The following is a 48,618-nucleotide window of genomic DNA, read 5'->3' as shown; positions in this document are numbered from 1 at the left end:
AAACGGGGAAAAGAGCTTCAACCGCCCGAAAAGGAGAAAAAACCGTGGGACGGGGAAACGAAAAGGGTTCACTTCCCCGTCCGGGGACCTGTCTCTTCTCTTGGGGAACGAACCTGCGGATTTAGGTGAGGATGGACTCCTTGCCCCGGGGCATTTTCAGGTCTATACTTAGAGAGTAAATCGTTCCGTCGGATTGGGCGTTCCAACGGTTTTTTCCGGGAGGAATCGCCCAATTTCTTTCAATTTTCGCGAGGGGGGGGGAGTTTACCGGATGAAAAAACTGCTTTTCGCGGCCTTCTCTGCCGTTCTGCTTTTATCGTACCTCCCGGGGGCCGTTTCCGCAAGAACGTACCTTTCAATCGCGACAGGAAGCACGGGGGGAACCTATTATCCTCTCGGAGGAGGCATTGCGGAAATCATCAGCAGAAATGTTCCCGAGTTCCAGGTTACCTCCGAGACGGGAAACGCTTCCGCTGCGAATATCAATCTCGTGGGGACAAGGCAGATAGAAATGGCTTTCGCCCAGAACGATATCGCCTACTGGGCGTCAAAGGGAATGGCTCCCTTTAAGGAGAGGTACGACAACATCCGCGTCGTGGCGTCCTTGTACCCGGAACATGTCCACTGCATCACCCTGAAAGGAAGCGGCGTCAATGACATTATGGACATCAGGGGCAAAAGGGTGTCCGTCGGAGCCCCCGGTTCGGGAGTCCTGGGGGACGTGTCCGCCATACTGAAACTTGCGGAACTGCGCTACTCGGACATAAGCGCCGATTTCCTGGACTTCAACAGCACCACTCGGCGCTTCAAGGACGGCCAGCTCGACGTCGGCTTCGTCGTTGCCGGATATCCTACGTCTTCCGTAACGGATCTTGCCGCCACTCATGACATCGATCTCGTCAGCTTCAATGACGATTTCATGGCAAGGCTCACGGAGGAATATCCTTACTTCATCAAGGACGCCATCCCTGCCGGGACCTACCGGGGAATAGACCGCGACATTGTAACCCCCGCGGTCATGGCAATGCTCATATGTGAAGCCGGCCTTCCCGACAACGTGGTCTACAGGTTCACAAAGGCGCTGTGGGAGAACATTGCAGACCTTCACAAGGTCCACCCGAAAGCGGCGCTCATCACCCTGGAAACAGCCCTCAACGGAGTATCCGTCCCCGTCCACCCCGGAGCGGCCAGATTTTATGTCGAAAAAGGGATGACCGTTCCCGCGGTGAAATGATCCTTCCCAAAAAATCGAATGAGTAGGAGGGGGCGGCTAGCCCCCCTCCTCTCACACCGCCGTATACCGAACGGTACGTACGGTATACGGCGGTTCGGGAACCTTCACAAAATCCGGAGTATACTATTTTCAGGCTTACGAGCCCGTGGTCCGCCCAGTAGGCGTTATCGACTCCCCATAATCGCATCTCCCGATGACGACCTGCCTTTTCGGGCGAAAAGCCGGATCTCCCCGGGTAATGTTACTGTCTTTCACTCCATGCGGCCGCTCATTTACTGCGGTCATCCTTCGGCGCATGAACTTCGCTTTGTCCGACAAGTTCGTTATCTCCGATGCCGCAGCCTCAAATGGAAGGTAGTGTACCTCGGCCCGGAGTTTTGCCGCCGGTTTCCTTCAGACCCTGCCTTGCGGCAGACGCCCTTGCCTTGAGCTAACACCTACTGCGCCTTCAGTGTTCAGGACTTACACCGTATAGACATGAACCATGTCGGGCGCGCGAAAAAAAACGGCCCGTCAGGGCCGCTTTTTTTCCGCATAGACTTTCAGCGCTTCAAGCCAGGGCTCAACCTCCATCACAGGAGAAAGACCGTTCAGCCAGTCGCTCCGCCCGCCGCCTCTGGCGCGGAGCCCGGGGCTTTCCTTCAGAAAGGCGGAAAAATCGACGGAAATTTCTTTGCCGCCATAGAGGAGAAAGGAGCCCTCGTTTTTTTCCGGCTCAGGAAGCAGCAACAGCAACACCCTGCCGGGATTGGCGTCTGACCATTTCCGTGCCGCGGGAGCTGCGAGTTCCCTGGAAAAACCGGGAAGGACCGCGGCGGAAACAGGCAGTCCTCCGGCGCTGAAGTCTTCCGCAGGAAGGGAGATATATTGGGAAGCCCTCTCCATCAACTTCCGCAGGGCCCCGTTTTCCTCCTGAAGCCCGCCTACAACCCGGCCAAGCTGGGAGAGTCTGCAGCCTATGCTCCGAACAAGTCTGCGGGCTGCCTCGCTGTATTCCTGGCGAAGCACCGACCCGTCCACGGAAAACTTGAACTCCCAGTCCGGCGAGGTTCCCCGGAAAGCCGTGATGAAGAGGTTTCCCACCTTGCCGGTGGACGAAACATGGCTCCCCGAACAGGCGATGGCGTCATATCCGGGAATGCGGACCACCCTGATGGTTTCATCGGCGATTCTGCTCCAGTTTCCCTTTATTCCGGGAAGGTGTTCCGCCTCGTCCTTCGAAAGCATGACGGTTTCAACGGGAAGGTCTTCCGCAACTATCTTGTTGCCTTCCTTCTCCGCTTCGAAGAGCACATCCCAGTCCAGTTCACCATCCCAGGTCAAATATACCGACGTTTCGGCGCTGTCAACGGCAACCTTGAAAACCCGGAGCCCGGGATGGGCCTTTTCGAGAGCCCTTGAAAGGATATGTTCCCCCGTATGCATCCTCGAGAGGAGGCGATGCCGCTCCAGGTCCGCCTCTCCTTCCACTTCCATTCCGGGGGCAGGAGAACCCTTTTCCGCTTTTCCCGTGACAGCCAATCCTCCGTCCCGTTTTTCCGTGTCGTCGATTTGGAACCGGAAATCCTCCGTCCAGAGACTCCCAGAGTCCCCGGGCTGCCCTCCTCCGGAAGGATGAAGGTCTCCGCCGGAGAGAAGAAGGGTAAATTTCTTCTTTTTTTCATCCGATGATAGAACATCCAGAATGGTCGCCCTGAAACTCACGGTCACCGCCCCTTTTCCTGCCAATGTGGAAATAACACAAAGCCGGGATCAATCCCGGCTTTCGATTTTCTATGGCGCGCCTGTGGCGATTCGAACGCCAGACCCTCGGCTCCGGAGGCCGATACTCTATCCGCTGAGCTACAGGCGCAATGGCTGCCCCAAAAGGCGAAGTTAATTCTACCCTCGAACGAAGGAACCGTCAAGGAGCGGGAAATTGTCTTTCAATAGAGCCCCTGAGGTCCATGGGAACGAATTATTTGTTCGGGCCGACGCCCGTCACTGCGAATGCTCCGGGCGAACGATCATGGTTTGCGTTTCGTTTCAAGTTCGTCCAGCACCCTGCGGACATCACCCGCACATCAGGTCCCGGACGGGTTTTTTGCCGCGCATTCACAGGTTCCGGCATTTTTCGACGAGAGTATTTTTACGAGGATGGCGGAACGCCCGGTGACAAGATACTCTTTTTCAATATCTTCCCGGGAATACCCGAAGCAGTAGCATACAAGCCTGCCTTCAGTCACTTTCTTTCCCTCCCTTGCTCCTCGCGAGCTGCAATCCGCGTCTTATTTCCGGAACTCCACCACTGTGACGCCGAAGCCGCCTTCCGACGGGCCTCCGAGCCTATAGGACGCCACGTAATTCAGGGAGGAGCAGAGGGCGTGCACTTCCCTCCTGAGTATGCCTTCTCCCCGCCCGTGGATGACGGTGACCTGGTCGTAGCCCATGCGCATGGCCTGGTCGAGGTAGCGCTCGACCACGGGAAGAGCTTCATCCACGTTCATTCCCCTGACCATGATCGAAGGAGGAACCCGGTCCGGGGATATGGAAAAGGATTCGGGAGGAGTAACGGCCCCCTTGGGTTTCTTTTTGGTGGGAAGAAGCTTTTTGACATCCACTTCCATCTTCATGACGCCCGCCCTGAGAAGAGCCCGGTTTCCCCTGATGGACTCAATGGTCCCGACGATTTCCGTCCCCGCGACTTGGGCGGCCGTTCCGACGGAAGGGGAAAACTCTCCGTCGTCGGCGGCGCCACTTCGGAGAAGCCGTTTTTCCTGATTCTGCTCCAGATGTTTTCTTTCCGAGCGGACTTTTTCGCTCGTGTCCCGAATCTGGCGATGGACTGCTGATTTTGCGGAGTCTTCAAGCTGCTTCAGCAGCTTTCTGCTTGATTCCTCAGCTTTTTCCAGGATAGATGCAGCCTTCCGCTCCGCCTCGGAAAGAATCCTGTCCCTGCGGGATTCGATTTCTCTCATCTTGTCGTCGTACTTCTTTTTTTCTTCCAAAAGGCTTTTCCGCAAGGCCGCTATCTCCCCCTCCGCCCTGTCGAGCCATGCTTTTCTCTCGTTGAGTTCCCCTATCAGGTCTTCTACGGGGGCCTCTCTTTCGCTGAGAACCTTCCGGGCCTTTTCAAGCACCTTTTGCGGAAGACCGTACCTCCCGGCGATGAGCAGGGCGTTGCTCTTTCCCGGTACCCCGAGAAGCATCCTGTAGGTGGGGGAAAGGGATTCAATGTCGAATTCCATGCTGGCCGTTTCCACTCCCGGTGCGGTAAGGGCGTATTGCTTCACGGGATTGTGGTGGGTGGTGGCCAAGGTAAGTCCCTTTTCCCTGGTCAGGGTATCGAGGATGGCGATACCGAGGGCTGCCCCTTCCTGGGGATCCGTCCCCGCTCCAAGTTCGTCGAGGAGAACCAGGGACGTACGGTCCGCCTGCTCGAGAATGGAAATGATATTTTTCACGTGGGCGCTGAAGGTGGAAAGATTCTGCTCAATACTCTGCTCGTCGCCGATATCGGCGAATATGGAACCGATATTGCCCACCACGGAATCCTCCCCCGCAGGTATGGGCAGGCCGCACCAGGCAAGGTAGACGCAGACTCCGGCCGTCTTCAGGACCACCGTCTTGCCGCCCGTATTCGGCCCCGTTATGACGAGGCTCCGAAAACGGTCCCCGCACCTGATCGTCACGGGCACGGCAGCATCGCCGAGGAGGGGATGCCGGGCCTCCTGGAGGACAAACATGGTCTTTTCGGCATACTGGGGCAGTTTCCATCGTTTCTTCGCCATGACCTCCGCCGCGCCGTAAAAAAGATCGAGGTCAGAGAGAACGTTTTCGCATTCCGAAAGAGGCCGTTCCCTGGCAAGGATCACTTTGGTGAGCCTCCGCAAGATGGCCCGCTCTTCCTCCTTTTCATCCCGTACTCTCAGGGCAAGCCTGTTGTTTAGTGGAACGAGGGCGGAGGGTTCCATGTAGACGGAGCTGCCTGACCCTGACCGGTCCACCACCGTTCCCGGGAAGCGGTTGACGAACTCCTGCCGGACGAGAAAAACGAAATGTCCGTTTCTGAAGGCCGTCACCCTTTCCTGCAGCATATGGGCAAGAGAAGGGTTATCGAGAATGTTCTGGGCCGACCGGCGTATCTGCCGGCGAAGAGTCTCAAGGTCATGGCGTATTTCCGCAAGTTTAGGGGAGGCGGAATCATAAAGATTCCCCTTGTCGTCCAGCACACCGAGGGCATCCGACTCTTCCGAAAAATCCCGTATCTGCCGGCTGAGACTGTCGAAAAGAGGATAGGCGTCCCGGTGCTTCACCAGATGTTCCCTGGTCATCTTCGCCAGGGAGAGAAACCGGGCAACGGAAGCCAGCTCCTCACCGGTGAGCAATCCTGACTTCCGTGCCTCCGCCGTCAGCCCTGAGATGCATCCGGAAGAGTTCCACGGCCATTCGCCGAAGGTGTCCCTGCAGGACATATAGCTTTTGAAAAGGGCTACCCTTTCCTCAAGGGATTTCCCGTCTCCCCTGGGCCTCAGCCTGCCGATGGCCGACAAACCGAGTTCGCCCCTGACACAGGAGGCGAACTCGGCAAGAATCTTCGGTATTTCGAGGATTCTGAGAATGTCTTCCCTAACCTCCATTGCCGCCCTCGACTTTTTCCGGGAAGAGCCCGGGAAGATTCAGGCCCGGCAGGGAAAAATTCTCCGGGAAGAAATCGTATTTCCGGAGAAAATCCTGTATGCCCGGCCATGCGGCGTCCGCACCGCGCATAACGTAGCTCGACTCCATCCATTCCGTGGGCAAGAAGGGAGAATAGGTGGTGATGCCCACGTAAAGAAACAGGATGAGAACGGCCCCCTTGAAAATACCGGCGGCGGCGCCGAAAAACCTGTCGGCGAAGGTAAGGGACGCAAACTTCAGGAAGGCTTTGACAATCCGGCAGATCGAGGCGGCTAGAACGACAACCCCAATGTAGATGGCAACCATAAAGCCTACGGACACCATGGACAGATTGGCCTCCGGGAACATGGAGAGGATCCACGCCGCAGGCACGCCGGAATATTTCCAGGCCACTATGACGCCTCCAACCGTACCGAGAAGGGAAAATATTTCCCCTGACAATCCACGGAACAGGCCCCTGACGGCAAAGGAAGCCACAATCAGGGCAATGGCAATGTCAAAAACGGACGAAAAAGTCATAGCCCCTCCTTTTCCTGAATATTATCAAGCGATCGTTCGAGTTTTTTTCCGAGTTTCTCAAGCAGCCACGCAAGCTGGAGACAGGAAAGGAGCAGAAGGCTCTCCTGGTCGAGAGAATCTTCGAACTCCCTTGTAATCTCAGCAGACAGGTCGGTTATACCCTTGATGCTTTCGTCGTCGAGAGTGGTTTTCAGAAAGTATGATTTTTTCCCTATCCGGATCGTCACTTCACGAAGGGTGGCGTCCACTCCTAGGGTCTCCTTTCACCTCTGTCGTCCTGGCCGTTTGCCTGGGGCTGCCCTGCCTCGGGCATGAGCGAACTGAGCTTTTCGTACAGGGTTTTCATCTGTCCTTCGATCTGGCTCTTTTCCTTCTGGAAGGAGAGTTTTTCCCGCTCCAGTATCTCGAGGTTGCGCCGGTTCTCCTTCGATAATCGGATGCACTCCAGCTCTTTTTCCGAGAGTTTGTTCTTCATCTCGTTGATCTGGACGCGAAGCTGGTCTCTCTCGCTCCTCAGGGACGCGACCATCTCCACGAGCCTATCGGCAAGTTGTTCGATATGACTGATCGTGACCATGAAAATCTCCTCCTATCGAAGAATATAGCCCCTGGCTTCCATTTTCGCTCGGACACCGGCGTGCACCGCATCGACTTCCGCATCGGTGAGGGTTTTGTCGTTCCGCTGGTAGGCGAGGGAGAAAGCAAGACTTCTGTATCCGTCGGGTATTCCCTTTCCGGAGTAGATATCGAAGAGACGTATTCTTCTGAGCAGGTCGCCCCCTTCACTCCGGATTGCTGCCGTGACATCCTCCATGGGGCTCTCCACCGGCACGAGCAGGGAAATGTCCCTGTATACCGGCGGGAACTGGGAGTTTTCCCTGAAGACAGGAAGATACTCCTTGACCAGGGGTTCCAGGTCGAGCTCAAAGGCGTAGACGGGAGAACATTCGATATCCTTCTCAATGGCCGGCTTCAGCCGGAGCAGGTATCCGACGGGGTGCCCCTCCAGCATGATGACCGCTGTCTGCCCCCGATGCCCGAAGGGCTCTTCGCCCTGGACAAACCCGAGTGAAACACCCCTGCTCTCAGCGAGAGCAAGAATATCCCCTTTCAGGGAAAAGAGGTCGTCGGCTCCGGCGGGACCGAAAGGAAGGCGGGGGTCACGGCCGCCGTAGACGAGGCCGGAGATGCGCTCCACTTCCTCATGCCCGCCTCCGTCGAGAGGAAGAAACACCCTGCCGAGCTCGAAGACTCTCACAGGGGCCTTCCATCCGGCCTGGACAGTCTGCTCTACGCTCCGGATCAACCCGGGGAGCAACGTGGTCCTCATCCTCGACTGCTCGACACTCAGCGGGTTCGCCAGCTCCAGGGGGCGGGCTCTCCTGTCCTCGGGCGGAAGTCTGAGGAGCTCCACGAAGGAGGGAGACAGAAAGCTGTAGTTCACAAGTTCCACATACCCCCTGGAGAGGAGGATGGTCCGTATGCTGCCCTTCACCCTGGTGATATCGCCGATGTCTCCCCGACCGAAAAGAGCCTGGGGGAGGCGTGGGGCCAGGGTTTCGTTGTATCCCCGAATTCTTCCGACCTCTTCGATAAGATCTTCTTCGATGGCGATGTCGGGGCGCCAGGAAGGAACTGAAAACACCCGTTTCCCCTTTTCCGAGGCAATCTGCCGTAGCCCGAGTCTGGCGAGGATGGCAGAAGCTCCGTCCAGATCGTCGGTAAGAAGGATTTTCCGCAGGTTCTTTTCGGTAAGGGCAACTTCTCTCCGGGCAGGCTCAATGGAGAAGGCAGTCTTGAAGACGTAGCCCGTTTCCGCTGCGCCCCACTCTTTCAGAAGGGAAGCAATATAGCTCAGGGTCAGCTCCGACAGGTTCGAGTCCACCGTCCTGGCATAGCGGAAAGCCGCCTCAGAGTTTATGCCAAGCCGCCGGGACGTCCTGCTGACGCGGATGGCATCGAAGGTTGCCGATTCGATGAATACCGTCCTGGTTTCCGGCAGGATATCGCTGTTTTCTCCGCCCATGACACCGGCGATGCCAATGGGCTTTCCGGCGCTGGTTATGAGGAGATCGGAATTTTCGAGTTCATGCCGTTTCCCGTCCAGGGTGGTGATCACCTCTCCAGGTTTCGCCGAACGGACCGTGATCTCCAGAGCGTCAAGCCGCCCGGCATCGAAGGCATGGGTCGGCTGGCCGAGGGTCAGCATGGCGATGTTGGTAGCGTCCACCATTCCGCTGATCGGCCTCATGCCGAGGAAAGTCAGGGCAATCCGTGTCTTCAGGGGGGACGGGACAGGTCTGAGCCCCGTCGCCAGACCAAGACAATATTTAGTGCACCCGTCATCCAGAATGGAAATGCCGTCGAAGGGTACCGGCCATTCGGCGGCCTTCTCCGGAGGCGCTATGTCAGCGGGGTTCTTCTTCCATTCCGCCCCGGGGAACAGGGCATACACTTCCCTGGCCACGCCAAGGAGGCTCAGGAGATCACCCCGATTCGGCGTGATGGAAAGATCAAGGATGGCATCATCGAGGCCGAAAAGTTTCACCACGTCGCCGCCCAAGGGAGAGTCTCCCGGAAGGCGGAGAATGCCGAACTCGTCCGCAGCCTCGGGCACGCCCAGTTCGGCTGCGGAGAGCAGCATGCCCTCACTGTTGACGCCGCCGAATTCCCTGGTCCCCAGAACCGTTCCGTCGGCAAGGACGGCGCCGGGCCGCCCGTAGGGTACCCTGTCTCCCTCAGAAAGGTTCGGAGCAGCGGTGACCACAACGGCGGCGCCGATGCCGTCCCGTACCCCGGCAACGAAAAGGTTTTCCTTTTCGGGATGGCGCCCGAGGTTTTCGATCACAGCTACTTGAATGTTCTTCAGCAGGGCGCAGGGCCTTTCAACCGATTCCACCTCGCACCCGGTAAGGGTGAGCCGTTCGGCCACTTCCTCCAGGGTTGCGGGAATGGAGAGCACTTCGTTGAGCATATTCCAGGAAATCAGCATGAGAGAGTCCTCCCCGAGAGAAGAAAGGGCACGTTGCCTTCAAAGAGGACGCGCAGGTCGGTGAGCCTGTATTTCAGCATGGCAATACGGTCGAGGCCGATGCCCCATGCAAAGCCGTTGTAGACTTCAGGATCGATCCCCCCGTACCGGAGCACGTTGGGGTGCACCATTCCGAGTCCCGCCACTTCGAGCCACCCCGTACCCTTGCAGATTCTGCAGGATGGATTTTTGCCCGAGCATTCAACGCACTCGATATCCAGCTCCTGAGAGGGCTCGGTGAAGGGGAAATAACTCGCCCTGTAACGTGCTTTCAGGGGGCGGGAAAAAATGGCAGCCATAAGCGTTTCCAGGCACCCCTTCATGTCGGCTACGGAGATGTCCTTCTCCACCAGGAGGCCTTCGAGCTGGTTGAACATGGGGGAATGGGTGGGATCGCTGTCTCTGCGGTACACCTTTCCGGGGCAGACTATCCGTATGGGGGCACCGTACTTCAGCATGGACCGGACCTGCACAGGTGAAGTATGGGTCCTGAGCAGCTTCCCGTCGGGAAAATAAAAGGTGTCCTGCATGTCCCTCGCTGGGTGGGACGCAGGAATGTTGAGGGCCTCGAAATTGTGGAAATCGTCCTCGATTTCGGGGCCGAGGGCCACGGAAAATCCAAGTCCGGCCAGAATTTCCACCACGTCATGGGTGAGCTGTGCCACCGGATGGATTCCGCCCCATTCCCTGCCCCGGGCAGGAAGGGTGACGTCGATGCGGTTCCGTCGCTCTTCTTCAGCCGATTCTGCCTCTTCGACGGCTCTCTTTTTTTCGGCAAGACGGGCTTCAATGATGTCTCGGAGAGAGTTCACCGCCTCTCCTGCGGCAGGACGCTCCTCGGGAGGGAGCGATCCGATCTTTTTCAGGAAGGAGGTCAGAATTCCCTTTTTTCCGAGAAAAGTCACCTTCACCTGCTGCAGTTCCTCGGACGTTGCCGCCCTGGAAAGCTGTACGGCGAAGTCTTGTTCTATTGTATGCAGTTCGCCGGGAATTGATGTCACTTGCCGTTTCCCTCCTTGTTCTTTTTCTCCATCATTTTTGCGATGTCATCATCCGTTCCGGCGACAAGAAGCTTGTCGCCTTCCTGGATGACGCTGTCCGGCCGGGGCAGGAAGCGGCTTCCCTTCCGGTCAAAAAGGAGAACTATGCCATTATACTTCTTCCGAAAATCGAGTTCCATCAGCGATTTCCCCACCATTCCCGCCGATGCTTCAATCTCGCCGACGAGAACGTTTCCGCCCGGTATGGCGGAAAAGGCCGAAAGCCATGGGTTGACCAGTGTTTCCGCTATATTCTTGCCTGCATCCCTTTCCGGGAAAACCACCTTGTGGGCTCCCACTCGTGAAAGCACCCTTCCGTGAATCGAGGTCTGGGCTCTCGCAATGACTTTCGGGATCTCCAGCCCCTTCAGGATGGCCGTGGCAAGGATGCTTGCTTCAATATTGTTCCCGATCGCCACGACGGCGATATCCGCCTCTTTCGCACCTACCTTCAGAAGAAGGTCTTCATCTGTAGCATCGAGCTGGGCACAGTACTCCACAACGTCCGCAACTTCCTCGACCCTTTGCTTGTTTATGTCCACGGCGATTACATGCTGACCGAGTTCTGCCAGTTTTTCGCAGACGGAGACGCCGAAGCGCCCGAGTCCAACTACAAGGATGGTCCGTTTATTGTCCATGGTCCGCCTCCCTGTTATCCTACGGGGATGTTCGTTTCGGGAAAGGTGATTTTCGACGCCTCCCGGTCCCGGGAGATCATCCCGTACATGAATGTAAGAATACCAACCCGACCCCAGAACATCAACAGGATGATGATCACCTTTCCCGGAGCTGAAAGGGACGGCGTAACGCCCAGTGAAAGCCCCACGGTTCCCATGGCCGAAATCGCTTCGAAAGCCAGGGTAACGAAAGGGAAGGGTTCAATGAGACTCAGGAAAATAATGCCGAGCAGAACAGTGAGGACATACAGGACGGTAACCGCAAGAGCCCGCCTCACATTGCCGTCGGGAATCCTTCTGTTTCCTATGATCATGCTCCTTCCCCGTATTTCGGAAAGGGAGGAATAAAAAAGCAGTCCCGCTGTGGTGGTCTTGATCCCTCCTCCGGTGGACCCCGGTGATGCGCCGATGATCATAAGAATGCACAGGACAAAAACCCCGAGGGATGAGAAAGACGGTATGGGAATCGTGTTGAAGCCGGCTGTCCGTGCCGTAACGCTCTGGAAAAGAGCGTTCCAGATCTTCAGGGGAAAAGAACGGCCGGAGAGCCCCCCATCGACGTCCGAAGCCAAAAGGAGTACTGTCCCAGCCGCGATCAGGACGGCGGTTGTCCTGAGAACAAGAAGGGAATGGGCCGACAGGTGAGACCGTTCCCGCAGCCGGGCGAAGATGTCACTGATGACCAGGAACCCGAGACCTCCCGTTACGATGAGAGCCATGATCACTCCGGGAAGAAGAAACTGCCCGGAATACCCTTCCAATCCACCCAGCACGGTGGAAAAACCGGCGTTGCAGAAGGCGCTCACGGAATGGAAGACGGCGTGGAAAAGAGCCTCCCCCGGAGGGAAAGACCGAAGAAACACGATAAGGAGAGGAAGGGACGCGGCAGCCTCCACAGTGAGGGTAAATCTCAGCATCCGGAAAAGCAGTTTTACGGCTCCTGAGGGGGTATCAACTCCAAAGCCCCCGGTAAAAAGCAGCCGCTGCCGTATGCCGACCCGCCTTCCCAGCAACACCATGATGGCAGTGGCTGCCGTCATGACCCCGAGACCGCCGAGCTGGATAAGAAGAAGAACTACCCATTGGGATGCGGGTGCGAGGTCCTTGCCTGTGTCCACAACAACAAGCCCCGTCACGCACACTGCCGATGTACTGGTGAAGAGAGCGTCGAGAAGAGAAAGAGGCTTTCCATGCCCGGAGTTGAGAGCCCAAAGAAGCAGGGTTCCCGCCGCGATCAACGACAGGAACCCCAGGGTAATGGTCTTTTCAATCCGGAGCGAGCTGTAGGTCTTCACTTTCAGCCGGGCTGGCGGCTATCTGCCCAGGGCGCTCCGTGCCTGTTCGGAGAGCTTGATGAATGCAGGCATGTCGTTGATGGCCAGCTCGGAAAGCATCTTCCGGTTGATGGAGATTCCCGCCTTCTTCAGCCCGTTCATCAGGACGCTGTAGGACAGTCCCTGCGCACGGGAAGCGGCGTTGATACGGGTAATCCACAGCCGCCGAAAATCCCTCTTTTTTTTCTTCCGGTCGGCATAGGCCCTCGATAGGGAATGGAGGTAGGCCTCCCTGGCCCTTCTGTAAACATTCTTTTTTCGACCCCAGTAACCCTTGGTAATGGAAAACAGTTTCTTTCTTTTTCTATCGCTAGCGCTACCACCTTTGACGCGGGGCATCGCACGTCACCTCTTTCATGAAAATTGACTGTTAAACGGTATGTTCCTCAGCTGTACGGAAGCAATTTTCTCATGTACTCCATCTGCGTATCGTCAACGTAAGCGGTTTTGCGGAGCTTTCTGAGTCTCGAAGGGCTCTTGTGGGTAAGCAGGTGTCCCCTTCCCGCCTTGCGGTAGGAGAGTTTCCCCGTTCCTGTAAACGAGAATCTTTTTTTCGCTCCCGAATGGGATTTAAGTTTGGGCATGATGTGTTCCTCCTTCCCGGTATATTGAGTCAAGATTAAAGCCCGCCGCTGTGCACGGCAGGCGGAAAAGCGGTGTGCATTCTATGGGATCACGGAATTACTCTGCCGGTTTCTCCGCGGAGACCGGTGTTGTCTCCTTCGGCTTTCCATTGTTCTTTTTTTCAGTCGCCTCGGCGCCTTCGTTCTTTTTTTCGGGCTTCGGAGCCATCTTTCCCTGGCCGGGAGGAAGGGGAGTGAGCATGATCCTCATGTAACGACCCTCCATACGGGGGTTCCCTTCACTTTTGCCGAGGCCTTCGCAGTCGGCGATAACCCGGGCAAGCACTTCCTCGCCTTTGTTGAGAAAGGACATTTCGCGGCCGCGGAAGAACACCGAGACCTTTACCCTGTGGCCGTCCTCGAGAAAGCCCTTGATTGCCCGGACCTTGAAATCGTAGTCGTGCTCGTCGATTTTCGGGCGCATCTTCATCTCTTTGAGGGCCTGGACCTTCTGTTTCTTTCTCGCGTCCTTCTCCTTTTTCTGGAGCTGGTAGCGATATTTCCCGTAGTCCAGTATCCTGCAAACGGGAGGGTTGGCCTGAGGAGCCACTTCTACCAGGTCGAGCTGCCGTTCCTCCGCCAGCCGGATTCCCTCCGCCGTGGGTATTACCCCCAGCTTGACGCCGTTTTCGTCGATGAGGAGCACTTCACGGGATGTTATTTCACGGTTGACTCTGGGATCTCCGTCTTCTTTTCTTGTTACTATAACCTTTCACCTCCGTATGAAATATGAAGAGGGGCCGGTGAAGCCACCGGCCCCTCGATAGCGTACGAGAGATTCTCCGAGACCGGAAAGCACGCTTCGCCGTCCGGTGAGAGGGTGGCCCCTCTGCTTTGCGCTGATTGTAAGAAATCCTGACGAATATATCACACAGCCCGGGAAAAGGCAATCTTTTTTTCCGCCCCTGAATCGGCAGGTTTTTCAGGCAGAGGGGGTGTCGCCGGGCATAAGGGGAATTCGCCCTCCCCAGGGGCGAAGAGTTTATCCCCCGGGAGAGGGCGCCTGAGGTGAGAAAAACCGACACGGATGTCGGTTTCACAAGCAGGCAACCGGCAAACGCAGGGAGCCGCGGGACTCGCTTGGGCAGTTGTCACGAACGACAATCCGCACCCCCCGCCCAAGCGAGTTCCGGTGACGCTCCACGCTGGGGTGCGGATTTAGGCGCCCCTGAAGAATGTATCAGGGGGACGTCTCTCTCCTGGCCGCCCCGCCTGCGGAGAACCAGTGCAAGGCCACGAGCACGGCAAAAAAAACGAAGCTCGAGATTCGCAGCACTCTCAGCGGATTGACCATGAAAATTCCCGCCAGGACAAACAGTGCTCTTTCAAAGAAGGGCATGTCCCTTTTGAACATTCCTATGATGCCGCAGGAAAGGGAAAACACGCCGACAATGGCGGTGAAAACGTCGAGAAGATACCTCGGCAGAACGAAGTCTATGAAAAGAAGATCGGGATTGTAAACGAACAGGAACGGCAGCAGCAGGCCGGAGAGAGCCAGCCCCAGGGCGGCCATGGCCACCTTAAAGGGGCGTGCTCCCGCGAGCCCGGCAGCCGTGTAGCTTGTCAGGGCCACGGGTGGGATCACCGCCGACATTGTGCCGTAGTAGAAGGCGAAGAAATGAGCCGCCAGGGGGTGGACTCCCATCTGTTGGAGTGCCGGAGCGGCGATCGTTGCCGTTATGATATAGCAGGGCGTTGCGGGAAGCCCCATGCCGAGGACAATGGCGGCGATCATGCACAGGATGAGGGCGGCCCAGAGTTTTCCTCCTGCAAACATAATGATGTTCATGGCGATCACCTGGCCCAACCCCGTCATCCCAACAGCACCGACGATGAAGCCCACAATAGCGCAGGAAATACCGACCGGTGCGGCGCTCCTGGTTCCTCCGTCCAGAGCCTCGATGACCTCCCGTATCCCCATGCGGGTTGACCGCTTCAGGGAAGAGACCAAAACGATGGCAAACAGACCGAGGAAGGCGGAATACAGGGGCGTGTAGCCTGCCACGAGAAGGTAGATGATGACCGCGAGAGGAATGGTCATGTGTCCCTTGTCGAGCATCGTCGCCTTGAGGGAAGGGATATCTCCTGGTTCCATGCCCTTCAACCCCCTTTTCTTGGCCCTCAGGTCCACCATGAACATGATGGCGAGATAATACAGAAGCGCGGGAGTGAAGCCGGCGATCATAATTTTCACGTAGGGAATCCCCAGGAAGGTGCTCATGATAAAAGCGGATGCACCCATGATGGGCGGCATGAGGATGCCGCCGGTACTGGCAGCCGCTTCAACAGCCCCGGCGAAATAAGGCATGTACCCCACCCTCTTCATCAGCGGAATGGTGAATGCCCCCGTGGTAGCGACATTGGCCTGGGCACTTCCAGAAATGCTCCCCATGAGAGCCGAGGCTACCACAGCCACCTTGGCGGGCCCTCCCCTGTATCTCCCGGCGAGGGCGAGGGAGAAGTCGTTGAAGAACTCGCTTGTTCCGGAGGCCGCCAGGAATGCTCCAAAGAGGATAAACATGAAAACGTAGCTGGAAGAAACCATGAGGGTGACACCGTAAATTCCCTGGTCAGTGAGAGCCATCCGGATGATGATTCTTTCCCAGTTGAATCCTCTGTGGGCGAAGAGCCCGGGGAAGTAAGGCCCGAGGCGGGTATAGGCGAGGAAAAGGAGGCTGAGCACTGTCAGGGGCAGGCCGACGGCCCTTCGGCTCGCTTCTACCAGAAGTACCATGGTGACTACTGCGACCGCAAGGTCGGTGAAGGTGGCCTGAAGGTTCGACTGAATCAGTCTGTCATAGGTGAGAAGCAGCCAAGCCATGCACCCGAGGGAGACGCCCGCCAGAACCCAGTCGGGCATGGAAGGGCGTTCTCTGGGGGATCCGGCAAATGCCGGATAAAAAAGAAAGATGATCGCCATGAGGGTTCCGAGGTGAATGGCATTCATCTTGATGGCAATGAGCAGGCCGACGCTGTTCATCCAGAAATGGACAAGAGCTGTGGAAACGGTAAGGACAAGGGCGGCCCTGCCTGCTGCTCCGGACAGTTTTCTTGTTGGGATGGACTCTCCCGGCAGAAGTGCGGAAAGTATTTTTTTCATCCGGTTTCGCTCCTCCGAAAAAAGGGCGGCATGGGGCAAAAGAAGCCCACGCCGCCCAGATTGATTTGTTAACCCTGCCCCTGGAATCAGGGAAGAAGATCCTGGGGAATGGTTACCCCCATTTCTTTGAAGAACTTCACAGCGCCCGGGTGAAGGGGAGCGCCAAACAGACCGTCCACGGGATTGTCGAAGTCCACCTTCGTAAAGGCTGCGTGTTCATTCTTCAGGTCTTCTTTCCTGCTGTATATTATCTTCAGCATGTCATAAACAAGTTCCTCAGGCACATCCTTCCTTACGAGAAGGGCAGACTTGATTCCGGCCACCCTGAGTTCCTTTTCCTGGTTAGGATACGTTCCGGCGGGGATGAGAACTCCGGCGTAAAAGGGAGCCTCTTTTTTCAATTTCGCAAGATCCTCGGGAGAGAACTCAAGCATGCTCACTTCCTGCCGCCCTGCATAAAGCTCGGCCACGGCAGCCACGGGAACGCCGGCTTCGGCGTTGAATGCATCGAGCTGGCCGTTCTGAAGAGCTTGGGAAGCTTCGCTATACCCAACGTACTCCGCCCTGATATCGTCGAAAGAGAGCCCCGCAAGAGCTTTCAGCAGAACCCGGGAGCTAAACTCCGTTCCGGAGGCGGCAGGGCCGACGGCGACCTTCTTGCCCTTCAGATCTGCCCATGTTTTGATGCCGGAGGAGCCGCTCACTATAAACTGGGTCACATCGGGCCACAGGCCCATGACATAGCGGAGGTTCTCAATTTTCTTCCCTTCGTAGCGGCCCGTTCCGGTATAGGCAAAACCGGTCAGGTTCGCCATGGCGATGGCCATCTCGGCCTCGTCGCGCTGCATCATGTCAAGGTTTTCCACTGTTCCTCCCGAACTCTGGGCGGACCATTTGTACCCCCTGTCCATGAGTGCGGCATTAAAATGGTTGGCGAGGATAGTGCCGATGGGATAGTAAGTACCTCCGGTGGAGCCGGTGACGATGGTGACGAACTTGCTGGAGGCAACAGCCGACCCTGCGGCGGAGAGAAGGAAAAACGCGAGGCAGAACAGAACCAGGATTTTTTTGTTCCACTTCATACTTCTTCACCCTTTCTCTTGTTATGATGTTTCTCGATGCTCAAAAGCAGTATTCCGAATACTTTAATGAAGAACGCAAAAAATTATAGCAACTTAAGGGAACGGATTCAACATATTCCGCTCAACCTAAATCCGCACCCTAAAAAATAAAAAACCTCTCTGGACTGTTCGGAGAACAGTGGTAAGGTAGTGTTTAGGAAGGCACAACCCTTCACCAGAGAGGTGCAATCATTATGACTGAAAAGGCGAAGAAAATCCACATCGAAATGAAGAGCGCCTAAATCCGCAGGCATCGGGGAACGCTTGGACGGGGGGTGCAGATTGTCGTTCGTGACAACTGCCCAAGCGAGTCCCACGGCTCCCTGCGTTCACCGGTTGCCTGCTTGTGAAACCGACATCCGTGTCGGTTTTTCTCACCTCAGGCGCCCTCCCCCGGGGGGATAATCTCTTCGCCCCTGGGGAGGGCGAAGAGTTCTCGCTCCGCGCTCTTTGCGGAGATATCCCCTAGAGAGGGTTGAACTCCGCAGCCAGGACCTCCCTGAACTGGTTCATGGACATGGTCCCTAGATCGCCCCGGCTCCGCTCCCTGGGGGCGACGCCGCCGGACTTCCTTTCCTTCTCTCCCACCACTACCATGTAAGGAATTTTCTGGCTCTGGGCGTCACGGATTTTTTTGCCGAGCTTTTCATCCCGCTCGTCCACTTCCACCCGGATTCCCGAATCCCGAAGCTCCGCCGCCACGGTACCTGCGTATTCAGCGAAGTCGCCCGAAACAGGAAGAATCCGCACCTGCACCGGTGCGATCCAGTAGGGAAATGCTCCGGCAAAGTTCTCCACAAGAATGCCGAAGAAACGCTCAAGACTGCCGAGGACAGTTCGGTGGAGCATCACTGGCCGGTGTTCCTTGCCGTCGGCCCCCACGTAGGAGAGATCGAACTTTTCGGGCATCTGGAAGTCCAGCTGTATGGTGCCGCACTGCCAGGTTCTCCCTATGCAGTCCTCGAGATGGAAGTCGATCTTGGGTCCGTAGAATGCCCCGTCGCCGGCGTTCAGCCTGTACTCCGACCCTGTCTCTTCAAGGGCCTGCTTCAGGGCATTCTCAGCAATAGTCCACTGCTCTTCCGAGCCCATGGAGTTATCCGGCCGGGTGGACAGTTCCATGGTGTACTTGAAGCCGAAAACGTCCCTGTAAATGAAATCGCAGAGGTTCATGATCCCGATGATCTCGTCCTTGACCTGGTCGGGGCGGCAGTAGAGATGGGCGTCGTCCTGGGTGAAGCACCTGACCCTCATGAGCCCGTGAAGAACGCCGCTCCGTTCATGCCTGTGAACCACCCCGAGCTCCGCCATGCGCATGGGCAGGTCACGGTAGCTCCTGAGCTGGGTTTTGTAGACCAGCATGCCGCCCGGACAGTTCATGGGCTTGATGGCAAAGGGGTGCTCGTCGATTTCGGTGAAATACATGTTTTCCCGGTAGTGATCCCAGTGGCCGGACCGTATCCAGAGATCCCGGTCCAGGATGAGAGGCGTCCGGATCTCGCTGTACCCCCGTTTTATGTGCTCTTTCTTCCAGAAGTCCATGAGACAGTTCATGATCACCATGCCCTTTGGGTGGAAGAAAGGAAAACCGGGGGCCTCGTTCTGGAGGCTGAAAAGATCAAGCTCCCTGCCGAGGCGGCGGTGATCCCTGCTCTTCGCCTCTTCCATCCTGCGGATGTACGCCTCCAGGGCATCCTCGGTAGCAAAAGCGGTGCCGTAGACCCGGGTGAGCATGATGTTCTTTTCGTCCCCCCTCCAGTAAGCTCCCGCCACGGTGAGAAGGCGGAAATGCTTCAGGTAGGACGTGTTCGGCACATGGGGTCCGCGGCAGAGGTCAGCGTAGTCACCCTGGAAATACAGGGACACATGATCCTCCTCCAGCCCGGATATGATCTCCGTCTTGTAAGGATCGTTCTTCTCCATGAAGTAGGCAAGGGCTTCCTCTCTGGTCATTTCCCGCCGTTCCACGGGAATCGCCCTTTTTGCAAGGCGCCGCATTTCCTTTTCAATTTTGGGGAGGTCTTCCTCGGTGATGCCTCCGGGAATTTCCATATCGTAGTAGAATCCGTCCTTTATGGAAGGGCCCACACCGTACCGGGTACCGGGATAAAGTTCCGACACCGCCTGGGCCATAAGGTGAGCTGCGGAGTGACGGAGGATGTCCAGTCCCTCTTCCGAGTCGGCCGTTATGGGAGCGATGTCGCCGCTCTCCATGATTTCCGAGGATAGGTCAACAGCCTTTCCGTTCAGTTTCGCCGCCACGGCGCCGCTTTTGAGGCCGAGTTTGTCCAGTGCTTCCCCCGCTGTTCCCGATGAAAGCCGCACACTTTTTCCTTCCGGTTCTTTCAGTTCATACATGATTCTCTCCTCCTCGTAATAATGAAAAAAGCCCACACATCTCCTTTCGGAGACGGCGTGGGCTGCCGTGGTTCCACTCCAATTCCGGCTTTAAAAAGCCGGCGCTCGTTGACCGCTGTCAGGGGCGGACCCCGGCGCCTTGTTCCCGAAGGTTTTTCGGCACCCGCTCAGGGGCGGTTTTCGAAGAAGCTCCGCAGGAAACCTTCCAGCCTCGGGTTTCCCTCTCTGTCGCGGAGGGGTGCTTCTACTCTCCCCGTCATCGCATAAACTTGTTTTCGTGTCTTATACCCCGAAAAGGCGTTTCTGTCAACTCCTGCCGGTGCTGCCGAAACCTCCCTCGCCCCGATCGGAGTCCCCCAGGGCTTCCTCCCTCCAGGAAATCCTGGACACAGGGGCCAATATGAGCTGGGCAATCCTGTCGCCGGCGGTGACGGTGAAGGATTTCTTTCCGTGGTTAATGAGGAGCACCCGTATCTCGCCCCTGTAATCACTGTCTATGGTACCCGGAGCGTTCAGCACCGTGACACCGTGCCTGGCAGCCAGGCCGCTCCTCGGCCTGACCTGGCCTTCGTACCCCTCGGGAAGCTCGATCCTGAGCCCCGTGGGGACGGCGGCCCATTCACCGGGAAGAAGGACCTTGTCTTCAGCAGCTCTCAGGTCAACGCCCGCTGAAAAAGCCGTGGCATATTCCGGGAGGGGTAGCTGGTTCGCCATCCCCTCCCGGACAATCTTTACTGGTACGTCCATGGAAGGTTTATTCCCTTCCTCCGGACGAATGACGGCGGGGTCCGCCGCCTCTCCTGTCTCCCCGGTCAGGCCTGCCGCCGCCGTGAGAAGGGCGATCCCTCTCGGGGGAAGGATTGGCCTTTGCAGCCGCTGCAAGGGCGGCAATGACCTCCTCCCGCTCCTTTTCGGCGGGAAGCACGTCGGAAAGGCCCTCGTCCGAGATCCGGGCCTCGTTCTCGAGGATGCGGCGCCTGGTCAGGTTCACCCTGTTCATGTCGTCGATCTCCTTGACCATGACCAGTACCTTGTCCCCCACCTTGAAGACGTCGTCCACCTTCGGGATCCTGTAGGTACTCACCTCGCTCACGTGGAGCAGCCCCTCCTTGCCGGGAAGGCATTCAATGAACAAACCGAAGGCCATGAGCCTGGTAACCGTGCCGTAATACACCTCGCCGGCTTCGAGGTCCTTTGTGAGGCCCCGGATAATGGCAAGGGCCTCGTCAACCTTGTCCTGGGAGGAACCGGCGATGTAAATTTCACCATTGTCCTCCACGTTGATCTTCACGCCGGTCTTCTGGGTGATTCCACGGATGACCTTTCCGCCGGGGCCGATGACGTCGCGGATCTTCTCGGGGTCAATGGCGGTCATGAAGATCCTGGGAGCGTTGGGGGAAAGCTGCGCCGGCGCTGGAATGGCGGCCTCCATCTTCTCGAGGATGGCCATCCGTGCCGCTTTTGCCTGCCCGAGGGCCTGCTCAAGGATCCCCCTGGTGATGCCGCCGGCCTTGTTGTCCATCTGCAGGGCCGTGACTCCGTCCCTGGTTCCCGCCACCTTGAAATCCATGTCGCCGAAGTGGTCCTCGAGGCCCTGGATATCCGTCAGGACGGCAACATTGTCACCTTCCTTGATGAGCCCCATGGCGATGCCGGCCACGTGCTTCTTCATGGGAACGCCGGCATTCATCAGGGCGAGGCTTCCGCCGCAGATGGAGGCCTGGGAGCTCGAACCGTTTGATTCAAGGATGTCGGAGACAACCCGCATGACGTAGGGAAAATCGGCCTCTTCAGGGATCATGGGACGGAGCGCCCTTTCGGCAAGGGCTCCGTGGCCGATTTCTCTTCTGCCCGGCCCCCTCATGGGACGGACTTCGCCCACGGAATAGGGAGGAAAATTATAGTGAAGAATGAACCTCTTGGCGGGCTCGTCTTGTTTCAGTCCGTCCAGGATCTGGTCGTCCACGCCCATCATGCCGAGGGTGGTCACCACGAGGGCCTGGGTCTCGCCCCGGGTAAAAAGAGCAGAACCGTGGACCCTGGGGAGAATCCCCGTCTCGCAGGTGATGGGACGAAGCTCGTCCATGGCCCTGCCGTCAACCCGGACCCGCTCGTCCACGATGAGAGAACGCACGGTCTTCTTGACCATCTCGTCGATGAAGGCGGCGATATAGTCTGCGCTGTCCGGATATTCTTCAGCGAAATGTTCCTGGGCCTTGTTCCTCGCCGCTGACAGTTTGTCACCCCGGGGTTTTTTCTCATGGATCTGCACCGCATCCCTGATCTCGGCACCGAGATTGTCTGTAATCCACCGGTCGATGTCGGGAAAGGTCGGAGGCGTGGGCAGAACGAGTTTTTCCCGGCCGACGGAAGCCCGCATCTCGTTGAAGAGACCGACGATTTTCCTGATCTCGCTTTGGGCGAGGTCAAGGGCATCCACGAGGACCTCTTCGGAAACTTCCCTGGAACCGCACTCCACCATGGTAACGCCCTCGAGGTGTCCGGCCACGAGGAGATCGAGCTCCGAGACGAGCATCTGCTCTTCTGTCGGATTCACCACGAGTTCTCCGTCGACGAGGCCGATGCGGACGGCGCCCACCGGGCCGCCCCAGGGAATGTCGGAAATGGAAAGAGCCGCCGATGCGGCGTTTATGGCAAGGACGTTGGGCGGGTTGACCTGGTCGACCGCCAGCACCGTGGCCACCACGTGGACGTCGTGGCGCATGGTTTCGTCAAAAAGCGAGCGGATGGATCGATCCACCATCCGGCAGCTCAAAACCGCGGTTTCGGAAGGACGGCCTTCACGTTTGATGAAGCCGCCGGGTATTTTCCCCGCCGAATAGAATCTTTCCTCGAAATCAACAAGGAGAGGAAAGAAATCGATCCCCGTCCTCGGCTTGTCGGTAATGCACGCCGTGGCAAGGATCGTCGTCTCGCCGTGACTCGCCATCACTGCTCCGTTGGCCTGTTTGGCCACCTTGCCGGTGGCGAATACGAGAGGTCGGCCTCCCACTTCAACTGAAAACTGCTTTTCCATTCATTGTTCCTCCTCTATATTTCTTTTCTCTTTGTATGCGGAGTAAGAATACCATAATCCGGGCCTGGAAAACAAAAAAAATGCGGGGACTAATGTCCCCGCACCGAATTTTCTTCCGGCCGGCCGATCAGTGCCGAAGCCCGAGCCGCTCGATGAGCGTCTTGTACCGGTTGAAATCCTTGTCCCTGAGATACCGAAGAAGCTTTCTTCTCGTTCCGACCATTTTCAGAAGGCCGCGGCGGGAATGAAAATCCTTCTTGTGAATCTTCAGGTGCTCAGTGAGATCACGGATGCGCTGCGTGAGCATGGCAACCTGAACCTCCGGAGATCCCGTATCCGTACTGTGGGTACGGTACTCCGAAATAATGCCCTGTTTTTTGTCTTTCTCCAGCATGTTCCTCACCTCAACAAAAAAATCCCGAAACCCAGAAAGGAGTCTTTCATCCGTATCCGAGTTTGGGTCGGGGAAATAGTACCATTTCCTCCGTCAGAATGCAAATCTGCGTATGCTCCCGTGCGCCCGCCCTTCTTCGAAGCTCATCTATTCGAAGGGAACCAGGTGCGGTTTTTTAGCAAAATTTCAGATTCGCCCCCGACCATTTCATTTTGTCCTCGACTTTTAAATATCTCTGTGCTTTAATTTTTAGAGTTAATAAAACCATGTCCCGGTCAGAGGAAAGTGAGGGATTTTCGTGCCGCTCCTCATCATCGAAGACAACAGAGATCTGGTCCAGGTTCTGTCGGAAGGGTTCGCTGAAAACGGTTTTTCCGTCGACAGCGCCTTTTCCGGGGAAAAAGGCCTGGAAAAGATCTCCCGGGACAACTACGGTTGCATCATCCTGGATATCATGCTCCCCGGAATCGACGGACTCCAGGTGCTTGACACCGTCAGGGCACAGGGAAACGAAACCCCGATCCTTCTTCTCACCGCCCGGGATACGGTAGAGGACAGGGTGGAGGGCCTGAACAGGGGGGCCGACGACTACCTTCCCAAGCCCTTCGACTTCAGGGAACTCGTTGCCAGGGTGAATGCTCTTCTTCGCCGTACCGCTGACAGGCAGCGCTCGGTACTTCGCTGCGGAGGGCTTGAACTCGACCCCGTGTCAAGGGAGTGCCGGATAGACGGCAAGCCCCTTTCTCTGAGACGGCGTGAATTCGACATCCTGGAACTGCTCCTCAGAAACGAAAACCAGGTCTTTACCCGTGAAAATCTCATTTCCTCTATATGGCGGAAAGAATACAACGGTTCGAGCAACGTGGTGGACGTCCACGTGAAATACCTCCGGGACAAGCTGCGCCCCTTCGGGTGCGACACTTTCGTGGTCACCGTGCGGGGAGTGGGATACAAGATGAACTGTCCGGAATACAGCTGACGTAAAGGCAAGAAAAACCCGCCCCTTCCGGGGCGGGTTTTTTGTCATGAATTTTCTCAGTTTCTTCCCCGTATGGAAACGAAGAATGTTCTTCCGTCCCTCCATACAAGAAGTACTGTTGACCGTCCTCTTTTGGAGTCCGCCCGCTCCAGGTCCTCGGGGCTTTTCAGCCGGACGCCGTTCACTTCAAGAAGGATATCTCCTTCACGGATTCCGCCGAGGGCGGCAAAGGACCCTTCCTCCACTGCTGTGACCACGAGACCTTCACGGTTCTTCAGATTGTGCTTTTTCTGAATTTCTTCTGAAACGGGAGCAACTTCGAGACCAAGGTCCTTGAGCATTTTTGATCCGGCGGAAGCGGCTGCAATAGCCGCCCCTTCGTTGCCCGGTATCTCGCCGAGTGTAACCTGCACATTAATCTTCTTTCTCTGCCGTATGATACCCAGGGTGACTTTTTCTCCGGCAAGGCGCTGCCGTATCTTGGACACGAACTCCTGGTTGTTCTTTACCTTCTCATCATTGACGGTGAGAATAGCGTCTCCCCGCTGAAGCCCCGCTTTCTCCGCCGGAGAGTCGGCCACAACGTCACTGATGATGGCTCCGTTCTCTTCTTCTATTCCATAGGCTTCTGCAAATTCGCGAGTGAGGGACTGGATGTATACGCCAAGCCAGCCTCTTTTGACGCTGCCGTAACGAATGAGATCATCCATGACCTGTTTTGCCATGTTCACGGGAACTGCGAAACCGATGCCCTGGGCATAGGGAACGATGGCGGTGTTGATGCCGACCACCCGGCCGTTGAGATCGATGAGCGGACCTCCGCTGTTGCCTGGGTTGATGGCTGCGTCGGTCTGAAGGAAACCGTCGAAATTGACATCTCCGGCATGAATGCTGCGGTTTTTGGCGGAGATGACACCGACGGTGACGCTATGCTCAAGACCGAAGGGATTCCCGATGGCCACGACCCATTCACCTACTTCGCTTTTGTCTGAATCTCCAAGTTCAAGGACGGGGAAATCCTTTCCGTTCCCGTCGATTTTCAGAACGGCCAGGTCGTAGGTGGGGTCCTTGCCGAGAACTTTTGCTTCATGGACTTTGCCGTCGGAGAAGGTGACGGTTATCTTGTCCGCTCCTTCAACAACGTGATTATTGGTGAGAATGTGCCCTTCCCTGGAAACGATGAACCCGGATCCCCGCCCCTTCATCGGGATGGTGCGGGAAAACCGTCTGAATTCCTCGCCGAAGAACTGCCTGAAGAATGGATCGTCGGCAAAGGGGTGGATAGGTCTGGTTACCATGGTCTCCACATCGATGTTCACCACCGCCGGAGAAAGTTCCCTGGCGATTTTCGCCACAGGATTGCCTGAAAAGGGATCCTGGGCAAAGGCGGGCGCCGAGGCGAGAAGAGCCGAAAGGACCAGTACCGCTGCAATGAGCGCTTTGGATGTTCTGAAAAACGATGACCTGCTGTTTACTGTTTTCATGGTGTTTCACCCCCGAATTCGTTTTGTATTATTGTATTCCGAAGGAACGAGAATACATCGTTTTTTTTACGTATCCCCGTTTCAGCATTTTCTTCGCTCCCTCCGGAAAAGGAGGGAAAAGACCACCCAGAGAGCCCCGAAGAAAAGAACGGCAAACAGGATGTACCGGGTACCTCTGAGACCCGCAGTTTCATACTCCGCCCGGAAAGGATCGGCAACGATCCTGAGAAGAGCGTAAAAAACCATGAAAAGAGGCCAGAGAACCGCTCCCCTGATGCGCCTGTCCCGGCCGAAACTGAGATGGTTCTGTTCTGTCCACTGCAGGGCGGCGCCTATGAAGAGGGCACCGAAGGCGTAATACAGCTGGGTGGGATGCCTGAGCGCCGCCGAAGGATCGCCCGGAAAGGTTACCGCCCAGGGAACTGATGTTTCCGTCCCGCCGCAGCATCCGTTCAAAAAACACCCCCACCGCCCCAAGGCTACGGTGAACGCCGCAGGTACGGCGGCACTATCGGCGGTTACCCACAGCGGGATGCCTCTCTTCCACGATGCGGCAATACCTGCGGCTCCGGCGCCGAGAAAGGCGGGAACTGCGGAGAGCCCTCCTTCCCAGAAACGGAGAAGACGCCACGGTTCGGCTGAGTACATTTGCCAAAATTCAACGGCCGTGCCGGCCCTTGCGCCGAGGAGCATGCCGGCAAAGGAGAAGGCGATGATCACCCTTGCGTCATCGTCGGAGAGACCGTAGAGATCCGTCATCCTTCTCCTGGTGAGAAACACCGCGAGACACAAAGCGAAGGTCCACAGCACATAATAGCTGTAGACCTTGATTCCGCCGAATTCGAAAAGAACGGGACGCACCTTCAGGCGCGCCTCTTCAGAGGGCGCCGCTCTTGGCCCGATGAAGAGCGGGCCGGGGCTACGGGCCAGACGACAACCTTCCTGGAGGGAGCCTCCCCAACGGACTTCGTTTCCACTGTGCTGTCGTCCTTGAGGGTCATGTGGATCACCCTGCGCTCCCAGCTGGTCATGGGCTCAAGGTAAGTGGGTTTGCCCCGCTTCACCGACTTCCGGGCTGCCGCAAGGGCGAGGCGCTGGAGGCTCAGTTCTCTGCGTTCCCTGTAGCCGTCGCTGTCGAGGTAAATCCGCTCTCCCTCGTCCACTCCCCTCGTCATGAGGTTCAACAGGAATTCCATGGATTTGAGGGTTTCGCCGTATTTTCCGATGATAATACCCGCATCCTGGCCGGTCAGGTTGATCCTGTTGTCATCGGAAAGTTCCGGGACGATGTGAAGATCCATCATCGCCAGAAGCCGGGCCGCCATGGCCTTTCCCCGGAGCGCCGAGAGAGGGGCCACGGGGCGGGCTTCCACCCGGAGCTTCCTCCCGAGGAGGCCGAAAAAGCTCTTTTCCTCCTCAATCACCTTGACGGCAACATCGGAGGGATCAAGCCCCCACCGTCCGGCGGCCTCTTTCCGGGCTTCTTCCACGGAGTGAACGTCGAGGACGAGAACTTCGTTATCGTTCACAGCAATCCTCCTTTCAGGAGAGGAAAAGGCGAACAGTCTTCAGTCGCCGCTTTTCGTAGGTTTTTCCTTGAAAAGGGCCGGCTTCTGCTTCATTTCCGCCGCCGTTTTCCGTGATATGCGAAGCTGCTGGACTACGCCGAGAAGGGATGAAACACCCCAGTAGAGAAGAACGCCTCCGGGCAGGCTGAGGCAGATGAATGCGAGGAAGAGAGGCATGAACCAGTTCATCATGGCCATCTGGGGATTGCCGCTGGAGGTGAGCTGCTGCTGGTACCACGTCAGGAAACCGATGCCCACGAGGAGAAGGGTATTGGCAAGGTAGGCGCCGATGTTCATCAGACCTGCCGGATTGGCCATGATGCCGTTGGCGACCGACATGATGCCGAGATGTTCCTTTTCCACGGCCAGGCCGAGCGCCTGCCCAAGGGTTGAGAGCACCGACCCGTCCAGCTGGATTCCGAGGAAGGAGACACCGGAAAAGTCGTAATTCGTCAGCACCCGGTAGAGAAGAATGAACACGGGAAGCTGTACAAGGAGAGGAAGACATCCGGCTGCGGGGTTGACCTTATTTTCCCTGTAGAGGGTCATCATTTCCCTGTTGAGAGTTTCCTTGTCGTCCTTGTACTTTTCCTGAAGCATTTTGATACGCGGCTGGAGCTTCTGCATTTTCTGCATGCTGGCCATCTGCTTCTGCGTCAGGGGGTGCAGCAGAAGCCTGACGATCAGCGTCAGAATAATAATGGCGAGCCCCCAGGACCCGGTAAAGCCATGGACAAGTTCCATGAGCTTCATCATCAGGTCTCCACCCATTTTCCAGATTGCACTCACTATCGATCACCATCCTCGGAGATATAAGCCCCGCCTTTTTCATACCGGGGCGGCACGGGGTCGTAACCCCCCGGATGCCACGGGGCGCATTTGCCTATCCGTTTTGCTGCTAGAAAAACACCTTTCAGAAATCCATGCACCGCCAAGGCCTCCGCGGCGTACTGCGAACAGGAGGGATAAAAACGGCAGTTATGTCCGAGAAGGGGCGAAACAAAAAGCTGGTAGCCTCTAATCAGTCCTATGCCTATCCGGGAGACGACGTTCACGGTTCTTCCTTCCTTCCTGCCCCGGTACAGTCCCAGTCCGATCCCGGCCATTCTCCGACCATCATGCCCCGGCTCGCAAGCGTCCGGGCGAGATCGTAATACACCTCCACCGCACCTGCGGTCATCCCGCCGCTCCTGAGCGAGGCGACAACCCACATGCCCTCTTTCATCCACGGCATAAGGCGGCGAAAACCTTCCTTCAGGATCCGCCGTCCCCTGTTTCTCTCGTGGGACTTCCCCCAGCGCTTCCCGACAGCGAATCCCACCCGTGTCCTCCCGTCGGGAGCCTCCAGAAACAGCAACCGCACCAGCTGGCCTTTCAGTCGGTTGCCGGTGCGGAAGACAAGGTCATACTCCCACCCTCGTCGAAGGCGCGAAGACCGCGGAAAAAGAAATTTCAAAGATTACACGGCCAGCCGTGCGCGGCCCTTTCTCCTGCGGTTGCGAAGAACCCGCCGGCCCGTCGGGGAGCTCGATCTGGCGAGGAAGCCCATCTTTCTTTTCCTCGGTCTGTTGTGGGGCTGGAACGTCTGTTTCACAATGACACCTCCCAATGGCAATAAAAAACATAAGCCGCTTTTTTGACGGCTTCTTTTTTCAGCCTTGATACTATATCACACCGGTTCGGCGGGAGCAACAGCTTTTGCCGCCCCTAAATCCGCACCTCAGCAGGAGCGTCACCGGAACTCGCTTGGGCGGGGGGTGCAGATTGTCGTTCGTGACAACTGCCCAGGCGAGTCCCGCGGCTCCCTGCGTTCGCCGGTTGCCTGCCTGTGAAACCGACATCCGTGTCGGTATCTCTCACCTCAGGCGCCCTTCCCCAGGGGATAATCTCTTCGCCCCTGGGGAAGGCGAATTCACCTTTTGCCCGGCGACACTCCCTCTGCCTGAAAAGCCTGCGGATTTAGGCCGGCCGGTTCGACGAGACCACAAGGCGGCGGTATTTTACCTGCGGCAGAGCCGCCGGGATGTTCCAATCCCTTCTCTGGAGTACCCTTCCGTCGATGATGGCCACTCTGCCCTTGTCCTCACGTGAACGGATGAGCCGCCCGGCGGCCTGTTTAAGGAGCATTTTCGCCTCGGGAAGGATGGCTCTCGAAAAGGCGGCGCTTCCCTCGAGCGCATTCCGTGCCTGGACAAGAGGGTCCCCCGGGTGGGGGAAGGGTATCCGGTCGATGATGACCTGTGTAAGACCGTCCCCGGGAATATCCACCCCTTCCCGGAAGGAGGCGCTTCCGATAAGAACCGATGTTCTGTCCTCCCTGAACATCTGCAGCAGATCCGACCGGGGCAGCTCTCCCTGGACAAGAACGGCGTAGCTTCTCTCTTTGCGACGGAGCGTCCGGGCCGCTTTCTCCAGGAGGCGCAGCGAACTCAGAAGGACGAGCGTGCTCCCGCCGTTGCTTTCCACGAGCTTTTCTATGACCGAGCAGACTGTATCGTCATAGGCCGGGTTCATGACATCCATCCCGGTATCCACCACCAGGATTTCCATCTGGCCGGGGAGGTCGAAGGGGGATTCGGAGATAAAGAACCGGGTAGGCTTGATTTTGGTTTCCCGCATCCAGTAATCCCACTTTCCTCCTGCGGTAAGGGTGGCCGACATGAAGAAAATCGAGTCCGGGGCTCCGGAGAGGAAACTGTCTGCCAGCTCCGCAAAGGGGGCGGCGGGAGCGCTCGAAAGAGACCGCCCTTCCTTCCAGTAGGCCCAGGAGGGATAGTTTTTCACCTCGGTGCACCACTGCAGGGCATGACGGGTCCGGCGAAGCTCCTCCGCCCACACCGCAGCGGCAGACAGCTCGGGGTCCGGTTCCTCCTGCTCGTCCACGAGAGGAGCGAAGAACCTCAGGAGTTCCAGAACCTTCTCTGAAACGACCTCCTGCCGGTGCCTCAGTTCTTCACAGGGCTCCGTGAAGGATGCCTTTTTCGAAGACACCTTGACCTCGAGCAGGTCGAAGAAACGGGCCGTCTCCTGGCGTATTTCTCCCGATAGGGCGGCAATTCTGCCGGCGGTTGAACCATGTTCCAGAAGTGCAGCCCCTTCGGACAGGGCCCTGTGCCGGAGCAGCCTGGCGAAGTCGTCTTCGGACACCGTCATGGCCATGGATGATCTCGCGGCCTCGGGGATCCTGTGGGCTTCGTCGCAGATCAGGATGTCGCAGGAGACGGGAAAGGGCTTCCCCGCCCCGAGTAGGTAGGAGAAAAAGAGGTGATAGTTTGCCACGACCACGGACCAGTCCTGGGCTTCCCGGAGGGCCTTCCGGGAGAAGCATCTGTCCTTGAAAGGGCACCGGAAGCCGAGACAGGCCCTCGATGAGGCCGCAACTCGCGCCACCGCAGGGGAATCGGGAGGCAGGCGCAGTTCCGAGAGATCCCCTGTTTCAGTGGATTCAAGCCATTGGGCGATGAGCGTAGATGCCGCTCCTCCGTCCCCGAAGGAGAGGAATCCTCCCCTGCCGCTTTCCGAGACTTCGGCTGCCCTGACAAGGCAGGCATAATTCCCCTTCCCCTTCAGAAGCCCGAAGGGAAGGGAGAGCCCAAGCACCCGGTTGAGGGCGGGAAGGTCTTTGAGGATAAGCTGTTCCTGGAGGGGAATGCCTGCGGTGAGAAAGAGAATTTTCTTTCCCGAGGCAGCCGCTTCAAGCATGGAAGGAATGAGCAGGGCAAAGGTCTTTCCCACTCCGGGAGGGGCCTCGGCGGCAAGAATTTCACCCGGACCTCCAAGAAGAGCTTGTCTGACTTCCTCGGCAAGGTCGGCCTGCTGTTTCCTGTATTCAAAGGAGGGGAATATCCCGGCGAGCCTGCCGGAAGGACCGAAGAAGTTCTCCATTTGGGGTATGTCCATCACGATTTTCTCTCTTCCTCTTTTTCGGGACATTATTCCCAAACCCGCAGTCAGCGGAGAGCGCCACTCGGAGGTGGCCCCGCAAAGGGCACGGTGCAAAATCTCTTCGCCCCCGGCGGGGCGAGAATTCACATCATGCCCGCCGACACTCCCTCTGCCTGGGAAACTGCGGATTTAGGTTATTTTCCATCCCTTGCTAATATAACAGAAATCGTGCTAGAATGTCGTGGTTCCGGCGGGAGGAGGTGAGGTTCATGCCCAATAAGAAGTCCGCAGTGAAAAGGATGAAAACCAGCGAAAAGAACAGGCTCTACAACCGTTTCTGGACGACGCGCTGCAAAAACGCCGTGAAGAAAGTCCTTGAAGCTGTTGAAAACAAGGATACGGCCCTCGCTGAGAAGCGTCTTGCCATCGCCCAGAGCGTCATCGACAAGGCGGTCGGCAAGGGCGTTATGCATGGAAACACCGGCTCCAGAAGAAAGTCCATGATTACGAACAAGGTGAAAACCCTTTACACGAAGTCGGCCTGATTTTCACCTTAAAGTTAAAGGCACGGCGGGAACTTTCAAGCTGAGCGGACGGACGTCCACTCGGCTTTTTTTATTTGCTTCCACCACTCTCCATGCACTGCGTCAGAAGGGCCTCGAAGCCGAACCAACCTTCCGCCGAGGAGGTTTTTTCTTTCCATGAAAGGGAGATAAGACCGGCCGCAAGGTCAGCCAAAGCCCGGGCCGGGTAGCGCCTGAGGGCTTCCCTGGACATTTTCAGAGGGTATTCCTTGATCTGGAGGACGAGACGCACCCAGTCGCCGCCCTTGTCAGGAAAGAGTCCGAGGTAGAGCGCCGGACGGATCCTGTTGTAAAGGGCAGTGACAAGAGGAAGAACGCTCTCTTCTTTTTTGAGGTGCTCCAGGCAGGAGAAGATCTCCCCAGTACGCCCCGTGCAGAAAGCATCCAGAAAGGAAAGCATCCTGCTCTTTCCCTCGTCGAAGGAGAGACTTTTCACCATCTCCCCGGTGACCACGTCCCCGGCGGCGTACCTGCCGAGCTTGTCAACCTCGGACCGAAGTTCTCCCGGGTCGTCGAGCATCTCGGCCAGGAAGGCAGCCCCGTCGTCGGACAGGCGGACGTTCATCTCCTTCGCCAGAGCCATGACCCACCCCTTCCGTTCCCATGGCGCCAAGGAGGTGGTTCCCGCCCGCAGAAAGCCTACTTTTTTCCTTGTCTCCGGGGCAAAGAGTTTCGTGGGGGCCGATTCATAGACCAAGAGGATGACTTCCGCAGCCCCCTCTTCTTCGAGGAAGGGCTCCAGGGCATCGGGGAAGGGGCCGAGAAGTTCGGCCCCTTCCACTACTGTGACTCGTTTTTCGTCAAACAGGCTGCCCGTCCTGCCGGCGGAAATAAGAGCGGACCATTCGCCCCCTTCGGAGACCCCCGAACGGGTATATCCCTCCGCCTCGAGGGCGGCGAGGGTGTCTTCCAGAAGCTGCCGCCCGGCGGCGCCTGACGTGGTCAGCGCCTTCAGCCTGGGCATGCTACCTCTTCACCACCACGTTGACGAGCCTGTCAGGAACAGCGATGATCCTGACGATTTCCTGCCCCTCTATCCGTTTGGCCACCCCCGGGAGTTCGAGGACCCCGCGCTTCAGATCCTCTTCGCCGAGCCCTGCAGGGAATTCCGCCTTTTCCCGGACTTTGCCGTTGATCTGTACCACCACGGTGACCGTATCGGCCTCGAGAGCCTCTTCCTCCGCCGAAGGCCAGGAAAGTTTCGCAAGCGTCTCCCCGTGCCCCGTCATCTCCCACAGCTCTTCCGTGATATGAGGGCAGAAGGGGTTCAGGCAGGAAAGAAGGACATCGACTCCCTCGCGAAAGAGCGCATGTTCCTCGTCACTCCCGATCCTGAAGGAGACAAGGGCGTTCAGGAGCTCCATCAGGCGAGCCACAGCCGTGTTGAACTGTTTTTCCCGGTCAATGTCCCTGGTCACGTCCCTGATGGTGGTGTGGATTTTTCTCTTGAGCTCCCGGAGGCGGGGTTCCTTCAGGTTCTTCATGGGTACCGGCCGGTTCGGGCCGGCCTTCCCCAGAACCGGGAGGTTTTCCTCCACGAGCCTCCAGACCCGGTTAAGAAACCGGTGCGCTCCCTCCACTCCCCGCTCCGACCAGTCGAGATCATTGGCGGGAGGGGCTGCAAAAAGGATGAAGAGCCGGGCAGTGTCCGCACCGTACTTTGAGATGATTTCATCGGGATCGACCACGTTCCCCAGGGATTTGGACATTTTCGCTCCGTTCTTGATGACCATGCCCTGGGTCAGGAGATTGGTAAAGGGCTCCCTGGTGGTGCTCAGGCCGATGTCTGCGAAAAACTTGGTGAAGAATCTGGCGTAAATAAGATGCAGGCAGGCGTGCTCGATGCCGCCGATGTACTGGTCCACAGGCATCCAGTAGGCTGCCTCCTCTTTCGAAAACACCTCGCCCTCATTTCTGGGCGAACAGTACCGGAAGAAATACCATGAGGAGCAGATGAACGTATCCATGGTGTCCGCTTCCCGCCGCCCCGGCCGGCCGCACTTCGGGCAGGGCACGGAAAGCCATTCACCGTCCTCGGCGAGGGGAGACTTGCCCACCTCGGTGATCTTCACGTTGCCGGGAAGCAGCACCGGAAGTTCCTCTTCCGGGACGGGGACCACACCGCAGCGGTCGCAGTACACCACGGGAATGGGGGCACCCCAGTATCTCTGCCGGGAAATGAGCCAGTCCCGGATCCTGAAGTTCACTTCCCTGGTGCATAATCCCTTCTGAACGCCCCATTCGATCATCTCGGGGATCGCCCGGGACGTGGGAAGGCCGTCGAACTGCCCCGAATTGCACGTAATCCCGTCGTCTTCGAAGGCTTTTTCCATGGAATTTCCGTCAAGCGGCTCCCCTTCGGCGGGGTTGATCACAGGCTTTACGGGAATGCCGTATTTCCTGGCGAACTCGAAGTCCCTCTGGTCGTGGGCCGGCACGCCCATGATGGCTCCCGTTCCGTAATCCATAAGGATGTAGTTGGCGATGAGGATGGGGAACTCCTCCCCCGTCACGGGGTTCACGGCGGAGAAGCCGGTGAAGATGCCTTCCTTTTCGCCTCCTACAGCAGTGCGTTCTATGGAACTCTGGGAGACGCACTTCTGCACGAAGGCCGAAATCCTCTCCCCTTCAGGGGAGAGGCTGATGATCTTCTGCACGAAGGGGTGTTCCGGGGCAAGGGCGAGGAAGGTCACGCCGAAAATCGTGTCGAACCGGGTGGTAAAGGTTTCGATCTTTTCGCCGGTGGTCTTCTCGGTGAAGGAGAGCCTGGCCCCCTCGGAGCGGCCGATCCAGTTCCGCTGCATGATCTTGACCCGCTCCGGCCAGCCCGGAAGGTTGTCAAGGTCGTCAAGCAGCTCCTGGGCGTAATCGGTTATTCTCAGGAACCACTGCTCCAGGTTGCGCTTCACCACGGGAGTGCCGCATCTCCAGCAATGCCCGTCGTTGATGACCTGCTCGTTGGCGAGCACGGTGCTGCAGCTTGCACACCAGTTCACGGGAGCGTTTTTCCTGTAGGCAAGCCCCTTCTTGAAAAACTGGAGGAAGATCCACTGGGTCCATCGATAATAATCGGGATTGCACGTCTCGATCCGCCTTCGCCAGTCGTAGCTGCAACCCATGTGCTTGAGCTGCTCCGTCATGTGTTCGATATTCTGCCAGGTCCACTCCGCCGCAGGGGTGTTGTATTTCATTGCGGCGTTTTCCGCAGGCATGCCGAAAGCGTCGAAGCCGATGGGATGAAGCACGTTCAGCCCCTTCTTCCAGAGGAAACGGGTCAACATGTCGCCGATGGAATAATTCCTCAGGTGCCCCATATGGAGGGCGCCGCTCGGGTAGGGGAACATTTCAAGGCAGTAGAACTTCTCCCTGCCTGGTTCGGTGTCGGCGTTGAACGTGCCTTCGCTCTCCCACGTATGCTGCCATTTTTGCTCGATGGATTGAAAATCGTAGCCCATTAGCCCTTCCTCCTTGATGAACACTGCATTTTTACCTGTAAACGCACAAACGACCAGCCACCCTGTGCAACTGGCGGAATCCGTCAGTCCGGGCGTCGGTCGTTCAGCTGTCCGTCCTTTCAGGAACGAACCGGCCTTTTCGGCATTATATACCAAACAAGGCCGTTCCGGAGGAGAAAATACCCCCGAAACGGCCTTCATCCGGAAAAGGTTCTTCCTGCCCTATGCTTCATCCTTCTTGAAAAACCTGTCCATGAAGGGCTTCACAAGGTCGAGAGGCAGAGGGAATATGGTAGTGGAATTCTTGTCCCCGCTGATCTCCCGAAGCGTCTGGAGGTACCTCAGCTGCAGTGTGATGGGGGACGCCTCCATCTGCTTCGCCGCCTCGCTGAGCTTCTGGGCGGCCTGCATTTCTCCCTCGGCGTTGATGATCTTTGCCCTCCGCTCCCGCTCTGCTTCAGCCTGCTTCGCCATGGCCCGCTTCATGCTCTCTGGCAGCTCCAGCTCCTTCACTTCCACGGCGCTGACCTTGATGCCCCAGGAATCAGTTCGTTCGTCGATGATCTTCTGAAGCTCGCTGTTGATCTTCTCCCTCGAAGAGAGAACCTCGTCGAGATCCGCCGACCCCACCACGGAACGGAGGGTTGTCTGGGAGAGGAGACTCGTGGCCAGAATGTAGTTTTCCACTTCCACCACCGAGAAAGCCGGGTCCATGACCCGGAAATACACCACGGCATTCACCTTGATGGGAACGTTGTCCTTCGTGATAACCTCCTGGACGGGAACGTCCAGAGTCACGACACGAAGGTCAACCCTTACCACCCTGTCGATGAGGGGAATGACCAGAACAATACCGGGTCCCTTGGAACCCACGAGCCTCCCGAGACGGAAGACCACCACCCGCTGGTACTCGGGCACCACCTTCACCGCCGATGCCAGGATGAACACGGCGATGATAAGGAATCCGAAGGATGTGCCTATACTGAGAATCATCTCCACTGCGTCGGTAACCATGGGTTTTCCTCCTTATTTATCTGCTGGTTTTTCCGAACTTTCCCCGGCGGGAAGGACCTTCCCGCCGTCTTCATCGATGACCAGTGTTATTCCCTGGACCGCTGCCACTTTTCCCGTTCTTCCCCTGGATATGGGAGCGCCGTCGCGGCTCCTGGCCCTCCATATCTCTCCCCGGCACTTGACAAGCCCCACGGGCGCCAGGTCCTCCACCACTTCCGCTACCGTACCGATCATCCCCTCCCTGCCGGAAGAGGTTCTCCGTTTCATGGACCGCAGGACAAGATAAAGAGCGGCGAAAAAGAACAGTCCCAGAGCGATGGACATTCCTGCGATGAAGCTCATGGACACATTCAACAGCTCACCTCCCGGAGCGCGGAAAATTATGAGCCCCCCGGTCACGAGGGCTGCAAGGCCGAAAAGACTGAGCACACCAATCCCTCCCACCATCAGGTCAAGAACCAGAACGCCGACGCCTGCGGCGAGAAGTACGATGCCGGCCCAGTTGAAAGGAAGCATCCGGAGGCCGAAGGCTCCGAGAAGGACCATGACGGCTCCCGCAGTTCCGAGGACAAAGCCTCCCGGCGATATGACCTCGAAGATGATGGCGAGCACTCCCGCGGTCAGGAGGAGATAGGCGATATCCGGACTGGAGACAAACTGGAGAATTTTCTCCCTGAGGCTCATGGAGATCTCGACCGGCTCGCCGGAAGGGGGATCGAGGCGCACCGTCCGGCTGCCCGCCGTAACCTCCCTCCCCCGAATGCCGATAAGGAGGGATTCCATGTCGGAAGCCACAAGGTCCACCACTCCGAGGGAAAGGGCCTCTTCAGCGGTTATGGAGAGGCTCTCGGTGACCATCCTCTCCGCCACGTCGGCGTTGCGCTCCTTCACCTGGGCCAGGGACCGGATATGGGCGGCGAGGTCGTTGGTGATTTTCTTTTTCATGTCCGTGTCGGGAGCGTCCTTACCCGACGCCATCACCGGCTGGGCCGCGCCCACGTTGGTGCCCGGCGCCATGGCCGCCACGTGGGCCGCCTGGAGAATGAAGGCTCCGGCCGACGCCGCTCTCGCACCGCTCGGCGATACCCACACCACCACCGGTACCTTAGATTCCAGTATTGCCGAGGTGATACTCCTCATGGAACTCACAAGGCCCCCCGGGGTGTCAAGCCGGAAGACCACTATCGACGCCTGCTCCCCGGCAGCCCTGTCCAGCACATCCCCAACAAATTTCTCCATGGAGATGCCCACCGTTCCTTCCAGGGAGGCGGCAATCACAAAAGCCGCCGACGGCACCGGAAGGAGGAAAAGTATGAATGCCGCAAGAAAGGCACCCAAGCATGTTCGAATCTTTCTGTTCATCTCATCACCGCCTTTAGGGCATCATTCAGTGTCGCCACCCTCATAATGTCTATGGGGGCTTTCATCGTCGCCTGTTCCTCTCTTGAGCTCACCACTGCCCTGGTAAAACCAAGCCGGGCCGCTTCATGGAGCCTTCCGGCAAGCCGCACCACCGGCCGGACTTCTCCTGCCAGACCCACCTCCCCGAGGAAAACGCACTTTTCAGGGAGAGGCACATCCCGTACCGCCGAAGCGAGGGCGGCACAGAGTGCAAGGTCGGCCCCCGGCTCCCGGAGAGCAAGCCCTCCCGCCACGTTCACGTAAATATCGAAAAGACCGCACCCCGTTCCGCACCGTTTTTCCAGTACGGCGGTGAAGAGCTGGATCTTGTTGAGGTCGATTCCCCTACCGGTCCTCTTCGGGTACGGAAAAGCCGTTGCGGCTGCCAGAGACTGTATTTCCGCCACAAGGGGCTGGGTTCCCTCGAGAACCACCGTCATGGCAACACCGGGAACCGACTCCTCCGCCTTGTTCCAGTACAGGCCGCTCACGTCCTTCACGGGGAACAGGCCGTTCTCCCCCATTTCGAAGACACCGAGTTCGTCGGTGCTTCCGAAACGGTTCTTGCTCGCCCGGAGCATTCTGTAGGGAGAATAGTCATCCCCCGAGAAGGTCAGCACACCGTCCACCATGTGCTCCAGCAACATGGGACCCGCGATTCTGCCCTCCTTGGTGATGTGTCCCACAAGGACTGCGGGGATGCCCCGGTCCTTGGCGGCGGCTATGCACATCTGGGCCGAGGCCCTGACCTGGCCGGGGCTGCCTGCCCATCCTTCGGCTCCGTCGGCCCTCATGGCCTGTACGCTGTCCACCACAAAAAAACGGTGGTCGTCCAGACATGAAAGGGCGGCAGACAGGTCACTGTCGCAGAAAAGATCCAGTCCGGCAGAGGCCGATTCCAGCCTGCGGGCCCTCAGGGCCACCTGGGATTCCGATTCTTCGCCGGAAACATAGAGAACCCTGTGTCCGGCCGAAGCCATCATCCCGCAGGTTTGAAGAAGAAGGGTGGATTTCCCGATCCCCGGCTTTCCCCCGAGGAGAAAAACCCCACCGGGGACCCATCCCCCGCCGAGAACCCGGTCGAACTCGTCCAGTCCCGTGGGTATCCTTTCCGGCGGAACCACCGAGGCAACGTCTACCCTTGACGCCCGGGACGAACGGACGGACGCACCGGGAACGGGAGCGTCCGGTTCCTTCTCCAGAGCGCCCCACTCCCCGCAGGAGGCGCATTTCCCCGTCCAGAGGGAGGCAACGGCACCACAGGCTGAACAGACGTATCTCCCCTTTTCTCCCTTCGCCACCGATTCTCCTCCTTCACCTCCGGGCGGCAGATGAATGATTTTTCTGCAGCTTTACACCCGGTGGATATAATGATACCATCCTTGAGACCAACATCTCAACACTCTAACATATCATCTTAATAAAGCGAGGAAGAATTTATGAACACAATCCGACCCGGGAGCCGAATCATGATGAACAGGCTGCCAAGAGGTTGCGTCAATGTTGGGGGGGAGCTCGCTTCCGCCATGGAGGAGTGCCGGAGGATTTTCATCGCCTTCTTCGAAAGCTGGGGTTACTCGCCCTTTCTTCCGTCCGGTCTCCAGCTCCTTGAATCGGCATGGGACAAGCTGCCCTCCCAGGTCAGGTCACGGCTCGTCGCCCTGACCACGCCCTATGGCGAGCCGTGCTGCCTGAGGGGAGACATCACCCTGGCCGCCGTCGCGTACCTGGCGTCCCATTACGCCCCGGAAGAACGCCCCCTGCGCATCTGTTACAGCGACAGAGTGTACATGAAGTCCGCCCCTCCGAGGACGTCCATCGAATCCTTCCAGATCGGGGCGGAACTCCTCGGGTGGGAAGGGGAAGGGGCCGACGCCGAGATGCTCTCCTTGCTCCTTCGGGTTCTCGACGCCCTCGGGCTTGAACGGACGACCATTGCCCTCGGCGACTCGACATTTCTGCAAAGGGCCCTTGCGTCGGCGGAATCCTCCGCTGCTGAGAGCCTCGCCGACGCTCTCAGGAGAGGAAGTCTTCCCGACTATTTCGCCGTCCTCGAGAAAGGGAACATTCCCGATTTTTACCGGACGATCCTCTCGGCCATCCCCCGCCTCCGGGGCGACATCTCCGTCCTTGCCGAGGCGGAGAAGCTTTGGGGCAGGGGAGCCCCCCTTTCGGCCCTCAAGACAACGGCAGCGACCCTGGAAAGCCAGGGCTACGGGAACAGGATCTCCATCGACCTTTCCTTGGCAAGGGATCCGGGCTACTACAGCGGTCCCCTTTTCGAAGTCTATTCATGGGAGTCCGGCAGGTCTCTCGGAGGCGGGGGACGGTACGACAGGCTTCTTTCTTCCTGCGGTCTCATGGGGCAGGCCATGGGGTTCGCCCTCGACCTTGAACAGGCGGCAGGTCTCTCACGATTTCGCGCCCGGAGGTCGCAGGTGATGGCCTGGGCTGGGGGTCTTTCTCCGGATGAAGCCCTCCGGAGGGCGGCAGATCTTTCCTCGGACGGCACCTGTATAGAAATGAACTGGAACGTCGACAGAAACACGTCTCTCCAGGCAGCGGAAAAGCGGGGATGCCGCTCATGGGTCGATCTTGCCTCGGGGACAGCCTACACTCTCCCCCCTGACGGGAAGGGGGGTGCATCGTGATGCTCACCATAGCCCTTCCCACGGGCCGGGTATTTACGGATGCCGCGGAGATGATCTCCCTGGCGGGGCTGCCTTGCGACGGACTCGCTTCCCCTGGAAGAAAACTCGTCATAGAAGCGGGCGATTTCCGGTATATACTTGCCAAACCCTCCGACGTTCCCCTGTACGTGAGCTATGGGACGGCGGACCTGGCCTTTGTCGGCGGCGACGTCCTTCTCGAAAGTGCCATGCCCGTGGTGGAACTGCTGGACACGGGGGCAGGCAGATGCTCCGTAGTGGTGGCAGGCCCGAGGAGCCAGGCGGAACGCTTCCGGGGACACGCTTCGGAACTCATGGGGCTGAAGGTTGCCACTAAATACCCCCGCATCGCCGACGGGCACTTCTCCGCCAGGGGAGCCCAAGTGGACATCATCCACCTCCACGGCTCCATCGAGCTGGCCCCAAAACTCGGCCTGAGCGACTGCATCCTTGATATCGTCCAGACGGGAAGCACCCTCAGGGCCAACAGTCTTGAAGTCCTGGAGCACGTATGCGACGTCTCCCTCAGGCTTGTGGCAAGCAGGAAAAGCACCGCGCTGCGGTGGAAGGAAGTCCGGTCGGTAATGAACAAAATATCTTCCCTCGTGAAGGAGAAACGGTCATGACAGTAAAACTGGAGCGAAAAACGAAAGAAACGGCGATTTCCCTTGAACTTCTTCCGGAGGGAGGAGAGATCAGTGTGTCGGTCACCTGCGGCTTTCTCCGCCACATGGTGGAGCTGTTCGCTTTCCATGCCGGCATGGGGCTGGTGGTGGAGGCGGTCGGGGACGAAGAAGTGGACTGGCACCACCTCACTGAGGACCTGGGCATCGTCCTGGGACGGGCCTTCGGCACGGCGGCGGCTGAAAAACCGAGAAAGCGGTACGGATGGTGCGCCCTTCCCATGGATGGTTCCCTCGTGCTGGCCGCGGCGGACCTGGGCGGCAGGGGGCAGTTTGAATGGAAGGGCGTTTTCCCGGCGGAAAAGTGCGGCGACTTTGACCTGGAGCTCATCCCGGAATTCTGGAAGGCCTTCTGCAGGGAGGGCAAAATCACGCTCCACGCCCAGGCCCTCGCCTGCGACAACGCCCACCATCTCGCCGAAGCCCTCTTCAAGGGGACGGGACGGGCCATGAGAGATGCGTTCCTCCCCGCGGAGAACCTTCAGAGCACCAAGGGGACTTTTGTATGATCGCCATCGTCGACTACCAGGTGGGCAATACGGGCAATGTCCGCCGGGCTTTCAACTCCCTCGGGGAGGAAGCCCTGCTTCTTTCCTCCCCGGCGGAGCTCACGCCGGAATTCTCCCTGGCCGTCCTCCCGGGAGTGGGGGCCTTCGGCCCTGCTTCGGCAAGACTCAGGGCATCAGGCTGGGCGGACCGCCTTATTGCATGGGCTGCGGAAGGGAATCCTCTTCTCGGCATCTGCCTCGGCATGCAGCTCCTCTGCGAACGGGGTCTCGAGGACGGGGATCATCCCGGCCTCGGCCTCATACCGGGAGAAATTCGCCTCCTGGAAGCAGAGAAAATCCCCCACATGGGATGGAACTCGGTGGAATGGACGGGGAAGCCCCCCGAATTCACCCCTGCGGTCCCCTCGGGAGAATATTTTTACTTCGTTCACAGCTACGCTCTGTTCGACCCAGCCTTTGCCGCAGGGCAGACATCTGTGGGAGGTACCGTCTTCACCTCCATGGTTCTCAGGGGACGGATCGCCGGTTTTCAGTTCCATCCGGAGCGGAGCGGCCGGGTAGGCCTGGACCATCTTTCCCTGGTTTCCGCCCACATACGGAAGAAGGTGCCTTGATGGAGATTTTCCCGGCCATGGATCTTTTCGGGGGGGAAATTGTCCGACTCCGGCAAGGACGATTCGATGAACGGACGGTGTTCGGCTCCGATATCGCGGGAACGGCCCGCTCCTTCCTGGAAGCAGGAGCTGATTGGATCCACGTCATCGACCTCGAGGGGGCGAAAAAAGGCTTCCCCTGCCATCTTTCCGCCATCGAAACGCTACAGGCCGCAGGGCTCAGGATCCAGTACGGCGGAGGCCTCCGGACGGAGGAACACCTTGAAGCAGCTTTTTCGGCAGGGGCCGAAAGAGTCTACTCCGGCAGCCTGTTCGCCTCTGACCCAGCCGGGGGAGAAACTCTTTTCCGGAGGTTCGGGAAGAGTGTCATCCCCGCAGTGGACATCCGGAACGGCCGGGTTGCCGTCTCCGGCTGGCAGGAAACGGCCGCCCTCTCTCCGGAACGGCTCGTGGAACGGATCGCCGCTTCGGGATTTACCCTATTCCTCGTCACCGCCGTTCATCGGGACGGAACGGGGACGGGACCGGACAGGGAGATGTACCGAAGCCTGAGGAGCTCCTTTCCCGATCTTTCCTTTATCGCCGCCGGCGGCATATCGTCCCTGGAGGACATCCGCACCCTGGCCCGGGACGGAATGTCCGGCGCCGTCCTCGGCAGGGCTCTGTACGAGGGGGCGGTGCGGCTCGAGGACGCCCTGAAGGAGGCTTCGGAATGCTGACGAAAAGAATCATCCCCTGCCTGGACGTCAAGGACGGAAGGGTGGTCAAGGGAGTAAACTTTGTGAACCTCAGGGACGCCGGGGATCCGGCCAGGATGGCCGCCGCATACATGGAGGAGGGAGCCGATGAACTGGTATTCCTCGACATCACAGCCTCGGCGGAGCGAAGGCGGACCATGACCGCCTGGGTATCGTCGGTTGCCGATGCCCTGTTTATCCCCTTTACCGTAGGAGGCGGAATTTCGTCGGTGGAACAGGCCAGGGATATTATCACCCTCGGGGCGGACAAAATCTCGCTGAACTCCGCCGCGGTCCGGAATCCTTCCCTCATCGAGGAATGTGCCGCTCTGCTCGGAAAGCAGGCTGTGGTGCTGGCGGTGGACGCCGGGCGGTGCGGAACGGGGAAATGGGAAGTTTTCATCGACGGAGGAAGAACCCCTACCGGGCAGGACGCCCTGGAGTGGATCGTAGAAGGTGTCCGGAGGGGATGCGGAGAGATTCTGCTGACCTCCATGGACAGGGACGGGGTGAAAAGGGGTTACGACGACGAACTCAACGCCATGGTCTCGGGAAAGGTTCCTGTCCCTCTCATCGCCTCAGGCGGCGCCGGGTCCATGGAGCATATACTGAACACATTCCGGGCAGGAAGCGACGCCGCCCTGGCGGCCTCCGTCTTCCACTTCGGGGAGATACGCATCCCCGATCTGAAACGCTATCTCGCGGAACGGGGCATTCCCGTCCGCCCGCCGAGGTGATGAATATGGTATTTTCATTGGAGGATGTGAAATTTGACGGAGACGGACTGGTTCCCGTCATCGTGCAGGATGTCCTTTCCGGAGAGGTGCTCATGATGGCCTGGGCGAACAGGGAAGCGCTTGAAGCCGCTCTTTCCTCCGGCATGATGACCTTCTGGAGCCGGTCCCGCAGGGAGATCTGGAAAAAGGGCGAAACAAGCGGAAACACCCTCGCCCTCCAGGAACTCAGGCTGGACTGCGACGGTGATGCCCTTCTCGCCCTTGCGGAACCGGCCGGCCCCGCATGTCACACGGGAGAACGGACGTGCTTCCACAGGCTTCTCACCCCCCCCTGCGAAGGACGGGGAACTTTTCCCGGCGTCCTTTGGAGATACCTGGAAAAACGACGTTTTGACGACCCCGCCGAAAGCTACACCGCTCGGCTCCTGTCAAAGGGGCTGCGGAGAGTGGCGCAGAAGGTCGGGGAGGAAGGGGTTGAAACCGCTCTTGCCGTGGCGGCCGGAGACAGGAAGGAAACGGTATGCGAGGCGGCGGACCTTCTCTATCACCTCGAGGCGGCCCTGCTCGCTTCCGGAGTGAGCCCCAGAGAAGTCTACGCCGAGCTGGAGCGGCGCCACCGGTAACCGTCGCCCCAGGGGCAGACCACCGAGCGTCCTTCCCGGCCGCCGAGGGCGAGCTCAACCTCGCTGAAGCATGGGGATTCCAGCATCATGGCGGTGCACCTGTCCCGGGAGATGGTGGAAAGCCTGTGGGAATCGGAAGAGCGGATGAAGATACGATGGGGGTACCGTTCTCTCCAACGGGCAAATTCACTGTGGGAAACTGCGGGGGAAAGTTCCAGGGCGTGGCAGGGAAAATCGTCGGGTACAGGGCCGAGAACCGCCTCGTAGGAAAAGGACGGCCGGTCAAGGTGGGCGAGGATAACCAGCCCTCCCCTGCTCCGGGCCTCTTCAGCCGTCTCGTCGGCGGAATACCCTGCACCTTGGACAAGCAGAATTTTCTGCTCTCCGGTGATGCCGTTGTCCTTGTCGATGATCAGCTGGTCTCCGAAAATTTCCGGACGGTTCGCCACCGGCGGCATTTTCTTCCAGAGCCACTTCTGAAAATTCCCGGCCTCAGAAAGGCCGGGGAAAATCACGAGTACATGAATATCCTCCGCAGTCTGCACTTCCATCCCGGGAAGAACGACAGGGTTGCCTCCGGCGGCCTCGGCGACTGCCTCCACGTTGTCCGAGGCATTGTGGTCGGTCACGGCGCAGAGGGCGATGCCCGCCTTCCTGTAGGCTTCCACGATCTCCGGAGCCCCCATTTCCAGTTCGCCGCAGGGAGAAAGGACTGTATGAAGATGAAGGTCCACCCAGAAGGGGGCCGGGCTCATGTCAGCCTTTTCGGGCCGGCCTCCCAGAGCCGCCCTGCAGCCTCGAAGGCTGACATATCCGTGCCTGCGAGGGTGATGCCTTCGGCAAGGCACCGGTCGACGAGATCCTTCTCCGGTTTTCTCCCGGACGCTATGAGGACAAAGGGCACTTCCTTGAGAACGGCCACCGCCGCCACGTTCAGATGCACCTGGATAGTGATCCAGAGCCATCCTTCCCTGGCCTCCGCCATGATGAAGCTCAGAAGGTCTCCTATAATGACGCCTCCTATCTCCCTGGCCGGGTCGCCGGGGGAATAGACCGTGAGGCCGAGGAGTTCCGTAATGCCGGAAATCTTCATGTCCCCTGCCTCTTTTTTCCCGAGGGATGAAGGGTGTGGGGCAGCTTGGACGAAAGAGCCCGTATCTCACCGCTCAGGGCGGTGATGCGCTCTCTCAGTTTGAAGATGCAGTCCGTCTCGTCTCCCTGCCCGCGGACGATGTCCTCCGCAAGGGCACGGCAGGAGGGACGGCCGCAGGATCCGCAGTCTATGTGGGGCAACCCTGCGTAAATGGCGTCCATCTCCCGGAGCTTGGCCATGGCTTCCCCCAGGTCCTGGGAGAGGGGCAGCCGCTCCTTCACCTGGATAGGATTGTCCAGGCGCCATATCCCCTTGTCGTAGCAGGTCCGTATTTCTTCCATCTCCTCGTGGGAGGGCAGCCACTCCGTCTCGATATTGTCGAGGCGAAGCTGGGAGAGGAACCGGGATTCGTAGGTTCCCGTTCCGCCGATGCATCCGAGATCGCAGGCCCTGCACTCGATGAAGTCCACTCCCCCGAACCGGCCGAGTTCCAGCTCGTTGAGCAGGTCCATGGTATTTCTCAGGCCGGAGACGGCCACTGAGGTGAGCCCCTTGTCCGAGAAGGACGAAATATGCCTCGACTCGCCCCCGGAAATGGACCAGAGAAGCCACCGTCTGCTGATAGCCTTCGTCTTCGTGCCCGTTACCTTGACGTTACAGGCGAGAAGGTCGCGGATGACCTTTTGTACGCTTACCACGTACTCCAGAGAGCTCTTCTCTCTGCCCACGGGGCACCGGACGAGGGTTGCCTTGGCGGGACAGGGAGCGACGAGGGTCACTTTTTCCTTGCCTCCCGTGGCATTCCTCCAGATGGTAACCGCCGTCTCCAGGGGCGATTCCACTGGCAGGATTCTTCCCACGAGCTCCGGGAAGTTGATCTGGATGAGCCTGATGACGGCAGGGCAGTAGGTGGAGATATACGGACGGTTTTCCCCTCCCTCACGGATGACGCCCGCCGCCGCGTAGGCAGCAAGGTCAAAGGCTATCGATGCATACTCCGCAATGTCCCTGAGCCCGTGATGTTCCAGGGCCTCCTTCATGAGCCTTGGGCGGGAATAGGCGCCCACCTGGACATAAAAGGTGGGATCTGCCATGAGGACCAGCCCATCCCTGGACTTGAGAAGATCCCATTCATCCTCGTTCAAGGTGATGGCTTTGTCCCTGCAGCTTCGTATGCACTCTCCGCAATCGATACACAGATCGGGGATTATGCGTATCAGTCCGTCAATCACCCGGATAGCTTCGGTGGGACACGATTTTATGCAGTTGGCGCACCCTCGGCACCGGGCTTCACGAACCCTAATTCCTCCGGACACCTTCACCACTCCTTCATGTCATTCCGCTGCAGCCTGCCGCTCCGGGCGAAGAAAAAGATCACTGTCCCGGAAAGTCTATTCTCGCTGTGAGGACCGTCCCGGTTCCCACTTCCGTTTCGATGTTCATCCTGTCGGAATTCCGCTCGATGTTCGGCAGTCCCATTCCCGCACCGAACCCAAGCTCCCGAATCTCGTCGGAGGCGGTGGAATACCCTTCCTGCATGGCCAGAGCGACGTCGGGAATGCCCGGCCCCTGATCGGCGGCCATGATCTCCAGGTGATCCGACGCCACTGTCATGCGGAGAGTTCCCCCTCCCCCATGGATCATGGCGTTCATCTCCGCCTCATAGGCCACTACCGCCGCCCTTCGGACAACTTCCGAGGGAATCCCGAGCATCTTGAGGGTCGCCCGGAATTTCGTGGAGGCTTCGCCGATAGAGGTAAAATCCCCCGCCTGGATAGTATACTCCTCGACGTACGGCTCCTGCCCCACGCTCTACACCCCTCTGTCAGGTATGTGACAGGGCAGAATTCCTTTCGCGAAGAGAATGCCGCACGTCTCGAACATGCTCATCTGGCACAGAAGCAGCGGCATCTTGATCTGGGAGGCAAGCTTCACCGCCGCCTCCTGGGGCTTCTTCCCGCGGACGAAGACCACAGCAGGGAGGTCGAGCATCTGGGCTGTCCTGACAATCTGGATGTTCGTCAGCCCGGTGAGGAGAAGGGATCCCGGACGGGCAAAGGCCAGCACGTCGCTCATAAGGTCGGCGCCGTAGGCGCACTCGATGTCGATGGTGTCGAGCAGTTCCTCTCCGTAGAGCACTTCCGCCCGTATACTCTGTGCCACGTCCCTCAATTTCATGTTGTCATCCTCCTCAATGGTTGAAAACAGCGACTTTTCATCATGGCAGATATTCCGGGCCTTTGACCTGGAAAAAATCCACCGGCCTGAAGGTCCGGTTCTCCACCTCAAGAATGGCGGTTTCCCTGGCAAAGGGACGGTGGGTTGCAGGGTTGACTGAAAAGGTTGAAGAACCGAGAGCTGTGTCCGAAACTGCTCTCATGGCGTTCGCAAGGGGCCCGGGATCCTTTGATCCGGCCCTGCGGAACCCCTCGAAGATCCACTCGCACGCCGCATAGGCCCTGCCGGCGGCGCTCGCATCCTTGACAACCGTCCTGGTGCGTCTCCATATTTCCCGGCCGAGGGTGACGAAAGACCGGTCGCGCCCAAGGGGAACGTCCTGGTCGGCAACGACGATGCCGTTAAATGAAAGGAGAAGCCGCAACGGTTCCCCTCCGTACCAGATCCGAAAGACTCCTTCTTTCCTCCTCACAGCCCTCCAGATATCCCGGACGACCATGGATCCTGCCCATGACACAAGAACGGACGCACCTTCCGATATGGCCTCGGCTTCGATCATCCTGAAGGAGTCCATCCCGGCGCCAGGCAGCCAGAAGCGGCTGACGGAATATCCGAAAGAAGACAGCATGTCGCCGAGGTTCCGGGCAAAACGTTCCAAAGATGGGTCCAAACGGTCTCCGAGGATCGCCACCCCTGATCCCGGGCCGAGAGTCCTCTTTGCATATTCCGCAAAAGCCGCGATCCGGAAGTCTCTGTAGAGATCCAGGGCAAACATCATGGGAAGGGGAACTCCTCCTTCGGTGATGTCGCCTCCCTCTCCGTAAGCCGAAAGAAAAACGGGACCGGACTTGCCGAGAAGGGGGCGAAGGAGAGAGATATCCTCGGTACCTCCCAAGGAAAGCACGGCGGCAATTCCGTTTTCTCTCCAGCGGGCTACGCGCTCCTCCGCGTCATCCCGGGAAAGGGGTTCCTCCTTCAGAAAACGTATGTCCCTGCCGGCCACGCCGTCCGCACTGTCTTTCACTTTCCACTCGGCATAGCGAACGGCCCCGAGAGCTGACTTTCCCCTCTCGCTTTCCCATCCGTCCGAAGGCGGCAGCACAGCCACCTGCCAGATCCATCCGTCCTCCAGGCCTATGGCAAGATCCCCCGCATGAACCGGGCGGGGGAAAAGAAAAAACGGCAGGAGCAGGAGAAGGAGCAGAAAATTTTTTAACTGCATCATGCAGACCGGAGCTCGGGAGGATTACCTTTTGTAGCCGATGACCGAACGGAGAA

48 protein-coding genes, 1 tRNA gene and 1 other annotated feature are annotated in these 48,618 nt (G+C 58.2%); of the genes, 10 read left to right on the top strand and 39 right to left on the bottom strand.

The annotated features are described in order from the left end of the window. Nucleotides 1–271: 271 nt before the first annotated feature. Nucleotides 272–1,234, top strand: coding sequence for a TAXI family TRAP transporter solute-binding subunit (locus tag JMJ95_RS12800; RefSeq protein WP_290686021.1), 963 nt, complete (start codon nt 272–274; stop codon nt 1,232–1,234). A gap of 513 nt (nt 1,235–1,747) precedes the next feature. Here JMJ95_RS12800 and JMJ95_RS12795 read toward each other — a convergent pair. The 20 genes from JMJ95_RS12795 to rpsO form a co-directional block, all read right to left on the bottom strand. Then, nucleotides 1,748–2,944, bottom strand: coding sequence for an alanyl-tRNA editing protein (locus JMJ95_RS12795; protein WP_290686019.1), 1,197 nt, complete (start codon nt 2,942–2,944; stop codon nt 1,748–1,750). Between the two features lie 66 nt (nt 2,945–3,010). Beyond that, a tRNA-Arg gene (locus JMJ95_RS12790) sits at nt 3,011–3,086 on the bottom strand. A gap of 211 nt (nt 3,087–3,297) precedes the next feature. Next, nucleotides 3,298–3,459, bottom strand: coding sequence for a hypothetical protein (locus JMJ95_RS12785; RefSeq protein WP_290686017.1), 162 nt, complete (start codon nt 3,457–3,459; stop codon nt 3,298–3,300). Nucleotides 3,460–3,501: 42 nt separating this feature from the next. Next, on the bottom strand, nt 3,502–5,853 hold the full coding sequence (locus tag JMJ95_RS12780) for an endonuclease MutS2 (protein ID WP_290686014.1): 2,352 nt from the start codon (nt 5,851–5,853) through the stop codon (nt 3,502–3,504). After that, nucleotides 5,843–6,412 (bottom strand): CvpA family protein, encoded by a 570-nt coding sequence (locus tag JMJ95_RS12775; RefSeq protein ID WP_290686012.1) that lies wholly within the window; start codon nt 6,410–6,412, stop codon nt 5,843–5,845. Before JMJ95_RS12775 ends, JMJ95_RS12780 begins: the two co-directional genes overlap by 11 nt. Further along, the gene (locus JMJ95_RS12770) at nt 6,409–6,660 is read right to left on the bottom strand and encodes a hypothetical protein (protein ID WP_290686010.1); all 252 of its coding nucleotides are present in this window, start codon (nt 6,658–6,660) and stop codon (nt 6,409–6,411) included. The genes JMJ95_RS12775 and JMJ95_RS12770 overlap by 4 nt, the downstream gene beginning before the upstream one ends. Before the next feature lie 2 nt (nt 6,661–6,662). Continuing rightward, a complete protein-coding gene (locus JMJ95_RS12765; protein ID WP_290686008.1) occupies nt 6,663–6,989 on the bottom strand; it encodes a hypothetical protein in 327 nt (108 codons plus the stop codon). Nucleotides 6,990–7,001: 12 nt separating this feature from the next. Continuing rightward, complete coding sequence (gene pheT / locus JMJ95_RS12760) at nt 7,002–9,404, bottom strand: phenylalanine--tRNA ligase subunit beta (RefSeq protein ID WP_290686005.1); 2,403 nt, start codon at nt 9,402–9,404, stop codon at nt 7,002–7,004. After that, nucleotides 9,398–10,435, bottom strand: a complete 1,038-nt coding sequence (pheS, locus tag JMJ95_RS12755; protein WP_290686031.1) for a phenylalanine--tRNA ligase subunit alpha — start codon at nt 10,433–10,435, stop codon at nt 9,398–9,400. The genes pheT and pheS overlap by 7 nt, the downstream gene beginning before the upstream one ends. Before the next feature lie 5 nt (nt 10,436–10,440). After that, nucleotides 10,441–11,121 (bottom strand): TrkA family potassium uptake protein, encoded by a 681-nt coding sequence (locus JMJ95_RS12750; RefSeq protein WP_290686002.1) that lies wholly within the window; start codon nt 11,119–11,121, stop codon nt 10,441–10,443. 14 nt (nt 11,122–11,135) lie between these two features. Beyond that, nucleotides 11,136–12,455, bottom strand: a complete 1,320-nt coding sequence (locus JMJ95_RS12745; protein ID WP_290686000.1) for a TrkH family potassium uptake protein — start codon at nt 12,453–12,455, stop codon at nt 11,136–11,138. A gap of 18 nt (nt 12,456–12,473) precedes the next feature. Further along, complete coding sequence (gene rplT, locus JMJ95_RS12740; RefSeq protein ID WP_133957815.1) at nt 12,474–12,833, bottom strand: 50S ribosomal protein L20; 360 nt, start codon at nt 12,831–12,833, stop codon at nt 12,474–12,476. A gap of 47 nt (nt 12,834–12,880) precedes the next feature. Next, on the bottom strand, nt 12,881–13,078 hold the full coding sequence (rpmI, locus tag JMJ95_RS12735; RefSeq protein WP_290685997.1) for a 50S ribosomal protein L35: 198 nt from the start codon (nt 13,076–13,078) through the stop codon (nt 12,881–12,883). A gap of 97 nt (nt 13,079–13,175) precedes the next feature. Beyond that, the gene (gene infC / locus JMJ95_RS12730) at nt 13,176–13,823 is read right to left on the bottom strand and encodes a translation initiation factor IF-3 (RefSeq protein ID WP_290686028.1); all 648 of its coding nucleotides are present in this window, start codon (nt 13,821–13,823) and stop codon (nt 13,176–13,178) included. A gap of 474 nt (nt 13,824–14,297) precedes the next feature. Then, nucleotides 14,298–16,217, bottom strand: a complete 1,920-nt coding sequence (locus JMJ95_RS12725; protein ID WP_290685994.1) for a TRAP transporter permease — start codon at nt 16,215–16,217, stop codon at nt 14,298–14,300. A gap of 86 nt (nt 16,218–16,303) precedes the next feature. Beyond that, nucleotides 16,304–17,299: a TAXI family TRAP transporter solute-binding subunit gene (locus tag JMJ95_RS12720; RefSeq protein ID WP_290685991.1), complete on the bottom strand. Its 996-nt coding sequence runs from the start codon at nt 17,297–17,299 to the stop codon at nt 16,304–16,306. 504 nt (nt 17,300–17,803) lie between these two features. Next, on the bottom strand, nt 17,804–19,696 hold the full coding sequence (thrS, locus tag JMJ95_RS12715; RefSeq protein WP_290685988.1) for a threonine--tRNA ligase: 1,893 nt from the start codon (nt 19,694–19,696) through the stop codon (nt 17,804–17,806). A gap of 45 nt (nt 19,697–19,741) precedes the next feature. Then, nucleotides 19,742–19,965, bottom strand: a binding site (T-box leader). Nucleotides 19,966–20,002: 37 nt separating this feature from the next. Continuing rightward, nucleotides 20,003–20,443: a dUTP diphosphatase gene (gene dut / locus JMJ95_RS12710; protein ID WP_290685985.1), complete on the bottom strand. Its 441-nt coding sequence runs from the start codon at nt 20,441–20,443 to the stop codon at nt 20,003–20,005. A gap of 7 nt (nt 20,444–20,450) precedes the next feature. Continuing rightward, nucleotides 20,451–22,733 carry a polyribonucleotide nucleotidyltransferase gene (locus JMJ95_RS12705; protein ID WP_290685982.1) on the bottom strand — a complete coding sequence of 761 codons (2,283 nt, stop codon included), beginning with the start codon at nt 22,731–22,733 and terminating at the stop codon, nt 20,451–20,453. A gap of 127 nt (nt 22,734–22,860) precedes the next feature. Next, entirely contained in the window at nt 22,861–23,127 is a 267-nt protein-coding gene (gene rpsO, locus JMJ95_RS12700) for a 30S ribosomal protein S15 (protein WP_290685979.1), read from the bottom strand. A gap of 298 nt (nt 23,128–23,425) precedes the next feature. Here rpsO and JMJ95_RS12695 point away from each other — a divergent pair, with 298 nt between their 5' ends. Then, nucleotides 23,426–24,106: a response regulator transcription factor gene (locus tag JMJ95_RS12695; protein WP_290685977.1), complete on the top strand. Its 681-nt coding sequence runs from the start codon at nt 23,426–23,428 to the stop codon at nt 24,104–24,106. 56 nt (nt 24,107–24,162) lie between these two features. Here the strand turns inward: JMJ95_RS12695 and JMJ95_RS12690 are convergent, their stop codons facing one another. The 8 genes from JMJ95_RS12690 to JMJ95_RS12655 all read right to left on the bottom strand — a co-directional run bounded on the left by JMJ95_RS12690 (nt 24,163) and on the right by JMJ95_RS12655 (nt 31,058). Beyond that, on the bottom strand, nt 24,163–25,590 hold the full coding sequence (locus JMJ95_RS12690) for a Do family serine endopeptidase (protein WP_290685975.1): 1,428 nt from the start codon (nt 25,588–25,590) through the stop codon (nt 24,163–24,165). Nucleotides 25,591–25,671: 81 nt separating this feature from the next. Next, entirely contained in the window at nt 25,672–26,451 is a 780-nt protein-coding gene (locus JMJ95_RS12685; RefSeq protein ID WP_290685973.1) for a prolipoprotein diacylglyceryl transferase, read from the bottom strand. Nucleotides 26,452–26,453: 2 nt separating this feature from the next. Next, a complete protein-coding gene (gene jag / locus JMJ95_RS12680; RefSeq protein WP_290685971.1) occupies nt 26,454–27,119 on the bottom strand; it encodes an RNA-binding cell elongation regulator Jag/EloR in 666 nt (221 codons plus the stop codon). Nucleotides 27,120–27,158: 39 nt separating this feature from the next. Continuing rightward, nucleotides 27,159–27,947 carry a YidC/Oxa1 family membrane protein insertase gene (locus JMJ95_RS12675; RefSeq protein WP_290685969.1) on the bottom strand — a complete coding sequence of 263 codons (789 nt, stop codon included), beginning with the start codon at nt 27,945–27,947 and terminating at the stop codon, nt 27,159–27,161. Then, complete coding sequence (yidD, locus tag JMJ95_RS12670) at nt 27,947–28,213, bottom strand: membrane protein insertion efficiency factor YidD (protein ID WP_290685967.1); 267 nt, start codon at nt 28,211–28,213, stop codon at nt 27,947–27,949. The genes JMJ95_RS12675 and yidD overlap by 1 nt, the downstream gene beginning before the upstream one ends. Continuing rightward, nucleotides 28,210–28,614: a ribonuclease P protein component gene (locus JMJ95_RS12665; RefSeq protein WP_290685964.1), complete on the bottom strand. Its 405-nt coding sequence runs from the start codon at nt 28,612–28,614 to the stop codon at nt 28,210–28,212. Before JMJ95_RS12665 ends, yidD begins: the two co-directional genes overlap by 4 nt. A gap of 3 nt (nt 28,615–28,617) precedes the next feature. After that, the gene (gene rpmH / locus JMJ95_RS12660; protein WP_349770293.1) at nt 28,618–28,755 is read right to left on the bottom strand and encodes a 50S ribosomal protein L34; all 138 of its coding nucleotides are present in this window, start codon (nt 28,753–28,755) and stop codon (nt 28,618–28,620) included. Nucleotides 28,756–29,117: 362 nt separating this feature from the next. Beyond that, nucleotides 29,118–31,058 carry an ATP-dependent DNA helicase gene (locus JMJ95_RS12655; RefSeq protein ID WP_290686026.1) on the bottom strand — a complete coding sequence of 647 codons (1,941 nt, stop codon included), beginning with the start codon at nt 31,056–31,058 and terminating at the stop codon, nt 29,118–29,120. Nucleotides 31,059–31,312: 254 nt separating this feature from the next. Between JMJ95_RS12655 and rpsT the strand changes: the two genes are divergently transcribed. Further along, nucleotides 31,313–31,588, top strand: coding sequence for a 30S ribosomal protein S20 (gene rpsT, locus JMJ95_RS12650; protein ID WP_290685959.1), 276 nt, complete (start codon nt 31,313–31,315; stop codon nt 31,586–31,588). A gap of 70 nt (nt 31,589–31,658) precedes the next feature. On the opposite strand, the gene holA is transcribed toward rpsT, so the two are convergent. The 5 genes from holA to radA form a co-directional block, all read right to left on the bottom strand. Further along, nucleotides 31,659–32,591, bottom strand: coding sequence for a DNA polymerase III subunit delta (gene holA / locus JMJ95_RS12645; RefSeq protein ID WP_290685956.1), 933 nt, complete (start codon nt 32,589–32,591; stop codon nt 31,659–31,661). Between the two features lies 1 nt (nt 32,592). Next, nucleotides 32,593–35,082, bottom strand: a complete 2,490-nt coding sequence (gene leuS / locus JMJ95_RS12640; protein WP_290685953.1) for a leucine--tRNA ligase — start codon at nt 35,080–35,082, stop codon at nt 32,593–32,595. 222 nt (nt 35,083–35,304) lie between these two features. Continuing rightward, nucleotides 35,305–36,096, bottom strand: coding sequence for a slipin family protein (locus JMJ95_RS12635; protein WP_290685951.1), 792 nt, complete (start codon nt 36,094–36,096; stop codon nt 35,305–35,307). A gap of 12 nt (nt 36,097–36,108) precedes the next feature. Next, the gene (locus tag JMJ95_RS12630) at nt 36,109–37,458 is read right to left on the bottom strand and encodes a nodulation protein NfeD (RefSeq protein WP_290685948.1); all 1,350 of its coding nucleotides are present in this window, start codon (nt 37,456–37,458) and stop codon (nt 36,109–36,111) included. Beyond that, nucleotides 37,455–38,798: a DNA repair protein RadA gene (radA, locus tag JMJ95_RS12625; protein ID WP_290685945.1), complete on the bottom strand. Its 1,344-nt coding sequence runs from the start codon at nt 38,796–38,798 to the stop codon at nt 37,455–37,457. The genes JMJ95_RS12630 and radA overlap by 4 nt, the downstream gene beginning before the upstream one ends. A 168-nt stretch (nt 38,799–38,966) precedes the next feature. On the opposite strand from radA, the gene JMJ95_RS12620 reads away from it, so the two are divergent. The 7 genes from JMJ95_RS12620 to hisIE are packed head-to-tail and all read left to right on the top strand — an operon-like array spanning nt 38,967 to nt 44,069. Further along, on the top strand, nt 38,967–40,148 hold the full coding sequence (locus tag JMJ95_RS12620; RefSeq protein ID WP_290685943.1) for an ATP phosphoribosyltransferase regulatory subunit: 1,182 nt from the start codon (nt 38,967–38,969) through the stop codon (nt 40,146–40,148). Next, nucleotides 40,148–40,792: an ATP phosphoribosyltransferase gene (hisG, locus tag JMJ95_RS12615; protein ID WP_290686023.1), complete on the top strand. Its 645-nt coding sequence runs from the start codon at nt 40,148–40,150 to the stop codon at nt 40,790–40,792. The genes JMJ95_RS12620 and hisG overlap by 1 nt, the downstream gene beginning before the upstream one ends. Beyond that, nucleotides 40,789–41,358, top strand: a complete 570-nt coding sequence (locus JMJ95_RS12610) for an imidazoleglycerol-phosphate dehydratase (RefSeq protein ID WP_290685941.1) — start codon at nt 40,789–40,791, stop codon at nt 41,356–41,358. The genes hisG and JMJ95_RS12610 overlap by 4 nt, the downstream gene beginning before the upstream one ends. Then, nucleotides 41,355–41,972 (top strand): imidazole glycerol phosphate synthase subunit HisH, encoded by a 618-nt coding sequence (hisH, locus tag JMJ95_RS12605; RefSeq protein WP_290685938.1) that lies wholly within the window; start codon nt 41,355–41,357, stop codon nt 41,970–41,972. The genes JMJ95_RS12610 and hisH overlap by 4 nt, the downstream gene beginning before the upstream one ends. Next, the gene (locus tag JMJ95_RS12600; RefSeq protein WP_290685935.1) at nt 41,972–42,691 is read left to right on the top strand and encodes a 1-(5-phosphoribosyl)-5-[(5-phosphoribosylamino)methylideneamino] imidazole-4-carboxamide isomerase; all 720 of its coding nucleotides are present in this window, start codon (nt 41,972–41,974) and stop codon (nt 42,689–42,691) included. The genes hisH and JMJ95_RS12600 overlap by 1 nt, the downstream gene beginning before the upstream one ends. Then, nucleotides 42,685–43,446: an imidazole glycerol phosphate synthase subunit HisF gene (gene hisF, locus JMJ95_RS12595; protein WP_290685932.1), complete on the top strand. Its 762-nt coding sequence runs from the start codon at nt 42,685–42,687 to the stop codon at nt 43,444–43,446. The genes JMJ95_RS12600 and hisF overlap by 7 nt, the downstream gene beginning before the upstream one ends. A gap of 26 nt (nt 43,447–43,472) precedes the next feature. Then, nucleotides 43,473–44,069: a bifunctional phosphoribosyl-AMP cyclohydrolase/phosphoribosyl-ATP diphosphatase HisIE gene (gene hisIE / locus JMJ95_RS12590; protein ID WP_290685929.1), complete on the top strand. Its 597-nt coding sequence runs from the start codon at nt 43,473–43,475 to the stop codon at nt 44,067–44,069. Here the strand turns inward: hisIE and JMJ95_RS12585 are convergent. The 6 genes from JMJ95_RS12585 to JMJ95_RS12560 are packed head-to-tail and all read right to left on the bottom strand — an operon-like array spanning nt 44,039 to nt 48,565. Beyond that, nucleotides 44,039–44,824, bottom strand: a complete 786-nt coding sequence (locus JMJ95_RS12585; RefSeq protein ID WP_290685926.1) for a histidinol-phosphatase — start codon at nt 44,822–44,824, stop codon at nt 44,039–44,041. The two genes, hisIE and JMJ95_RS12585, sit on opposite strands and share 31 nt — an antisense overlap. Continuing rightward, a complete protein-coding gene (locus JMJ95_RS12580; protein ID WP_290685923.1) occupies nt 44,821–45,162 on the bottom strand; it encodes a serine kinase in 342 nt (113 codons plus the stop codon). The genes JMJ95_RS12585 and JMJ95_RS12580 overlap by 4 nt, the downstream gene beginning before the upstream one ends. Beyond that, nucleotides 45,159–46,478: a [Fe-Fe] hydrogenase large subunit C-terminal domain-containing protein gene (locus JMJ95_RS12575; protein WP_290685920.1), complete on the bottom strand. Its 1,320-nt coding sequence runs from the start codon at nt 46,476–46,478 to the stop codon at nt 45,159–45,161. Before JMJ95_RS12575 ends, JMJ95_RS12580 begins: the two co-directional genes overlap by 4 nt. Nucleotides 46,479–46,536: 58 nt before the next feature. Then, nucleotides 46,537–46,971, bottom strand: coding sequence for an ATP-binding protein (locus JMJ95_RS12570; RefSeq protein ID WP_290685917.1), 435 nt, complete (start codon nt 46,969–46,971; stop codon nt 46,537–46,539). A gap of 3 nt (nt 46,972–46,974) precedes the next feature. Beyond that, a complete protein-coding gene (locus JMJ95_RS12565; protein WP_290685914.1) occupies nt 46,975–47,340 on the bottom strand; it encodes a DRTGG domain-containing protein in 366 nt (121 codons plus the stop codon). Between the two features lie 40 nt (nt 47,341–47,380). After that, the gene (locus JMJ95_RS12560) at nt 47,381–48,565 is read right to left on the bottom strand and encodes an ABC transporter substrate-binding protein (RefSeq protein ID WP_290685911.1); all 1,185 of its coding nucleotides are present in this window, start codon (nt 48,563–48,565) and stop codon (nt 47,381–47,383) included. Nucleotides 48,566–48,618 lie beyond the last annotated feature (53 nt).

The organism is Aminivibrio sp. (genome assembly GCF_016756745.1).
In the GTDB taxonomy this organism is placed as follows: domain Bacteria; phylum Synergistota; class Synergistia; order Synergistales; family Aminobacteriaceae; genus Aminivibrio.
The sequence above is the reverse complement of the archived record's forward strand: the minus strand, read 5'-3'. Positions and strand labels throughout refer to the sequence as shown.

Coding starts and splice junctions, on each gene's coding strand:
- JMJ95_RS12800 (WP_290686021.1), top strand. CDS start 272: ATGAAAAAACTGCTTTTCGCGGCCTTCTCTGCCGTTCTGCTTTTATCG.
- JMJ95_RS12780 (WP_290686014.1), bottom strand. CDS start 5,853: ATGGAGGTTAGGGAAGACATTCTCAGAATCCTCGAAATACCGAAGATT.
- JMJ95_RS12775 (WP_290686012.1), bottom strand. CDS start 6,412: ATGACTTTTTCGTCCGTTTTTGACATTGCCATTGCCCTGATTGTGGCT.
- JMJ95_RS12765 (WP_290686008.1), bottom strand. CDS start 6,989: ATGGTCACGATCAGTCATATCGAACAACTTGCCGATAGGCTCGTGGAG.
- pheT (WP_290686005.1), bottom strand. CDS start 9,404: ATGCTGATTTCCTGGAATATGCTCAACGAAGTGCTCTCCATTCCCGCA.
- JMJ95_RS12750 (WP_290686002.1), bottom strand. CDS start 11,121: ATGGACAATAAACGGACCATCCTTGTAGTTGGACTCGGGCGCTTCGGC.
- rplT (WP_133957815.1), bottom strand. CDS start 12,833: ATGCCCCGCGTCAAAGGTGGTAGCGCTAGCGATAGAAAAAGAAAGAAA.
- rpmI (WP_290685997.1), bottom strand. CDS start 13,078: ATGCCCAAACTTAAATCCCATTCGGGAGCGAAAAAAAGATTCTCGTTT.
- JMJ95_RS12725 (WP_290685994.1), bottom strand. CDS start 16,217: ATGAAAAAAATACTTTCCGCACTTCTGCCGGGAGAGTCCATCCCAACA.
- JMJ95_RS12720 (WP_290685991.1), bottom strand. CDS start 17,299: ATGAAGTGGAACAAAAAAATCCTGGTTCTGTTCTGCCTCGCGTTTTTC.
- thrS (WP_290685988.1), bottom strand. CDS start 19,696: ATGTATGAACTGAAAGAACCGGAAGGAAAAAGTGTGCGGCTTTCATCG.
- dut (WP_290685985.1), bottom strand. CDS start 20,443: ATGGACGTACCAGTAAAGATTGTCCGGGAGGGGATGGCGAACCAGCTA.
- JMJ95_RS12705 (WP_290685982.1), bottom strand. CDS start 22,733: ATGGAAAAGCAGTTTTCAGTTGAAGTGGGAGGCCGACCTCTCGTATTC.
- rpsO (WP_290685979.1), bottom strand. CDS start 23,127: ATGCTGGAGAAAGACAAAAAACAGGGCATTATTTCGGAGTACCGTACC.
- JMJ95_RS12690 (WP_290685975.1), bottom strand. CDS start 25,590: ATGAAAACAGTAAACAGCAGGTCATCGTTTTTCAGAACATCCAAAGCG.
- JMJ95_RS12655 (WP_290686026.1), bottom strand. CDS start 31,058: ATGGACATACCCCAAATGGAGAACTTCTTCGGTCCTTCCGGCAGGCTC.
- rpsT (WP_290685959.1), top strand. CDS start 31,313: ATGCCCAATAAGAAGTCCGCAGTGAAAAGGATGAAAACCAGCGAAAAG.
- holA (WP_290685956.1), bottom strand. CDS start 32,591: ATGCCCAGGCTGAAGGCGCTGACCACGTCAGGCGCCGCCGGGCGGCAG.
- leuS (WP_290685953.1), bottom strand. CDS start 35,082: ATGGGCTACGATTTTCAATCCATCGAGCAAAAATGGCAGCATACGTGG.
- JMJ95_RS12635 (WP_290685951.1), bottom strand. CDS start 36,096: ATGGTTACCGACGCAGTGGAGATGATTCTCAGTATAGGCACATCCTTC.
- JMJ95_RS12630 (WP_290685948.1), bottom strand. CDS start 37,458: ATGAACAGAAAGATTCGAACATGCTTGGGTGCCTTTCTTGCGGCATTC.
- JMJ95_RS12620 (WP_290685943.1), top strand. CDS start 38,967: ATGATGAACAGGCTGCCAAGAGGTTGCGTCAATGTTGGGGGGGAGCTC.
- hisG (WP_290686023.1), top strand. CDS start 40,148: ATGCTCACCATAGCCCTTCCCACGGGCCGGGTATTTACGGATGCCGCG.
- JMJ95_RS12610 (WP_290685941.1), top strand. CDS start 40,789: ATGACAGTAAAACTGGAGCGAAAAACGAAAGAAACGGCGATTTCCCTT.
- hisH (WP_290685938.1), top strand. CDS start 41,355: ATGATCGCCATCGTCGACTACCAGGTGGGCAATACGGGCAATGTCCGC.
- JMJ95_RS12600 (WP_290685935.1), top strand. CDS start 41,972: ATGGAGATTTTCCCGGCCATGGATCTTTTCGGGGGGGAAATTGTCCGA.
- hisF (WP_290685932.1), top strand. CDS start 42,685: ATGCTGACGAAAAGAATCATCCCCTGCCTGGACGTCAAGGACGGAAGG.
- JMJ95_RS12585 (WP_290685926.1), bottom strand. CDS start 44,824: ATGAGCCCGGCCCCCTTCTGGGTGGACCTTCATCTTCATACAGTCCTT.
- JMJ95_RS12580 (WP_290685923.1), bottom strand. CDS start 45,162: ATGAAGATTTCCGGCATTACGGAACTCCTCGGCCTCACGGTCTATTCC.
- JMJ95_RS12565 (WP_290685914.1), bottom strand. CDS start 47,340: ATGAAATTGAGGGACGTGGCACAGAGTATACGGGCGGAAGTGCTCTAC.
- JMJ95_RS12560 (WP_290685911.1), bottom strand. CDS start 48,565: ATGATGCAGTTAAAAAATTTTCTGCTCCTTCTCCTGCTCCTGCCGTTT.